This window comes from Georgenia ruanii, assembly GCF_009193175.1.
GTDB lineage: Bacteria > Actinomycetota > Actinomycetes > Actinomycetales > Actinomycetaceae > Georgenia > Georgenia ruanii.
The window spans coordinates 112,811-167,790 of record NZ_VUKE01000009.1 but is presented as its reverse complement, the minus strand read 5'-3'; the positions used below and the strand labels follow the sequence as shown (position 1 = coordinate 167,790).

Below are 54,980 nucleotides of genomic sequence, written 5' to 3'. Positions count from 1 at the left end.
TAGCGATCCCTCAGCGGGCACCGGGCCTTGTCCGATGACCGCCGAGTCCCTGGCCGCTACCGGGATTTCGCGGCGTTGCTGAGCGTCCAATCGCCGGCATAGGCGAGGGTGCATCCACCGCCGTAGGCGAACAGGTCCGCCATTCCGAAGGTGGTGCCAAGCATCAGCCGAATGGGCGGCCACGATTGTGCCAGCTCCGCGGGTAGACCGGTGAATTGGAAGACCTCGATCAGCGCACAGGCCATCATTGCTGCACCCGCGATCAGGACCCTGGACTTCCCGGGGATCAGGATCGCAACGAGCAGGTAGATCAGGACGGCGTACAAGGCGTCGCCGGCAGGGCCGGTCCACGCACCATCGCCGAACGTGCGGATGCTCAAGCCGAGGGCAACGCTGCTCAGCGCGGCAATGCCCAACGCGGCTCGCCTGGCTTTGGTATGCGCCGGCGTGCTGGTAGCTGGCACGTAGGCGGACACTGGACGGTCTGCCATGGACTCTCCGATCCAACCGCCGAACGTACCGAAACCCGACTCCGCCGGGAATTACCATTCAACGTGGCAATGACGTTTGCGACAAATCTCATGAATCCTGGCGATGGCCTCTCAACCTTGGCCGTGCGCTTCGCCCCGGTCAGGCCGGGCTGCTGAGGGCCCAGGCCACCATCAGCCAGGCCATGGCCCCGATGAGGAGGAGCGTGGCGATGGCGGTGATGACGCCGAGGACGACGGTGGTGAGGAGCAGCCAGCCGGGGGCTGAGCGGAGGAGCCTGAGCCAGTTCACTTCGCGTGCGTTCGTGTGGGACTGGCGGGGTTCGGGCCGATGATCGCGAACCCGTCTCCGAGCTGCCCGGCGACGTCGGGGAGGAGCGTCGTACTCACAAGGGTGGCGTCGGGGCGCCCCGTGCTGCCGTTGAGGCCGTGTAGGGCGAAGTGGTCGTCGGTGGAGCAGGACCCGCTTGAGAAGGCATCGTTCTCGACAGGTCCGTCGAGGACCATGACCAGGCACCAGAGGCGGTCCGCAGGGCCCGGCGCGGCGTAGAAGGGGACGTCGTCGACCTGACCGATGTGGCGGAGGTTGGCGTACTGCTCGAGGGGGACGCCGGCATTGTCGGGGAGTGCGTCCTCGGCGCCGACGGGCTGGTCGAGGGCGGCCAGGCGGGGCGGGGCGGCGGCCTGGGAGGCGTTCCGACCGGCGAGGGGCAGGCCGGCGACGACGGCGGCAGCTGCGATGGGCCTCATGGCCGGACGCTAGCAGTGCCCGTGCACGTCGCCGGGCCGACCGTGGGGAAGCCGAATCGAGAGCCAGGTCTTGTTTCAGGCGGCCGACCGCAAGGGTCTCAGCTCGCGAGTGAGAACCGCGCTCGCAGACCGGACAGGACATCGCCCATCGAGAGCGAGGTGCGGGCAGGCCGGATGCGTCCGGTGCCGCGGCACGCGGAGCATTCGCCGGACTCGGGTCGGTACGAGGGGATGCCGATCGCGGTCCCGATCAGACGCGAGGCCGGCAGTGTCAGGCCCAGCCCGTCGCAGGCGGGGCAGCGAACCGAGCCGGTCTGCTTGGTCTTCATGGCGATACCTCCTTTGCGTTTCGGCAACGGCAGGGCAGGCCCCACGACGGGGCAGGATGCGGGTGCCGTGGAGCCTCGCCTCGCCGTTCGGGCCGTCCGGGGGCGTGCAGCTCCTACGAGTGGTCCAACCAGTTTTCGTGCCCATGTGTTCCTCAAATCTGGTGAGGCCCTCGGCACACGCCGGCTCTGCCGGCCCCGGGGGTAGCGACAGGCCGGTTGTCCGAGTGCCACTGGCGTGCGGCTTCGTCATTTCCCGGTGTGTCATCACCGGCGGAGGGACACGGCAGGGCCTGTGTCGTGGAAGGCTTCGTCCGACGCATCCGCGCCGTCAGGACCTCTCGACCATGGAGGGCTTCGCCGCATGTCTGACCCTTCGCTCGTGCAGGACGGGCAGCCCGCCAAGCGCGGACCGGGCCGCCCGCGGCACGCCGACACCGAGGAGCGCGCCTACCGCGCCGTGCTCGAGCTGTTCGGCCACAAGGGCTTCGACGGAATGAGCCTGGACGCCGTCGCGCAGAGCGCCGGGGTGGGGAAGTCCTCGATCTACCTGCGGTGGAAGAACAAGCGCGAGCTGCTGCTCGAGGCGATCAAGGACATGGAGTCGCACCACGTCTACCCGGACGACGAGGGGCTCGGAATTCGCGACTACCTCATTTCCTACGGGCTGGGCCGCGCGCAGCTCTACCTCGGCGAGTACGGCGCGGCGATGGTCAGCCTCATGTCCGCCTCCTACGTCCACCCGGCGGAGTTCCAGGACCTTCTCGCCGAGAGCATCAGCCGCGGCGTGCTCCAGGCGGTTCATCGCATCGCCCGTGCGGTCGACGACGGCGAGCTGCCGGCCGGTGTGGCCGCCACGGACCTGCTCAGCGCGCTGGAAGGGGCCATCTTCTTCCGCCTGTTCATCTACCGGCAGGACCCGTCCACCGAGCCGCTGAGCGCCGCCAACCTCGACGCCACGATCACGCGCTTCGTCGACGTGCTCCTCACCGGCCTGGCGAACTGACGCTTACTGCTTGCAGCCGCCACATCGACCGGACAGAACGGACCCAGCTGGTCCGCTCCAGGGACATCACCTCCTGGGACTTTAGGCACGCATTGTCCCGATTTGTCGGCCCTACGTTGGTCGTGCTGGCAGATACACCGGGCACAAGGCACCGGGGCCGGCGCCGAGGTTCCAGGGAGGACCCGCCATGAACAGCAAGCCCGCCAAGGTCACCGGGATCGTCGCGATCGTCGCCGGGATCGTCTTCATTCTCGCCGGGGGCGTGACGTGGGGGTTGATCACCTCGAACCTGGTCGAGCAGAAGATCACCGTGGCGGAGGACTCGCCCATGCTGCCCGGGGACGAGGTCAACGGCCCGTTCTCGGCCTTCGCGGAGGCGCAGATCATCAACGAGCACGCGAAGCACGCCACGGAGGGCAAGACGTACGCCGAGCTGGGCGCGGAGGTCAAGGCCGCCGAGGCGGCCGGGGACACGGCCAAGGCGGAGGAGCTGCAGGGCCAGCGCACCACGGTGATGAACGCGTCGTTCCTGCGGGCCTCGCTGTTCACCTCGGTGATCGCCTACGGGGTGGCCGCCCTGGTGATGGGCCTGGGCGTGATCCTCACCCTGGTCGGCTGGGCCTTCACCCACCTCGCCGCCCCCGCCCCCGCCGCCGGCGCCGTGGCCGCGACCCGGACCGAGCGCGAGCTCGTCACCGCCTGACCCGAGCGTTCAGCCCCCGGAAGGCGCCGCCTCCGGGGGCTGATCGCTGCCCTCCGCGTCATTAGCCGGGAAGCGCCTCCGGTACAGCCCGCTGACCTGCGCGCTTGGCCCGAGCGGTACCCCTGGTCCACGCTGTGGCCCCGGCCACCTCGACCGGGTACCGGCCCGGGAAGGAGCACCACATGTCCGACCACACCTTCCTCGACAGCGACATGCACGAGGCCTTCGATCCGGTCCTGGACGAGACCCTCGCGGACCCGGTCACCGGGCTCGACGTCGTCGTCGACGGCTTCGACGGCCCCGCGACGCTCGTGCTGCTCGTGCCCACCGAGTTCGACCACCCCGACGCCGAGGAGGTCGAGCTGGTGGACGAGGAGACCAAGCGCGTGCGCGGGGGAGAGGACCTGTGGGGGCCCCTCGTGCCGGCCGCCCACGCCGTGCTCGGGGGCGACGACACCTCCGGTGGCTTCGACGACGCCTTCGAGACCGACGAGGACATCGACGTGGCCGTCGCGTACACCGCCGAGGAGGTCGACGACGAGGACGACGACGAGGAGGACGGGCGCTAACGACCTCCTCCGACCACGGGCGGAGGGGCCGCCCGCCTGTCGGTCCGGCCCGTTAGGGTGGGTCCCGGTCAAGAGGACCAGCGCCACGCCCTCCGGCGTGCTGGTCCGGCAACCGCGCATCGCGCACGGTGCCCCCGGAGGAAGACCCGCCCGCGCCGCCGGCGCGGGAAGAGCGACCCGTCCTGAAGGAGCCGCGCCCGTGAGCGCCGACCCGACCCCCGCCCCCTGCACGCCGGGCCCCTGCCAGAGCTACCGGCCCGGTCACAGCGTCCATCTCATCCAGGCGCGCCTCGCCCACCGCGCCACCGAGGGCTGGACCGACGGCATCGTGTGCCAGGTCCGCCCGGACGGCACCGCCGTCGTCGACTACCTCGACGGCGGCTCGGTGACCCTCTGGCACCACCACGACCTGGCCGCCCGGGCCCCGCAGGGCAGCCCCGTCCGCGTCCACGAGCACTACCGGCTGCTCGCCTGCGGCCGCGCCCTGACGTGCGTGCTCGTACTCGCCCACGACGACGAGCACTGACGTGCCGACGGCGCCCGCACCGGCCCCCAGATGCACGCAAACACGGCCGCGAAACCCTCATGTGATCGACACGTGACGCGTAGTGTCGAAGCCGATTGGAGGGGGCCAACGATGACGCAGACAACAGACACCCAGAACGTCCAGCCGGTCCGGCGAGGTCCGGGGCGGCCCCGGCACCCGGACACCGAGGCCCGCGCCTACCGCGCGGTCCTGGAGCTCTTCGGTCAGAAGGGCTGGTCGGGCGTCAGCCTCGACGCCGTCGCCACGCGGGCGGGCATCGGGAAGTCCTCGATCTACCTGCGCTGGCACGACAAGCGTGAGCTGCTGCTCGACGCCATCCGTGACCTCGAGGCGCACCACGTCACCCCGCAGACCGAGGGACTGAACATCCGCGACTACCTCGCCGCCCACGCCCGGGCGCGGGCCGAGCTCCTTCTCGGCGAGCACGGGGCGGCCATCGCGAACATCGTCTCGGCCGCCGTGGCCAACCCGGACGCATTCGGCGAGATCCGTGACGAGAGCGTCAGCCGCGGGGTGCTGGCGCTGGAGGGGCGGATCGAGCAGGCGGTCTCCGACGGCGAGCTGCCGCCCTCGACATCGCCCGGCCACCTGCTCGACGCGATCGAGGGGGCGATCTTCTTCCACGTCCTCATGACCGAGGCCGGTACCTCCAAGGAGGAGCTGCGTCCGGGAATCGGCGAGTGGGTGGACGAGCTCGTCGACATGGTGCTGCGCGGGGTGAATCGCTAGCCGCGCCCTCGGCCGCCGCGGCGAGGCGGGCGCCCCCGCGGCCCGCCCCGATACGGCGGTGCGCCGCGAGATGGTGGCATGCGGCGACATGGCGGCGCATGCCACCATCTCGGGCACGCCGACGGCGAGACGGCGCCGCGCCGACATGCGCGGGCGGTCGGACCCGGAGTATGCAGGGGGCATGAGCGAGTCCACGACACCCACGATCCGTCTCAACAACGGCGTCGCGATCCCCCAGGTAGGGTTCGGCGTCTTCCAGGTCCCCGAGGACACGACCCAGCAGGTGGTGGAGACGGCGCTCGAGGCCGGGTACCGCCACATCGACACGGCGGCGGCCTACTACAACGAGGCCGGCGTGGGCGCCGCGCTGCGCGCCGCGGGTCTGCCGCGCGAGGAGGTCTTCGTCACCACCAAGCTGCGCAACGCCGACCAGGGCTACGACGCGGCGCTGAGTGCGTTCGAGCGCTCCCGCACGGCCTTGGGCGTCGACGTCGTCGACCTCTACCTCATCCACTGGCCGGTCCCCGCCAAGGACCTGTACGTCGAGACCTGGCACGCGTTGGAGAAGCTGCTGGCCGAGGGGGCCGTGCGCGCCATCGGCGTGTCGAACTTCCTGCCCGAGCACCTCCGCCGCGTGGTGGCCGAGAGCGAGACGGTCCCGGCGGTCAACCAGGTCGAGGTTCACCCCACCTTCCAGCAGCGCGCCACCCAGGACGCGACCCGCGAGGCCGGCGCCGCCGTCGAGGCCTACTCCCCCCTCGGGCAGGGCCGCGACCTCGAGGACGAGGCGGTCACCCGCATCGCCGCCGCACACGGCGTGACGCCCGGCCAGGTGGTGCTGCGCTGGCACGTGCAGCGCGGGCGCATCGTCATCCCGAAGTCCGTCACCCCCGAGCGCATCGGTGCGAACCTCGACGTGTTCTCCTTCACGCTCGACGACGACGAGCTGGCCGCGGTCGACGGCCTGGACTCCGGCGAGCGCATCGGCGGGGACCCGGCGGTGTTCGCCTTCAGCCAGGCGCGCTGACCCGCCCCGGGCCGCGGCCCGGCCCCCCGGTCGCACGGTCGGGCCGTGTGACCCTTACCGCAGACGTCACGTTCGTCTCAATATCCGGGTTTCCGGTCCCACATCGTGGGCGGACAGAGGTAGTCTCTTTCGGTTCCACACGCGACCCGAGGAGACATCTCGTGAGTACGGCGACCACGCGCGAAGCGGACGAGCCCACGACCCGGACGGGCACCCACGTGCCCAAGAGCCGGATCATCTTCGCCAGCCTCGTCGGGACCTCGATCGAGTTCTACGACTTCTACGTCTACGCGACGGCGGCCATCTCGGTCTTCCCGCTGCTGTTCTTCCCCGCCGCCGACGCCAGCGGCGCCCTGCTCGCCTCGCTGGCCACCTTCGGCGTGGCGTTCATCGCCCGCCCCGTCGGCTCCGTGGTGTTCGGGCACTTCGGCGACCGGCTCGGCCGCAAGGCGACGCTGCTCGGCTCGCTGCTGACCATGGGGATCGCCACGGTCCTCATCGGGCTGCTGCCCACCTACCACCAGATCGGCCTGTGGGCGCCGGCGATGCTCGCCATCATGCGCTTCTGCCAGGGTCTGGGCCTGGGCGGGGAGTGGAGCGGCGCGGCGCTGCTGGCCACCGAGACGGCGGAGAAGGGCAAGCGGGCGCGCGCGGCCATGTGGCCCCAGCTCGGCGCGCCGATCGGGTTCCTCTTCGCCAACGGCTTCTTCCTGCTGCTGACCATCTGGATGGGCCACGACAGCACCGACCCCCGGCACGACGGCACCTTCCTCACCTGGGGCTGGCGCGTCCCGTTCCTCGCCTCGGCCGTGATCGTCGCGCTGGGCGTGTACGTGCGCGTCAAGCTCGAGGAGACCCCGGTGTTCGCCCGCGCCGTGGCGCGCGGCGAGAAGGTGAAGACCCCGCTCAAGGCGGTGCTGCGCACCAGCTGGCGCCAGCTCATCCAGGGCACCTTCATCATGCTGGCCACCTACACGCTGTTCTACCTGTTCACCACGTGGATCCTCAGCTACGCCATCGGCGCCACCGAGAACGGCATGCTGGGCATCGGCTACCGGCAGTTCCTCGTGCTGCAGCTCATCGCGATCTTGTTCTTCGCCGCGATGACGCCCGTCTCCGGGGCGCTGGCCGACCGGTTCGGGCGCAAGCCGTTCCTCATCGTGGTGACCGCGCTGATCCTGCTCTTCGGCTTCACCTTCAACGCCTTCCTCGCCCCGGAGACCATGGGCACCGGCGCGGAGGCCAACCTCGGGCTCATGCTCGTCTTCCTCGTCGTCGGCATGACGCTGATGGGCCTGACCTTCGGGGTGCAGAGCGCGATCCTGCCCGAGCTCTTCCCGACGAACGTGCGGTACACCGGCTCCGCCATCGCCTACAACTTCTCCTCCATCCTCGGCGCGGCGGTGGCCCCGTTCATCGCCGCCTGGCTGGTGCAGAGCTACGGCGTGGCCTGGGTGGGCGTCTACCTCGCGTCCATGGCGCTGCTGACCCTGCTGGCGCTGTTCGCGACCAAGGAGACCCGCGACCGCGACCTGGACACCCTCAGCGACGCCCCGGAGGCCGAGCGGGTCACCGCCTGACCGCCGCCCGAGTCGCCGACCGACGCGCCCCCGCCCTCCCGGCGGGGGCGCGTCGGCCTTCCGGTCACAGCTCGTGCAACGTGACGTCGGCGCCGGCCGGCGTCGCCCCGAGCACCACGGTCATGAACGTCCGGTGCGGCTGGCGCCGCCGGTCGGTGGGGGAGCCGGGGTTGAGCAGCCGGCGCCCGCCCGGGGTGGTGGAGTCCCAGGGGATGTGGCTGTGGCCGAAGACGAGGAGGTCGACGTCGGGGAAGCGGGCGTCCATGCGTCGCTCGCGCCCCTGTGCCGCGCCGGTCTCGTGGACCACGGCCAGGCGCAGCCCCTCCACCGTCGCCCGGGCCACCTCGGGCAGGCGCCGGCGGATCTCCGGGCCGTCGTTGTTGCCCCAGCACGCCACCAGGCGGCGGGAGCGGGCGCCGAGCTCGTCGACGAGCCGCTCGTCCACCCAGTCCCCGGCGTGCACGACGACGTCGACGTCGGCCACCGCCGCCCAGACCTCCGCCGGCAGGGCCCGGGCCCGCTTGGGCCAGTGGGTGTCGGCCAGGAGGAGCAGCCGGGTGGGCACTCAGGCGCGGGGCCGGTCCTCGGGCCGCAGGCCGCCGGGCTCCTCGTGCCGTCCCGGGACGTAGCCGTCCGGGCCGGCCTGGGAGCCGGGGTCGTGCTCGGGGTCGAGGGCGTCGGCGTCCTGCCGGTGGGTCTCGGCCTCCTCCCGCACCCGGGCGGCCTCGTCCGTGCCTCGGCGCGCCTCCTGCTCCAGCCGGTCGGCCTCCACCCGGGCCTGCTTCGCCTGGGCCGCGGCGGCGGCCGCGTCCGCCTCGCGCTTGCGGGCGGCGAGGTCCTGCTCCTCGCCGCGGGCCCGCAGGTCGGCGGCGTGCGCGCGGTTCTCCTGCTCCCGGATCCGCTCCTGCTCGCGGCGGCGGCGACCTGCGGCGACGACGGCGAGCACGATGACGGCCACCACCACGATGGCCAGGACGATCCACACCCAGGTGTCCATGCGACGGTCCTCCTCCGGTTGGTCCAGCCTCTGGCTGACATAGAACCGCTGACCACGGGGGTCGGCCACCGGAGCGCGGGACCGCGGGCCCCGGACTACGCTCGCCGGGTGGCCAGTGCGCCGGACCGCGCCGGCACGCTCACCGGCCGGGCCCGTCTAGCGCTGGAGACCCTGGCCCCCGGCTACTTCGCCCTCGTCATGGCCAGCGGCATCATCTCCGTGGGCCTGGACCTGGAGCGGGACCCCCTGCTCTCCACCGCGCTGGCCGCGGTGTGCGCGGGTGCCTGGGCGACGCTCGTCGTCCTCACGGTGCTGCGCCTCGTGCTGGCGCCGGGGGGCGTGCGGGAGGAGCTCGCCGACCCGCGCCGCGCCTTCGGGTTCTTCACGTTCGTGGCGGGGACCAACGTGCTCGGGGTCCGGCTGGCCGGCGAGGGCCTGGTGGGGTGGACGGCGGCACTCCTCGCCGTGGCCTTCGGCGGCTGGCTGGTGCTCGGCTACGTCGTGCCCTGGACGGCGGTCCTCGGGCACACCACCCGGCCGGTGCTCGCGGCCGCGAACGGGACGTGGTTCGTCTGGGTGGTGGCCAGCCAGTCGGTGGCGGTGGCGGCCGCGACCGTGCAGCCGGTGCTCGCGCCGGGGTGGCGCGGCGGCCTGGCGCTGGTCGCCGTCGTCTCCTGGGCGGTGGGCATCTTCCTGTACGCCGCCGCGGGCGTGTTCGTAGCCCTGCGGATGATGCTCTTCGACCTGCGCCCGGTGGACCTGGACCCGTCGTACTGGGTGGCCATGGGCGCGTGCGCGATCACCGTGCTGGCCGGCGCCCGCATCCTGGAGATGGCCGATGCGCCGATGGTCCTGGCCACCCGAGGCCTCGTGGGCGGGCTGTCGGTGGTCTTCTGGGCGTTCGCCACCTGGCTCCTCCCGCCGCTGGTCGCGGCCGGCTGGTGGCGCCACCGCCGCCACGGCGTCCCGCTGGACTACGACGCCACGCTGTGGAGCATCGTGTTCCCGCTGGGGATGTACGCCGTCGCCGGCATCTACCTCGGCCGGGCCGACCGGCTGCCGGTGGTCGGCGTCGTCGGCGCGGCGGAGCTGTGGGTGGCCCTGGCGGCGTGGGCCGCAGCCTTCGTCGCCATGGCCGTCCACCTGTGGCGCACCGTGGGGCGCGCCGCCCGCCCGCCCGACGACCACCAGCCCGGCGACCGCCGGCGGCCGGCCCGGCGCTGACCGCGGCCGCCGCGCCGCGCGCCCCCCCGCTAGCCGCACCCCCGGCTAGCCGCGCGGCCGGCCGGCGCCCAGCACGTCGAGGACGACGTCGGCGGCCCGGGCGGCGACCTCCTCCACCGCCATGTGGAAGTCCTGGTCGGCGGCCGGCCCGCACAGGTCGGAGATGCCGCGCACCGACAGGAACGGCACGCCGTGGGAGTGGCACACCTGGGCGATGGCGGTGGACTCCATGTCCGTGCTCAGCGCCGCGGGGAAGGCCGCGCGGACCTCGGCGACGTTGACGGCGGTGACGAACGAGTCGCCGGAGACCATCTGGCCCGTGCGCAGCCGAGGCGCCGCCGCGCCCCGGGCCGCGGCGAGCAGCCCCGGGTCGGCGTCGTAGGCCGGCGGCATCCCGGGCACCTGCCCGCGCTCGTAGCCGAAGGCGGTCGCGTCGGCCCCGGCGTAGGTGTAGCGCTCGCCGACGACGACGTCGCCCACCTCCACCGCGGCGGCCAGCCCGCCGGCGGACCCGGTGGACACCACCGCGCGCGGGGCGACGCTCATCAGGGCGTGCACGGTGGCGGCGGCCGCGTTGACCAGCCCGATGCCGCCGCGCACGAGCAGCAGCCGGGCCGCCCCGACGGTGACCAGCCGGGTGCGGGCGTGACCGGCCGCCGTCTCCGGCCCGACCTCGCCGGCCCGCTCCAGGTAGGGGCGGACCTCCTCCTCCATGGCGCCGATGACGACGGCGTCCACCGCCGGCGGCGCCGCGGGCGCGGCGCTCACGCGGTGACCTGGGCCCACTCGTCGCGACGGGCGAGCATCGCGCGGGCGGCCTCCTTGGCGCCTCCGAGCGTGTGGCTGGCGGCCCAGCCGCACTGGACCTCGTTCGCGGCCGGCACCTCGGTGGCGTCGACGACGTCCTGCAGCCCCGCGGCCACCAGGTCGAGGACCTCCTCCAGCGGGTGCTCGCCGGCGAGCAGGAGGTAGAAGCCGGTCTGGCAGCCCATGGGGGAGAAGTCGATGACGTCGTCGGAGTGGTTGCGCACGTGCTCGGCGAAGGTGTGCTCGAGGGAGTGCACCACCGGCATCTCGAGATGGTCGACGTTGGGCTGGCAGAACCGCACGTCGTACTTGGTCAGCACGTCGCCGCGGGGCAGGCGCTTGGTGTCGGCCACCCGCACGTACGGCGCGGCGACGGTGCGGTGGTCGAGGTTGAAGCTCTCGACGTTCATGGGCATGGCGGCTCCTCAGGTCGGTCCGCCCCCATCATGCCTCCCCGCCGCTCGTGCCCCCGCGGCGTCGGCGTCGTGCGCGGCGAGGGCGCTCGTCCCGCCGTCCCGTCACGACACCTCGCGCCGCGCCGTGCGCCACAGCCCGACGGCGAGCGGCAGCGCCACCCACACCGCCACCGACGTCGCCAGCCGGGCCGCCTGCGGCCCCGTCAGCTCACCGCCCATGAGCGGCAGCAGCGCCATGTTCATGTCGAGCCATTGCGCCGGCTCGGTCAGCCGGGGGACGAGCAGGCCGAGCACGGACCAGGCGGTCGGCAGGGCGAGGTAGGCCACGATCGCCGCCGGGGTGTTCAGCAGTGCCAGGCCGAACGCGACGCCCTGGGCGACGAGGAGCAGGAAGGCGACGGCGCTGCCGGCCGTGGCCCCGGCGTCCAGGGTCCAGTCGCCGGCGCCGTCGCGCCAGAACATCCCGAGGACGTTCGCCACCGCGCCCACCGCCGCGGCCGCCGCCGTGACGACGACGCCCAGCGCGCCGGCCGCGGCGAGCTTGGCGACGTGCACGCGGGTGCGACGAGGCTCGAGGACGAAGGTGGTCAGGGCGGTGCGCTGGGACCACTCGGCGGTCGCGGCCATGATGCCGAGCAGCGGAAGCAGCAGGACCTGCCCGAAGGAGGCGGTCAGGCTCAGCTCCTGCCAGGTGAGGTCGGCCGGCTCCGCGACGACGAGGTGCACCGCGATGAGGCCGGCGCTGAGGAGCACGACCACGGCGAGCAGCCACCGCCCGGCGCGGGTGTCGGTCTGTTTGCGCAGCTCGACGGCGACGAGCCGGAGGAACGGCACCGGGCGGGGACCGGGGGAAGCGGGCGCGGGGGGCGTGGCGGTCTCGATGGGGGTGGTCATGCGGGAACCTCCTCGCGCCCGTGGCGGGCGGTCGTCGTGAAGAAGAGTTGCTCCAGCCCGTCGGTGGCGGGGCGAAGGTCGGTGATCACCACCGCGGCGCCGAGGGCCGCCCGCCCCACCTCCTCGGCCGGCGCGGAGGTGACCAGCGCGCCGTCGAGGCGGACCTCGTGCCCGGCGGCCTCGAGCGCGCGGGCCAGGGCGGGGTCGTCCAGGCTGCGCACCCGGCTGCCCGGCGCGGCGAGCAGCGCCGCCGTGCCGCCCTGGGCCAGCACCTTCCCGCCGCCGATGATGACCAGGTCGTCGGCGACGGCCTCGACCTCGCGCAGCAGGTGCGAGGAGAGCAGCACGGTGCCGCCGGCGTCGGCGAAGCCGCGCAGCAGTTCGCGCATCCACCGGATGCCGGCCGGGTCGAGGCCGTTGGCGGGCTCGTCGAGGACGAGCGCGGCGGGGTCCCCGAGCAGCGCGTGGGCCAGGCCGAGGCGCTGGTGCATGCCCAGGGAGTAGGTCCGCACCCGGGCGGCCGCCTCCTGGGGAGTCAGGCCGACCCGGTCGAGGAGCGCGTCCACCCGGGCGGCCGGGACGTCCATGAGGCGGGCGGAGACGGCGAGCACCTCGCGCCCGGTGCGGCCGGGGTGCTGGGCGGCGGCGTCGAGCAGCACGCCCACGTGCCGGCCGGGGTTGGGCAGGGCGGCGAACGGCCGGCCCAGGACCGTCGCGGCGCCGGCCGTCGGGGTGGTCAGCCCGCACAGCATGCGCAAGGTCGTGGACTTCCCGGCGCCGTTGGGTCCGAGGAAGCCGGTAACGCGGCCGGCCTGGGCGGTGAAGGACACGTCCTCGACGGCGGTGACGGCCCGGCCGCGCCGGGCGTACCGCTTGGTGAGGTGCTCAGCGGTGATCATGGGACCACCGTCGCGGGCGTCGGGGCCGGCGGGCGTCCGGCGCCGGGATCGGCCTCGTCCACCTTTGGTCGGACCCGTCCGGGCCGGACGAGGGATCCGGGCCTTGTCCGTCCGCTCCTACGCTGACGGCGTGACCCCCTCCTCTTCCGGGCCGCAGGCCCCGGCGCGCGGCGCCGACGCTGTGCGCCCGGCGCCTCCGCGGGACGCCGACGCCGTGCGCCCCGCCGCCACCGCCCGGCCCGCGCCACCGGCGCTGGGCTGGTGGCAGCGCACCTGGCGCTACCTCGCCGCCGCGGGCACCGGCTTCGCGTTGTGGGTGGCGATCTCGGTGGACTTCATCGACTCCGTCGAGGCCGGCAACGGATCGGAGCTCGTCGCCGGCGGGCTGCTGTTCCTCGACGCCGTCCTGGGGCTGCTCGGGCTGGGCCTGCTCCCGCTGCGCCGGCGCTTCCCCACCGCGGTGGCGGTGAGCACGGCGGCCCTGACGGCCCTGTCCGCCTCCGCCGTCGGCCCAGCGGCTCTCGCCACCGTCTCGCTGAGCACCTGGCGGCGGCGCGGCCGGGTGGTCGCCGTCGTCGTGGTCTGGGCGGGGGCCACGGCCCTGTACGAGCTCGTCGTCCGCCGGAACGTCCCCGGCCTCGGCACCAGCGTCCTGATGACCATCGGGTCCGCCGCGTTCGGCGTCCTGGCCTGCGGGATCTGCGTGGCGACCGGCTACTACGTGGGGGCCCGCCGCGAGCTCCTGGCGTTCTGGCGCGAACGGGCGGAGACCGCCGAGCGCGAGCACGCCCTCGCCGGCGAGCGTGCCCGCGCGGCCGAGCGCACCCGGATCGCCCGGGAGATGCACGACGTCCTCGCGCACCGCATCTCGCTCGTGGCGCTGCACGCCGGCGCGCTCACCTATCGCACCGACCTCGACCGGGAGGAGACCGCCGCGGCGGCCGCGGTCATCCAGGACAACGCGCACCTGGCGCTGGGCGAGCTCCGGCAGATCCTCGGCGTCCTACGCGCCGGGGAGACCGGCAGCGCCGAGCCGCCCCAGCCCACGCTCGCCGACCTGCCGGCCCTGCTCGCGGACGCCGCCGAGGCCGGCACCCGGGTGGTCGCGGACACGGCCGGGCTGCCCGGCGCGGACCGAGGTGCCCTCGCCGGGCTGCCGCAGACCGTCTCGCGCACGGCCTTCCGCATCATCCAGGAGGCGCTGACCAACGCCCGCAAGCACGCCCCCGGCGCGGAGGTGCGGCTCGGCCTCGCCGGCCACCCGGGCGGGCGGCTCGCCCTCGAGCTGAGCAACGGCGCGGCCCCGAGCGCGGGTCCCGCCGGCCCGCCGGGGGCCGGCATGGGCCTCGCCGGGCTGACCGAGCGCGCCGACCTGGCCGGCGGCGCGCTGGAGCACGGGCTGACCGCCGACGGCCGATTCGTCGTGAGAGCGTGGTTGCCGTGGCCGAGCTGACCGAGCAGGGACCGGCCCCGACCGGCGACACGCCCCCGGCCGGCGCCGCGGGTCGCGTCCGGGTGGCCGTCGTCGACGACGACGCCCTCGTGCGCGCCGGCCTGCGCCTGATCCTCGGCGGCGACGCGCGCCTGGAGGTGGTCGGCGAGGCCGCGGACGGCGCCGAGGCCGTCACGCTCGTGGCCCGCCACCGTCCCGACGTCGTCCTCATGGACATCCGCATGCCGCGCACCGACGGGCTGACCGCGACCCGCGAGCTGACCGCCCGGGCGGACGGCCCGCGCGTCATCGTCCTGACCACCTTCGACACCGACGAGATGGTGCTCACGGCCCTGCGCCACGGCGCCGCCGGCTTCCTCCTCAAGGACACCCCGCCGGCCCGCCTCGTCGAGGCCGTCCACCGCGTGGCGGCCGGGCAGCCGATCCTCTCCCCCTCCGTCACCGCTCAGCTCATCGCCGCCGTCACGCACGAGGACGGCTCCCGCCGGCGGGCGGCACGGGCGCGCCTGGACCGCCTCACCGAGCGAGAACGTGAGGTGGCGCTGGCCGTGGCGCGCGGGCTGTCCAACGCCGAGATCGCCGCGGAGCTCTACCTGGGCGTCGCCACGGTCAAGACCCACATCGGCCGCCTGTTCACCAAGCTCGACGCGAGCAACCGGGTCCAGATCGCCCTGTGCGTCCACGACGCCGGGCTGGCCTGACCGCGAGCCCCGGCTGCCCGTACCGGTCGAGGGACGCGGCGGCGGCCGTCCCGCACGCCACCCGGCCGCGACACGCCGGGCGCCACGACACGCGCAGAGATTCGTGGCGAACCTCCCGCGGTCTGCCCGCGTTGTCCACCGCCGCCGACGGCCCCGTGCACAGGGTGTGGACAAAGGTGTGAAAACTCGTCCACAGCCTCCTCACGGCCCGGCCACCGCCGCCGATGTCAGTGGTCGGTGCGAGCGTGGGCACCACGAGGACGACCGCGTGGCCGCCGCGGCGGCGGGTGTCCACAAGGTGTCCCCAGGGTGACCCCTCGGGGTCCACAGTGGAGGAGGCGACGTTGTGGACAGATACCTCACACCACGACACGCCAACACAGCATGTTGGGGTCCCGGCGCCCCCAGACCCCTAGGTGTAGTGTCGGGAACCGAGGGAACGCCCGAGGCCCGGGCAAACCACAAACTTGTTGTTACAGCCGTGTCGGGGGTGGGCCCGGACCCTGTGACAACGCACCGAGGCAAGGAGATCGGCTCAGATGAGCATCACCGTCTACAGCAAGCCGTCCTGCGTCCAGTGCGATGCCACCTACCGTGCGCTGAACAAGCAGGGCCTGGAGTACGAGGTCGTCGACATCACGGTGGACCCGGAGGCGCTGGAGAGCGTCAAGGCGCTCGGCTACCAGCAGGCGCCGGTGGTCTTCGCCGACGGCGACCACTGGTCGGGCTTCCGCCCGGACAAGATCAAGGCGCTCGCGGCCGTCAAGGCCGGCGCCGTCGTGGCCTGACGCCATCACCGACTTCGGCCGGGCCGTCGCGATCCGGCGGCCCGGCCGAACACCAGCCCTCCGCCCCGCCCGCGGGGCCGGACGGGACCGGCGCGCTAGGGAGGCAGGCATGGGCCACATCGTCTACTTCTCCTCCGCCACCAACAACACGCACCGCTTCGTCGAGAAGCTCGGCCTGTCCGCGCAGCGGATCCCGCTGCGCCCCGGCGAACCGCCGCTGCGGGTGGAGCAGGAGTACGTGCTCGTGGTGCCCACCTACGGGGGCGGCAACGGGCGGGGAGCCGTGCCCAAGCAGGTCATCAAGTTCCTGAACGACGAGCACAACCGCTCACTGATCCGCGGCGTCATCGCCGCGGGCAACCTCAACTTCGGCAAGGCCTTCTGCCTCGCGGGGGACATCATCTCCGCGAAGTGCCAAGTGCCTTACCTGTACCGATTCGAACTTCTAGGGACCACCGAGGACGTCACCCGCGTCCGCGAGGGATTGGGGCAGTTTTGGCAGCAACGCTCACAGATACCGGCGTAGAGGTCGCCAGCGCACCGGAGCTCGACTACCACGCGCTGAACGCGATGCTCAACCTCTACGACGCGGACGGGAACATCCAGTTCGGTGCCGACCGAGAGGCCGCGCGGCAGTACTTCCTCCAGCACGTCAACCAGAACACGGTCTTCTTCCACAACCTCAAGGAGAAGCTCGACTACCTGGTGGCGGAGGGGTACTACGAGGGCGAGGTCCTCGAGAAGTACTCGTTCGAGTTCCTGACCAAGATCTGGGACTTCGCCTGGTCGAAGAAGTTCCGGTTCGAGACCTTCCTCGGTGCGTTCAAGTACTACACGTCGTACACGCTCAAGACCTTCGACGGGAAGCGGTACCTGGAGCGGTTCGAGGACCGGGTCGTCATGGTCGCGCTGACCCTGGCCGACGGCAAGGAGCAGGCCGCCCTCGACATGGTCGAGGAGATCATCACCGGCCGGTTCCAGCCCGCCACCCCGACGTTCCTCAACGCCGGCAAGGCGCAGCGTGGCGAGCTCGTCAGCTGCTTCCTGCTGCGCATCGAGGACAACATGGAGTCCATCGCCCGCGGCATCAACTCCGCGCTCCAGCTGTCCAAGCGCGGCGGTGGCGTGGCCCTGTCGCTGACCAACGTGCGCGAGTCCGGCGCCCCGATCAAGAAGATCGAGAACCAGTCGAGCGGCGTCATCCCGGTGATGAAGCTGCTCGAGGACTCCTTCTCCTACGCCAACCAGCTCGGGGCCCGGCAGGGCGCGGGGGCGGTGTACCTGCACGCCCACCACCCCGACATCATGAAGTTCCTCGACACCAAGCGGGAGAACGCGGACGAGAAGATCCGCATCAAGACCCTCTCCCTCGGTGTGGTCGTCCCGGACATCACGTTCGAGCTGGCCAAGAACAACGAGGACATGTACCTGTTCTCGCCGTACGACGTCGAGCGCATCTACGGCGTGCCCTTCTCGGAGATCAACGTCTCGGAGAAGTACCGCGAGATGGTCGACGACGGGCGCATCAAGAAGCGCAAGATCAGCGCCCGCGGCTTCTTCCAGACCATCGCCGAGCTGCAGTTCGAGTCGGGCTACCCCTACATCGTGTTCGAGGACACGGTGAACCGGGCCAACCCGATCACGGGCAAGATCACCATGTCCAACCTGTGCTCGGAGATCCTGCAGGTCTCCACCCCGTCGACGTACCACGACGACCTGTCGTACGCCACCGTCGGCAAGGACATCTCCTGCAACCTCGGCTCGCTCAACATCGCCAAGACGATGGACTCGCCCGACCTCGGCAAGACCGTCGGCACCGCGATCCGCGCCCTGACCGCCGTCTCCGACCAGACGCACATCTGGTCGGTCCCCTCGGTCGAGCACGGCAACAACGAGTCCCACGCCATCGGCCTGGGCCAGATGAACCTACACGGGTACCTCGCCCGCGAGCGGATCTTCTACGGCTCCGAGGAAGGCCTGGACTTCACGAACATGTACTTCTACACGGTGGCGTTCCACGCCGTGTCGGAGTCGAACAAGATCGCCATCGAGAAGGGCCGGGCGTTCAAGGGCTTCGAGGAGTCCAAGTACGCCACCGGGGAGTACTTCGACAAGTACATCAACGGCACCTGGGAGCCGCGCACCGATCGGGTGCGCCAGCTCTTCGCCGACGCCGGCGTGCACCTTCCCACCCGCGAGGACTGGATCCAGCTCGCCGCCTCCGTCAAGGAGCACGGCATCTACAACCAGAACCTCCAGGCCGTGCCGCCCACCGGGTCGATCTCCTACATCAACAACTCCACCTCCTCGATCCACCCGATCGTCTCCAAGATCGAGATCCGCAAGGAGGGCAAGATCGGCCGGGTGTACTACCCCGCGCCGTACATGACCAACGACAACCTCGAGTACTACGAGGACGCGTACGAGATCGGCCCCGAGAAGATCATCGACACCTACGCCGAGGCCACCCAGCACGTGGACCAGGGGCTGTCGCTGACGCTGTTCTTCAAGGACACGGTCACTACCCGCGACCTCAACAAGGCGCAGATCTACGCCTGGCGCAAGGGCATCAAGACGCTGTACTACATCCGCCTGCGCCAGCTGGCGCTGGAGGGCACCGAAGTCGAGGGTTGCGTCAGCTGCATGTTGTGACCTCACGCGGGGCGGGCCGGTCCCGGCCGGCCCGCCCCACGAGGTCGGACGACGGCGGGAGCCCGCTCCCGCCGTCGTCCACCCGGTGACGCTTGGCGCCGCCGCACGATCCACCCGGTGACGCTTGGCGCCACCGCACGCACCACCCCCGCGGGCCCGCGCACCGCACCCGAGAACCGCAAGGAGAGGCACCGCAGTGTCGGAGAAGCTCAAGCTGGTCAGCAGCGTCCAGGCGATCAACTGGAACCGCGTCCAGGACGAGAAGGACGTCGAGGTCTGGGACCGGCTGACCGGGAACTTCTGGCTGCCGGAGAAGGTGCCGCTGTCCAACGACATCCAGTCCTGGCACACCCTCAAGCCGCACGAGCAGCTCATGACCACCCGCGTGTTCACGGGCCTGACCCTGCTCGACACCGTGCAGGGCACGGTCGGCGCGGTGTCGCTGATCCCCGACGCGGTGACCCCGCACGAGGAGGCCGTCTACACGAACATCGCGTTCATGGAGTCGGTGCACGCGAAGAGCTACTCGTCGATCTTCTCCACCTTGATCTCCTCCCAGGAGATCGACGACGCCTTCCGGTGGTCCGAGGAGAACGAGAACCTCCAGCGCAAGGCCGCGATCATCATGGACTACTACCGCGGCGACGACCCGGAGAAGCGCAAGGTCGCCTCCACGCTGCTCGAGTCCTTCCTCTTCTACTCCGGCTTCTACGCCCCGATGTACTGGTCCAGCCACGCCAAGCTGACCAACACCGCCGACCTCATCCGGCTGATCATCCGCGACGAGGCCGTGCACGGGTACTACATCGGTTACAAGTACCAGCGCGCGCTGGAGAACGCCTCCGAGCAGCGGCGCCAGGAGCTCAAGGACTACACCTTCGAGCTGCTCTTCGAGCTGTACGAGAACGAGGAGCAGTACACCGAGGACCTCTACGACCCCATGGGCCTGACCGAGGACGTCAAGGCGTTCCTGCGGTACAACGCCAACAAGGCGCTGATGAACCTCGGCTACGAGGGGCTCTTCCCCAAGGAGGCCACCCAGGTCAACCCGGCCATCCTGTCGGCGCTGAGCCCCAACGCCGACGAGAACCACGACTTCTTCTCCGGGTCGGGCTCGAGCTACGTCATCGGCAAGGCCGAGGCCACGCAGGACGAAGACTGGGACTTCTGACCACGCCCCATCCATCCTCACGGACGTTGGCCACCCCGACATCGGGGTGGCCAACGTCTGTCTCTCGCGGTCCTGAGGTGTCGGACGTGGTCCGGCGCTGGCGAGGCCGGCTCTCGCGACCGTCGCTTCGGGGGGACGGTCATCCGTGCGCCCGACGGCGCACCAGGGCCGGTCGCCTGGACGCCGGGAGCAGCGTGGCGGCGACGGCCAACCCTGCGCCGACGACGGCTACACACCTGACGAATCCGGCGAGCGGTGAGCTGTCGTAGGACGACCACAGCATCTGCGTGACGAAGAATTCGGGGAGGGGTTGCGCCGCCGTCATCGTCACCCAGAACAACCCTTCGAGCCGACCGTCGCGGGTGCCGCGAGCCGCGGCAAAGGCAGCAAGGGTCAGCGTGATGAAGGGCATGACGAAGGCCAGGGGTGCCACACCGGCGGGCAGGTCGGACCCGACCGGCTCGCCGGCCAGCCCGCTGCGCAGCGTCGGAACGGCGAGGGCCAGCCACATGACGCCGACGGCCGCGCCGACGGCCCGGACGAGCCGACGGTCACGGACGGTGACGGCGACGAGCACCACCGCGAGCCCCAGCGCGAGGTAGCTCACCCCCTCGCGCTGCGCGGCGTCGGCGATGGGCGCCCACGGGTCGGTGGGAAGGGTGTTGTCGTACCGGTGGTCCTGGAGCGCCTCGCACGCCGCGGCTCGGTCGTCGGGCAGTCCGCCCAGCGGCGGGTCGGCATCCACGTAGCACACCGCCCAGCGGGACCACGCCGCCTGCAGACCCGTCACGGTCGAGGTCGCGAGCAGGACCACGGCCACGACACGTAGGACCGCCGCGAGCCGCGCACGGGAAGCGCTCTGCCACGACATCACCGCTGGCTCGCCGGGGATCATCGCCGCTCCCTTCTCCTGAGAGAGCCCTCATGGTCCCGGGATCCGGCGCGCCGTGCTGGCGAATGGGCCGGGGGCGTCGGGGAGGCGCGCGGATGAGGCCTGTGTCGTCCGGAACTTGCGGTGGAATGGTCACACGGGGACACGTGATGCCGAACATATCGGGAGCAAGGCGGCTGGTCCTCGGAGCAGCCGGCGCCCGTGACCGTCCAAGGAGTCAATGATGACCGCGACCCTGATGCACCCCGCGCGTGCGCGGCGGTCCGGCCGTCCGCCCGCCGAGGGGACGCCCGGGGACAGGCCCGCCGCCCGGCCGCGCAGGCGCCGGACGCTCAAGGACCTCAAGGTCACCACGAAGATCCTCGCGATGCTCGCCATCGCCACCGCCGTCACGGCCGGTGTCACGGTCGTCGGCACCGTCGGCGTCAGCCACCTCGACGCGACCGTGGAGAAGCTCTACACGCACGACGTCGCCGCCACCGCGCTCGCCGCGGACCTCAAGTCCGAGTTCGCCCTGGCGAACTACGACGCCATCAGCGCCACGCTCGCCCCGGACCCCGAGGCCAAGGCGCGGATGCGCCAGTCCGCCGACGCCGGCCTGGGCGATGTCCTCACGCGCGCCCAGGAGCTCCTCCACCACCACGCTTCCCCCGAGCAGCGCGTCCCTCTGCACCGCCTCCTCGCGGACGTCGCGGCGTACCGACAGCTCCTGCCGCGGATCGACGCCCTCGTGGACGCCGGTCGACAAGAGCAGGCGACGGCGCTCGGGGAGGGCGAGCTGGAGGACCTGCAGCGGTCGATCACCGGGAGCATCGACCAGGTCATCGAGCTGCAGCTGCAGGGGTCCCTCGCGAGCAAGGAGCGCGCGGAGGCCGTCAGCGCCACGGTGCGCTGGGCCGTCGTCGCGGTCGCGCTGGTGGGCACCGTCGCGGCGGTCGCCGTCGGCGTGTGGGTGGCGCGCCGGGTGAGCAGGCGGCTCAACGTGGTCAGGAGCGTCGCCGAGGCGCTGGCGTCCGGCGACCTCACCGGCGCCACCGCCATCGCGGACCGCGACGAGATCGGGCAGATGGCGGTCGCGGTGGACACCGCGCTGGCCAACCTGCGCGTGCTCGTCGGCGAGGTGGCAGGGGCCGCGCGGGTAGTCGCCGCGGCGGCGGACGAGCTCGCCGCGAGCGGTAAGCAGATGTCCGCCGGCCTGGAGCAGACGTCCGCGCAGTCCGCCGCTGCCGCGGCGGCTGCGGCCCAGGTGTCCCAGAACGTGCGGGGCGTCGCCGTCGGCGCCGAGGAGATGGGGTCATCGATCCAGGAGATCGCCCACAACGCCGGCGAGGCGGCGCGGGTCGCGGAGCACGCCACCGACGTGGCGGCCAGGACCGGCGAGCGGGTCGCGAAGCTGGGGACCTCCTCCCGCGAGATCGGCGAGGTCGTCCGGCTCATCACCGCCGTCGCCGAGCAGACGAACCTCCTGGCGCTCAACGCGAGCATCGAGGCCGCCCGCGCCGGTGAGGCCGGCAAGGGGTTCGCGGTGGTGGCGGGGGAGGTCAAGGACCTCGCCCAGCAGACCGCCCGCGCGATGGAGGGCATCGCCCGCCGGGTCGAGGCGATCCAGGCGGACACCGACGGCACCGTCGCCGCCATCGAGGAGATCTCCTCGATCGTCAACCAGATCAACGCTTATCAGATGACCATCGCCGCGGCGGTCGAGCAGCAGACCGGCACCACCGGCGCGATGGCCCGCGGCGTGGCGGAGGCCGCCACCGGGGCCGGGGAGATCGCCAGCAACGTCTCGACCATGGCCCAGGCGGCGGACGCGAACAGCCGGATCGCGGCCCAGATGGACGGCGCCGTCGGGGAGCTCGCCCGCATGTCGGCGGACCTGCGCGCCCGCGTCCACCAGTTCCGCGTGTGAGCCCGCCTCCGCGCTGACTCTGCCACCGGTATCCCGGACGTGGACGGCTGCCCGACGGCGCCGTCGGGGTTACCGTGGCGGCGTGCGGACGGTGGAGGAGCTCCCCGGACCGGCACCGGCGCCGCTGGTCGGCAACGCGCTGCAGTTCCGCCGGGACCGGTTGGCCTTCCTCACCATGTGCGCGCAGGAGCACGGTGACGCCGTCGCCTTCCGCGTCGGCCCGGCCGCGCTCGTGCTGCTCTCGCACCCCGAGGCCGTGCGGGAGCTGCTCACGGTCAAGCAGCACGAGGTGACCAAGGGCCCGGTGCTGCAACGGGCGCGGGTGATGCTCGGCGACGGCCTGCTCACCAGCGAGGGCGAGGCCCACCGGCACGACCGGCGCCTGCTGCAGACCGCCTTCAGCCGGCAACGCGTCGCGCGATATGCGCACGAGATGCTGGACGTCGCCGCCGACAGGACCGCGTCCTGGGCGCCCGGGCGCGCCCTGGACCTGCATGCCGAGACGGTCCGCACCACGCTGACGGTCGCGGGCCGCACGCTGTTCGGGACCCGCCTCGACGACGACGTGGCGCTGGTCTCCGGCGCGCTGCGCGACGTGCTGTCGGCGTACGGGCTCCTCACGCTGCCCATGGCCGGGGTGCTGCTGCGCCTGCCGCCCGGCCGACGGCGGGTCCGCCGCGGCACCGCGGCGCTCGACACCCTCACCGCCCGGCTCGTCGCCGAGCGCGCGGAGCACCCCGGCACCGGCGATGACCTGCTGTCCGTGCTGCTCGAGGGCACCGACCGCCGGCACGCGCGCGACCAGGTGGTCACGATGCTGCTCGCCGGGCACGAGACCACCGCGAACGCCCTGGCCTTCGCCGGCCACCTGCTGGCCACCCACCCGTCGGTCCAGGACCGCGTCGCCGCGGAGGTGCTCGAGGTCTGTGGCGTGGGCGGGCAACCGTCGGTCGAGGACCTGGAGCGGTTGCCGCTCACCCGGGCCACCCTGTCGGAGGCGCTGCGGCTGTACCCGCCGTCCTGGGCCATGGGCCGGCAGGCCCAGGTCCCGACCCAGGTGGGTGACGTCGAGGTCCCCGCCGGCACCGTGCTCCTCGCCTCCCAGTGGGTGGTCCATCGAGACCCGCGGTGGTGGCCGGAGCCCGACAGCTTCGACCCGGGCCGCTTCTTGCCCCCCGCCCCCGACCGGCCGAGGTTCGCCTTCTTCCCGTTCGGTGGCGGCACACGCCAGTGCATCGGTGCGGCCTTCGCCTGGACCGAAGGCGTCCTGACGCTGGCGACGATCCTCGCGCGGTGGCGGCTCGGTGACGTCCCCGCCCGCCGGCTCACGCTCGACCCGCTCCTGACGCTGCGCCCGCGCGACGGGGTCTGGGTCCTGCCCGAGCCCCGTGTGGCCGCCTAGCAGGACGACGGGCTCTGCCCGCACGCGGAGACGCCTACGCTCGGGACATGGAGCTGCGGAGCTCGTCACTGGCCGACGGCGCGCCCATCGACCGGCGGCACGCCTGGCCCGACTGCGGCGGCGCCAACGTCAGCCCCGACCTGGCGTGGACCGGCGTCCCGCCCGGGACGGCGAGTTTCGCCGTCGCCTGCTACGACCCGGACGCCCCGCGGGGCTGGTGGCACTGGACGGTCTACGACATCCCGGCGGCCGCCGCCGGGATCCCGGAGGGTGGCCCGCTGCCCGACGGCGCCGTCGAGACCCGCAACTCCTTCCGGGCGGCGGGCTGGGGCGGGCCGTGCCCACCGGCGGGCAAGCCGCACCGCTACGTCTTCACGGTGTACGCGCTGCCCGCCGCGCACCTGCCCGTGCCTGCCGGGACAGACCCGGGCGAGGTCAGCCGTGTGGCAACGGCCCGGGCCCTCGGCGCCGCCTCGCTCACGGCCACGTTCCGGAGATCCTGACGGACCGCGCCGAGTCGTGGCGCTTCCGCGGGCACATCGCCGGACTCGGCACCGCCGAGGGCACCCGGGTGGTGCTCGGGCTCTGGCCGCACTCACCGTTGGGGCCGTTCGCCGACGTCATGGTCGAGCGCCCGGACGGGCACCGCCTGTTGCTGGCCCCCTCCGCCGAGGTGGCCGAGTTCGTCGGGGCGACCTACCAGTTCGACGAGGTGGTGCTCGTGCCCGTGGCCGTGCGGCGCGCCGGGCCCCGCTGGCACGTCACGGCCGGCCACCTGGAGCTGCGCGTCGTCGTCGGCCGCCGTACGCCCCTGGGGCACCTGCTGCGCCTCGTCCCCGCCCCGCTGGCGGCGAGCCTCGCGTGGGCCCGGGCGACCGGGGCGATCGCCCGCGTCCTGCTGCCCGGAGTACGCACTGTCGGCTCGGCCGGCGGCGGGCGGCTGGAGTGGTACGGCGCCCGGGACGTCCGCCGCGTCGTCGCCGCTCGCGTGCGCTGGGACGGCGCCGACCTGGGCGGGCTGCGCCCCGTGCGCCCGCCCACCCGGTTCGGGTTCAGCTCGACCCCCGCCCGGCCGAGCGTCGTCGCCGTCGTCACGACCGTGCGGTGGCCGGCGCCGTCCTGAGCCGCGCCAGCGCCGGGGGTGCGGCGCGCGCGGCGTGGCCGTCCATGGGAAGCCCCCACGCCCGCGCGGAGGTGTTCGGCGCGGTGTCCCGGCAGCATCGGCAGGAGCGGGTGTTGCCGCGCCCGCGCGGGGTTTCGTACCGTGCGGGCAGCGGCGAACGGAGACGACGATGTCCGGTGAGGTGGCGTTCTTCGAGCTCGGCGTGGGCGACGCGGAGCGCGGCAGGGCGTTCTACGCGGCGCTCTTCGGGTGGAGCTTCAGCCCCGGCCCCTCGGGCCGGGGCCTGATGATCGAGACGCCCAACATCCCCGGCGGGATCCACGGCGGCGACGCCGGCTCCGCCCCCTACCTCTTCTTCCGGGTCGACGACCTCGCCGCCGCGGTGGCGCGGGTGCGCGAGCTGGGCGGCTCCGTCGAGGGCCTGGACGTCGACGGCGGCGCTGAGACCCGGGCGCGCTACGGCCGCTTCACCCTGTGCCGCGACGACCAGGGCTCGCCGTTCGGGCTCTACCAGCCCCCGCCGGGCGACACGCGCTAGCGCGGGCTACGCAGGCTTGACCTGCGGGCCGCTGACCGGGAAGAGGATGCGGGTGCGCCAGGTGGCCGGGTCCGGGTCGGACACCGGGCCGGCCTCGTAGATCTCCCACGACTCCTCGAGCATCTGCAGCTGGTGCTCCGCGATCCACTGCTCCATCGCCCGGTAGGTGTCCGGCAGGGTGTCGTAGGGGCCGGCGTGGATGACCTCCGCCGCGCGGGCCGCAGGCAGCGTGCTGACGACGAGGTCGCCGGTCGCCGGGAAGGGCTCCTGGACCGGGAAGCCGATCTCGACGTCGACCGTCTCCTCGGGCCGGCCGAAGTACCTGGCGTAGGGGGCGCCGGCCGGGGCCGCGCCGGCCGCCCGGATGCCCTCCAGCACCTTCTCGAAGGCCGTGTCGAAGAGGTTCTTGATGTCCTCCATGCGGACCCGCTGACGCACCCCGACGACGGGCTGCTCCTGAAGATCGATCAGATGGATGTCGTTCATCGTCGCTCCCTCCCTTTGCCGCCGATGGTGCACCCGCTGCGGGGCGGGGTCCAGGGGCGGTGGCCCCGCCGCCCCGCGGCCAGGGGGATCCGAGGACGGCAGTCCCGGCCCCGGCGCGGGCCGCGACGGCGGTGGCGGGCCCGGCGCGGGCCGCGACGGCAGTCTCGGCCCCGGCGCGGGTTCAGCCGCGCAGGGCGGCGACCACGGCGGGCAGCGCCCGGGGGTCGGTCTGGACGATGAGCGTGCTGACGACGCTGCGCTGCCAGGCGCGCAGCTGCTCGCGCAGCTGGGCCGGGTTGCCCGCGAGGGCGACGTCGAGGACCAGTCCCGTCGGCACGGCGGCCGCCGCCCCGGCCCGGTCCCCGGCCGCCCACCGCCGGGCGACCTCCGCGCACGCGGCGTCGTGGCCGAGCCGCTCGATGGCCTCCCGGTGGAAGTTCGCCGTCGTCGACCCCATGCCGCCGATGTACAGGGCCAGGTGCGGGCGGAGCCGGTCGGCCGCCTCCTCGACGTCGGCGCCCAACGCCACCGGGACGCCCGCGCACACCTCAAAGTCCGACGGCGGCGGCAGCGCCCGCGAACGGTGCGTGAAGCCCTCCGCCAGCCGCTCGGCGTAGACCGCGTCGAGCCGGGGCGAGCAGAAGGTCGGCAGCCACCCGTCGGCGATCTCGGCGGCCAGGGCGATGTTCTTCGGGCCCTCCGCGGCCAGGTGGACGGGCAGGTGCGCACGCCGCGGGTGCACCGTGGAGCGCAGCGCCTTGCCCTGCCCGGTGCCGCCGGCCAGCGGGAGCTGGTAGAAGGCGCCGTCGTACCGCACCGGCGCCTCCCGGCGTAGCACCTGGCGCACCACGTCGACGTACTCGCGCGTGCGGGCCAGCGGGCGGGGGTAGGGCTGGCCGTACCAGCCCTCGACCACCTGGGGGCCCGAGGCCCCGAGGCCGAGGACGAACCGGCCGCCGCTGAGGTGGTCGAGGGTCAGGGCCGCCATCGCCGTCGCGGCCGGGGTGCGCGCGGACATCTGGGCGACGGCGGTGCCCAGGCGCACCCGCCGGGTCCGCGCCCCCCACCAGGCCAACGGGGTGAGGGCGTCGGAGCCGTAGGCCTCGGCCGTCCACACCGAGTCCAGGGCGAGGTCGTCGGCGGCGGCCACCGCCTCGGCGGCGCCCGGCGGGGGCCCGGCGGACCAGTACCCGAGGGAGAAGCCCAGCTTCAGCGGTGCGACGGCGTCGTCCATGCGCCGATCATGCCGGAGCTGCAGCCCTGGCACGCCGCTGCACGCCGCGGTGACCGCGCCAGGTGGAACTGGCGCGGTCGCCGCGAACCATGGCGGTGGGCCGGCACAGCCGTGGCCGGCCCGCGGGCCCGTCAGAGCTTGGCCATGGCCCCCTCGGCGATGAGGTCGAGCTGGTCGAGGTCGCGGATGTCCAGGCACTGCAGGTACACGCGGGTGATGCCCTGCTCGGCGAGCGCGCCCAGGCCGTCGACCATCTCCGCCGGCGTGCCGGCCAGGCCGTGCTCGCGCAGCTCCGCCGGCTCGCGGCCGATGGCCGCAGCGCGGCGGGTGAACTCCGCCTCGTCCTTGCCCACGCAGGCGACGAGGGCCACCGAGTAGACCAGGTCGTCGGGGTTGCGGCCGGCCTCCTCGCACGCCGCCCGCACGCGGTTCATCTGGGGCACGATGTCGGACTTCTCGGGGAAGGACTGGTTGTACTCGGCGGCGAACCGGGCGGCCAGCCGGGGCGTCCGCTTGGGGCCGCCGCCGCCGACGATGACCGGCACCGGCCGCTGCACCGGCTTGGGCAGCGCGGGGGAGTCGGTGAGCTGGTAGTGCTTGCCCGCGAAGCTGTACTTCTCGCCCACCGGGGTGCCCCACAGGCCGGTGATGAGCTCGAGCTGCTCCTCGAGCAGCCCGAAGCGCTTCTCGGGGAAGGGCACGCCGTAGGCCGCGTGCTCCTCGGCGAACCAGCCCGCGCCCAGGCCCAGCTCGACCCGGCCGCCGGACATGGCGTCCACCTGCGCGACCTGCACGGCCAGGATGCCCGGGTGCCGGAAGGTCGCGGAGGTGACCAGGGTGCCCAGGCGGATGGTGGACGTCTCGCGCGCGAGCCCGGCGAGGGTGGTCCAGGCGTCGGTGGGCCCGGGCAGCGGGTCACCCGCGCCCATCCGCAGGAAGTGGTCGGAGCGGAAGAACGCGGAGAAGCCGAGCCGCTCGGCGCGCTGGGCGATGGCGAGCTGGTCGTCGTAGGAGGCGCCCTGCTGGGGCTCGGTGAAGATGCGAAGGTCCATGGTCCCAAGCCTCGCACCGCCGCGACGGCGCCCGCACGCCTGGCACGCCCGGCGCCGTCCGGCGACGCGTCGACCGGCTGGCGCGCCGACCGGCTGGCGCCGCGCCTGCCCGGGCGCCGGGCCGCTGCCCCGCACCGTGGACCGGGTGGCCGCGCGCCTACCTGCCCGCCGGCACCGCCTCGTGACGGGCAAGGAGCAGGCCCTCGAGCGAGCGCCGGGCGAGCGGGCCCTCGCTGAGGTAGACGTCGTCGACCAGGACCAGCGGCATCATCGCCGGGCGGTGCGCGTTGACGAGGGCGTGCCCCTCGCGGGAGTCGAGCGCCACCTCACGCACCTCCAGGGGGTAGTCCCGCGCGAGGGCGTCCAGCGTCTGGCGCACCTCCTCCTGGAAGTGGCACACCGGCGTCGTCACGATGGTGATGCGGGTCGTCATCGGTCCTCCCTCGTCGTTGGGTCCCGCCTCCGACTCTCGTCCCGCTGCGCCGGCGCGACCTGGGACGTCGGTCCCGGTGCGGCGCCGCGATGTGGGTGGGGGGGACCTACCCTCCTGGTCATGACGACGATGACGGACGTCGCCTTGCTCCGCCTCGTCGCACAGCGCGTGGCCGGGCCGAGGTTCGCCGGCGCTGGCGAGGCGGTGCGCTGGCTGACCGCCGTCCAGGCGCAGGACTACGCCGGGGCGCTCGCGGCCGTGAGCCTGCGCACCGCCGGCGGCGACGGCATCGAGGCCGCGCTGGACGACGGCGAGGTGGTGCGCTCCTGGCCGATGCGCGGCACGCTGCACCTCGTCCCCGCCGAGGACCTGGGCTGGATGCTGGCCCTGACGACGGACCGGCTGCTCGCCGGCGCGGCCCGGCGCCGCGCCCAGCTCGGGATCGACGACGCGATGGTGGACCGGGCCGGCGAGCTGGCGCACGAGGCGCTGACCGGTCGGTCCCTGAGCCGGGAGGAGCTCGTGGCCGTGTGGGAGCGCGCCGGGCTGCTGGGCGTCCCCCAGCGCGGCTACCACCTGCTCTGGACGCTCTCCCAGCGCGGGCTCACCGTCTTCGGCCCGACAACCGGTGGCCGGCAGCGCCTCGTGCTGCTCGAGGAGTGGGTGCCGCGCCCGCGCCGGCTCGAGCCGGAGGAGGCGCTGGGCGAGTGGGCGCTGCGCTACTTCCGCAGCCACGGCCCCGCCACCCGCAAGGACTTCCAGTGGTGGACCAAGCTCACCGCCAGGGAGGCCACCGTCGGAATGGCCCTCGCGCGCGAGCGGCTCGAGAGCGTGGAGGTCGACGGCGTCGAGCACCTCATGGACCCGTCCACGCCCGAGCGCCTGGCCGCGGCGCGGCGCGCGGCGCGGGCCGTGCACCTGCTGCCCGGCTTCGACGAGCTGCTGCTGGGCTACCAGGACCGCCGCGCGAGCCTGCCGCCGGAGTTCGCCGACCGCGTCGTGCCCGGGGGCAACGGCATGTTCCGCCCCATGGTGGTGGCCGGCGGCACGGTCGTGGGCACGTGGCGGTGGACCGGTCGGGGGGACCGCCGGACGATCGTCGCGGAGCCGTTCACCGAGTTCTCGGCGCGGGTGGCCGGCGCCATCCCGAAGCTGGCCGCCGCCTACCCCGCCCCTCGGGCGGCGGCGTCGGCGCCGTGAGCCCGGGCGACGCCGTGAGCGCGGGCGGCACCGCGGTGACCGGTCGGCAGCCCTGGTGCGGCGCTGGAGGCGGGCCTGGGGCCGGGCATGGAAGAGCCCGCGGGTTCCCGGCCGAGCGGCCGGGTGCCGTGAAGGACGAGCTCACGGCCCCGCGGGCTCCGGTGACCACCTGGTTCTCGCCGCCGTCTGGCGGGAGGACCTGGGGTCCGTCCACTGACGGCTAGCGGGTGGCCACCTCACGCGTCCTCAAAGAAATCACTTCAGGACCACCTCCTCTCTCGTGTACCCCCACGGTAGGCACCCCGCCCGGTCCCTGTCACCACATTTCTCCCGAGGTGGACCGGGGCGCGAGCAGGCAACCTTCGGGAGCGGGCAACCGGGCTGATGGGGATGTACGGCCCGTGGCCAGGGGGCGTGCGCCCGGGGCCCGGGGGACGTACGTCCGCGCGGACAGGGCCGGTGGGGGTGCACCGGGGCGAAGGGCATGATGGGCCCATGACGCCCACCCCCGACCCCCAGCCCGACAGGCCCTACCGCATCCTCGTGGTCTGCACCGGCAACATCTGCCGGTCCCCGATGGCCGAGGTCGTCCTGCGCGAGCGGCTGGGCGAGTCCGGGCTGGCGGAGCGGGTGGAGGTGGCCTCGGCGGGGACCAGCAACGAGGAGGAGGGCAACCCCATCGACCGTCGGGCCCGGGCCGTGCTCGCCGAGAACGGCTACCCCGTGCCGCACCACCGCGCCCACCAGGTGGCGCCGGGCGAGCTGGCCCACTACGACCTGGCCCTGGCGATGACCCGGCAGCACGCCCGCGCGCTGCACCGTCGCGCCGAGCTCGACGACTCCCGGCGCAGCGCGGAGATCCGGCTGTGGCGCGAGTTCGACCCCGCCTCGGCGGGCGCGCCGGACCTCGACGTCCCGGACCCCTGGTGGGGCGGCATCGAGGGCTTCCACGACACGCTCGCCGTCGTCGAGTCCGGCGCCGACGGCGTCGTGGACTACCTGCGCGAGGTCCTCGCCCGGGCGTGAGCGCCCCGCCGGCTCAGGCCCCGGTGGTCACCGGGGGCTGCGCGGACCACGGGAAGTTGATCCAGCGGTCGGTGTGCCGCCACACGTAGTCCGGCTCGATCACCGAGCGCGGCTTGGCGTAGATCACGGCCGAGCGGGCCTCGACCGGCAGCCCCGCGCCGTCGCCAGCGCCGTCGGCCTCCGCCGGCAGCCCGTGCGCCCGGATCATCTCCATGACCAGGGCCAGGGTGCGCCCGGAGTCCGCGACGTCGTCGACGACGAGCACCCGGCGACCCGGCAGGTCGGAGGTGTCCATGAGCGGCGGCAGCACCACCGGCTCGGGCAGCGTCTCGGCCACCCCGGTGTAGAACTCCACGTTCAGGGTGCCCATCGCCTTGACGTCCAGGGCGTAGGCCACCGCCCCCGCGGGCACCAGCCCGCCCCGGGCGACTGCCACGACGACGTCGGGCATCCAGCCCGAACGCACCACCGTGCGGGCCAGCTCGCGGGCGGCCTCGCCGAACTCTTCCCAGCCGAGCACCTCGCGGGCGGTGGTGGTCGGCGCGGCCTCGAAGGTGGGTGTCGTCTCGCTCACCCGTCCAGGGTAGGGCCGGGCCCGACGCCCGGCGTCCGGGCACCGGTCGGGGCCCGGGGCGGCCGGGCGGGAGTCGGGGGCCCGGTTCGGGCGGGAGGAAGATGTCCGGGTGTCTGTCGCCACCGTGCCGTCCCTGTCGACCTGGCGCACCCGTGCCCCCGGGCTCGCCCTGACCCTGGGCGTGGCGCTGGTCGCGTACCTGGTCAACTCCCTCGTCCCGGTCGTCTCCGCGCTGCTCGTCGCCATCGTCGTCGGGGCCGTGCTGCGCAACGCCCGCGCCGTCCCCGCGGTCGCCGAGCCGGGGGTGCGTTACGCCGCCCGCACGGTGCTGCGCCTCGGCGTCGTCCTCCTGGGGTTGCAGCTGTCGGTGCCCCAGGTGCTCGCGCTGGGCTGGCAGGCGATCGCCGTCATCGTCGCCACCGTGGCCCTGACCTGGCCCCTCACCCTCGTGGCGGGCCGGCTGCTCGGTGTGCCGACGGCGCTGCGCACCCTGCTGGCGACCGGCACGGCGATCTGCGGCGCCTCGGCGGTGGCCGCCATGAGCGCGGTGCTCGAGGAGCGGGTCCCCGGGCGCGCCGGGACGCCGGACGAGGACCTGGAGGACGCCGCGGCCACCGCCGTCGCCGCCGTGACGATCTTCGGCACCCTGTCCATGCTCGCCCTGCCGGTCCTCGCCCGGGCGCTGGGGCTGGACGACCACGCGGCGGGCGTGTGGCTCGGCTCCGGCGTGCACGAGGTGGGCCAGGTCGTCGCCGCCGGCGGGGTGCTCGGCTCGGCGGTCCTGGCCACCGCCGTCGTCACCAAGCTCGGCCGCGTGGTGCTGCTGGCCCCGCTGGTCGCCGGCGTCGGCTACGCGCGCAGCCGCCGCGCCCGGGCGGCCGTGGAGCACGAGGTGGTCGTGGACTCCGCGAGCGTGCTCACCGGCGCGGCGCCCACGAGCGTGGCGCACGTGCGGCCGCCGATCGTGCCCGGCTTCGTGCTCGGCTTCCTCGCCCTGGTCGCCGTCCGCTCGCTCCTGCCGGTGCCGGCGGTCGTGCTCGACGTCGTCGCGACCGCCGCCACCCTGCTGCTCACCGTCGCCATGGTCGCGCTCGGCACCGGCGTCAACGTCCGCGCCCTGATCGCCCGCGGGGGCCCCGCCATGCTGCTCGGCCTGGTGGCCGCGGTGCTGGCCGCGGGGGTGTCGCTGGCCGGGGTGCTGCTCCTGCTCTGACGACGTCGGCCGCGGCCGTTCCGCCTGGCGGAAACCAGTGGGCGAAACGTCCGGATGGGGAGAACCGAGGGCCACACGTGTCGCCCAGACGCCCCGGCGCCCCTAGCATCGCGCCATGGAGACGGCGGGGGCTACGTCACGAGCTGAGGTCCTGGACCGGCTGGCGCGCGGGCTGGCGCACCGGGCGAGCGGCGGGCGCATCCTGCGCGTCGCGATCGACGGGCCGGACGGCAGCGGCAAGACGACCTTCACCCGCCAGCTCGGCGACGTCCTCCACCCGATGCTCATCGACCACGCCGAGGTGCGCCGCTTCTCCGGCGACGACCACATGATCCCGATGCAGGTGCGGCGCTCGGACGTGGCCGCCGACCCGCGCTGGCTGTACGAGAACTTCCTCGACGTCGCCCGCATCCGGGAGATCGCCCGCGGCGAGCCCGAGCAGTCCCCGCCGGGGACCGTGGTGCTCATCGAAGGCATGACGCTGCAGCGTCCCGAGCTCGCCGACCTGTGGGACGTCACCATCTACATCACGGTGCCCGCCGCGCTGGCCATCGAGCGGGCCCGCGCCCGCTACGCCAGGTTCATCGACCCCAAGGACGAGCAGGAGGAGCTCGCGCAGCTCGAGGAGCGCTACCGCGAGCGGTACGTGCCGTCCTTCCAGCTCTACGCTGACATGGTCGACCCCCGCGGCCGGGCAGACGTGGTCATCGAGATGCGCGACTTCGAGGCGCCGCTCGTCGTGCGCTGGGGCGAGTTCTGACCTGCCCGCGCGGTGGCGGGCGGCTGACCGCGTCCGCCGTCGTCGCCGCGCCAAGACGGTGTGAGGCCCGGGCCCCGCGCGCCGGGGCCCGGGCCTCCCGGTCGGTTACCGGTGGGCCGGCGTCACTGCCTTGAAGCGCAGCAGCGCGCCGTCCGGGCCCATGAGGCCGCCGGTGGTGAGGTACAGCTTGCCGTCCTGCCACTCGACGGCGGAGGGCAGGTCCGCCTGGAAGAACGTTCGGGCCTGCGAGGAGCCGCGCGGAAGCACCGAGACCTCGCCGCCGAAGAGCTGGGTGACGTAGATGTCACCCCACGGCGTCACGGCCAGGTCCGTCGCGCCCGCGAACCCTGTGGCCACCCGCTTGACCGACCCGTTCCAGGGGTTCACGCGGAAGACCGAGCCGCTCGGGCCCATCATCCCGGGTTCGCCGGGCAGGCTCGTGACGTAGAGCATGCCGTCCGTGCCCATCTCGACGTCGGTGGGCACCGGCTCGGCCAGGTAGGTGAGCCCGATCGCGCAGTCGGGGAGGCCGAACTGGGCCGCGTGGTCGGCGGTCACACTGATGGGCGCGGGCGGCAGGACGGCGACGACGCTGGTCTTGCCCTTGGCGGTGACCTTGAGGACGGCGTTCGCCGCGGCGTCGGCGACGAGCACGTCGCCGCTGGGCAGCGTGGTGCTGGCGTAGGGGTGCGACTCGACGTGGCCGGTGTGGGTGGCCCCGCCCAGCTCCGGCGGCAGCTGGGAGGCGCAGGCGTCGGAGATGCCCTCGAACCCGTAGGTGACCGCGGCGTCGGGGTTGTGCGTCTCCTCGAAGGCCCACAGGTCGACCAGGGTGCGGGTCTTGCCCTTCTTGTCGATCTGCTTGAGGAGCGCGCTGGGCGGCGGGGCGTTCGGGTCGGGCTCGCTGCCCGGCTCCGGGCTGGGCGTGTGGTTCTCGGCGTACGTCACCACCCCGTTGCGCACCGAGGCCGCGGCGATCTCCGCGCCAGGCGCGGAGACCAGGTTGGCGCGCTTGCCACCCTTCAGCTGGGTGAGGATGCCGGTCTGGCCGCTCTCGTCGAAGGTGGCCTGGGTGATGTAGGTGGTGCCGTCGTGGTCGATGGCCACGGACAACGGCTGGGACATGCCGTCGGCGAGCTTCTCGGTGGTGGGCGGCTTGCCGGGCTTGGGGGAGGGCTTGGCGGCGTGGGCGGCGGCGGGGGTGGCCAGCCCGGCGAGGAGGAGGCCGCCGGCGGCGGCGGCGCAGAGCAGTCTGGAAGAGGGCATCGGAGCTCCTAGGTCGGGAAAGCCGCCCCGTGCGGCGGTGCGCGGGACGGCTCGAGCGGGCAAAGCATGCGCCCTGTTCCGTTACTCCGGCGTTACTGAGGCGTTATCGGTCGTCGAGGGCGGCGTTGCCGGCCTCCTGCGCCTCGCGCAGGCCCTCGCCCACCGGCAGCTCGCCGCGGAACACCCGGGCGAGGACCTGCTCGACGGCCCCGGTTCCGGCGCCGGCGTGGGGGCCGGCCGGCAGCGCCAGGGTGGGCTCGCGGGCGGCGGTCAGCATGGGCCGCACGTCCACCCCCCGCCGTTCCCACCGCTTGACGTAGGCGTCCTGGGCCCCCACCGCGGCCGGCACGCCCAGCCCCCGGCTCGCCAGCGCCGCCTGCCCCTCCGCGGTGCCCAGCCACTCCAGCACCGTCTGGACGGCGTCCCGGTGCTTGCTCTGCACGTTGCCCACGGCGGCGACGGCGTCGACGACGCCGGCCCGCCCCTGGGGCCCGGCGACCATCGGCGCGACGCGCAGGTCCCCGGCCCGCTCGGCCACCGCCGGCAGGTCCGCCGAGCTGGCCTGGAGCAGCGCCAGGCGGCCCTGCCGGAACAGGTCCAGCGCCCCGTCCTCGCCGGCCAGCGGCGCCGCCCCGGTACGGACCAGGTCGACGAGGTACTGCACCGCCTCCTCGCCCTCGGGGGAGGCGAAGGCGAACCGGCCGTCGGCGACGAGGCGGACGCCGTTCGCGGCGAGGAAGGGGGCGACGACGTCGAGGAGGTCGGGGCCGGCGTTGATGGCGAAGGTCGCGGCGGCGCTTGCGTCGAACCCGGGGTCCCCGGGATGGCGCCCGGCGCCGTCGGCGGTCAGCGCCCGGGCCGCCCCGGCGAGGCCGTCGTCCTCCCCGCCGCCGGGGGCCCAGGTCAGGCGGGTCGGGTCCACCCCGGCGGGACCGGTGTGCGCCGCGTCGTAGAATAGCGCCACGGCCTGCCACTGCTGCGGCACGCCCCAGAGCGTGCCGTCCGTGGCGAACAGCCCCGTCACGGTGGGCTCCCACCCGGCCTTCTCGTCGCCGAGCGCCTTGTCGATGTCGACGAGGCGGTCGGCCGCCGCCTGCTCGGCCGTGAGGGCGGGGTCCGCCCAGAAGACGTCCGTCATGGTGCCCGCCGCCAGGTCCTCGGCGGCCCGGGCGTCGTAGTCGCCGCGCGGGACCACCTCGATCTTCACCCGCACACGGGGGTGGCTGGCGGTGAGCGCGTCGAAGGACTCGGCGTACGCCGTCGCGGCCGCCTGGTCCCACACCCGCATCGTCACCGTGGTCGCGGTGGAGACGTCGCCGCTCGAGGAGTCGGGGTCGGTGGTTCGCGCCGAGCACGCCGCCAGCAGCAACGCCGCCGCCGTCAGCCCCGCCGCCGCGCGACGCCGCGGCCGTGACGGGGTGCGCATGGGACCCTCCTCGGGCGATCGGTCCACCGGGCGAACGGCGCGGGCCCCTCCACGTTATCTCCGCGTCGAGGTTCCGTCATGTCTTGGCCAAGAAGCGGCGGGCGGTGCGGGACCGGCGCCACACGACCGGACGGTTCCGGGACCGAACCGGGGCTCCGACCGGGCGCGGGGGCCTGACCTGCTACGCCGGCCGGACCGGCTCGACCAGCTCGAAGGGCACCGTCAGCACGTCCCGGCCGGCCCTGACGTGGTAGCGGGTCCGCGCGCTCTTGACGACCTTGCCCTCGACGCCGAGGTACTTGCCCGGGGCGGTGATGCGCACGCGCCAGCCGGGGGTCAGCTGCCCGCGGGCCGCGGCGAGCTCGAGGCGCATGCGGGGGGTGAGCGGCGGCTCGGCGATCTCCACCGGCGGGTCTTCCACCCGCCAGCGGTGGCCCTGCGCGTCGGTCACCCACGAGTCGTCGTCCTCGGCGGCGACCTGGGCGGGGCGGGCGGCGACGTCGTGCTGCCACCACGGTTCGGGTTCGTCGGGCGCGGGCTCGTCGTCCAAGAGCCCCGCCAGGCCGAGCTCGCGCCGCCCGGCGTAGATCTCGGCGGCGCGGCGGCGCTCGCGCCCGGCCACCAGCGCGCGCAGCTCGCGCTCGTAGCGGGCGCCCATGGGCACCTGCCGGCCCTCGTGGGTCCAGGTGAGCAGGAAGTCCGGGTTGAACGTGGGATCGCAGCGGGCGCAGCTCGCCGGGCGGGCGGGGCGGCGGTGGCGGTCGTAGGAGTGCCCGCGCGGGCACGTGCCCCGCCAGGGCGCGGGGGTGCGCGGGGCGTCCGCCGCCACCAGCCGGGTGCCGGAGCAGCCGAGGGCCAGCGCCCGGGCCCGCCAGACCTCGTCGTGCCCGTGCTTGGGGCCGACGAGGGCGTGGGCGATCTCGTGCAGCACGGTGTCGCGCACCTGCTCGGCGTCGTACAGCGCCATGAGGTGACGGGAGACGGAGATGGTCCGGGCCTCAAACTTGCACGCCCCGGCGCGGCGCTTGGCGTTGTCGAAGGCGAAGTGCCACGACGCCAGCCCGTGCTCGGCCAGCAGGGCCACGCCCAGCCGGCGGACCTCGCTCAGGTCCATGCCCCACCTCCCAGCGCTCGCGGGCCCGAGGGGCCCCGTGGCAGAGAGGCTACGACGCGCCACCGACACCCGGTGGCAGGGGTCGGTGTGACGGTGGACGGCGCCGGGCCGCGGGTGATGGCCGCGGGTGCGGGGCGCACGGGTGCGGGCCGCATGACGGCCGCGCGGCGCGGGCCACGGCGGCGCGGAGTGCGGTCGCGGGCTGTGAGCAACCGGACGAGCCCCGAGGGGAAGTCCCGGCGCCGGTTCGGCGTTGCCGCTGGCGTGAGCACCAGCGCGACCGCCCTCCTCCCGGCGCCGGCCGGCGCGGAGAGGCGCGCCGTCCGGCCGGTCGACGTCATCGTCATCGGCGCCGGCCAGGCGGGGCTCTCCGCCGGCTACCACCTGCGCCGCCGCGGGTTCGTCCCCGCGGGCCGGGTCGGCCAGGGGGAACTCCTCGCGCCGGGTGAGACGCCGGCCGGCGCCCGCGGCACCTACCTCGTGCTCGACGCCGAGCCCGGGCCGGGCGGGGCCTGGCGTCACCGCTGGCGCTCCCTGCGCATGGCCACCGTCAACAACATCTACGACCTGCCCGGCATGGCCCAGCCCGCGGTCGACCCGTGCGCGCCGTCGGCGGAGGTCCTGCCGCGCTACTTCGCCGCGTACGAGGACCACCTCGAGCTGCCAGTGCTGCGCCCGGTGCGGGTCCGCTCCGTCCGGCGCGCCGACGACGACCCCGCCGGCCGGCTGCTCGCCGCCTCCGACGCCGGCATCTTCGCCGCCCGCGCCCTCATCAACGCCACGGGCACCTGGACCAAGCCGTTCTGGCCGCGCTACCCCGGCCAGGAGACCTTCCGCGGCCGCCAGCTCCACGTGGCCCAGTACGTCGCTGCGGAGGAGCTCGCCGGTCAGCACGTGGTGGTGGTCGGCGGGGGCATCTCCGCCGTCCAGCTCCTCGAGGAGATCTCGCACGTGGCCACCACCACCTGGGTGACCCGCCGCGAGCCCGTCTGGCGCGAGGAGGACTTCGACGCCGAGGCGGGCCACCGCGCGGTGGCCCGGGTCGAGGAGCGGGTGCGCCGGGGCCTTCCCCCGCTCAGCGTGGTCTCGGTGACCGGGCTGATCTGGCGGCCGGAGCTGCGCGCCGCCGCCGCCCGCGGCGTGCTCGAACGGCACCCCATGTTCACCCGCATCGAGCCCGACGGCGTGCGGATGGCCGACGGCAGCCTCCAGCGCGCCGACGCGATCCTCTGGGCGACCGGCTTTCGCGCCGCGCTCGACCACCTCACCCCGCTGCGCCTGCGCGGCCGCGGCGGCGGCATCGCCATGGACGGCACCCAGGTGGCCGGGGAGCCGCGCGTGCACCTGGTCGGGTACGGGCCGTCGTCGTCCACGGTGGGGGCCAACCGGGCCGGGCGGGACGCCGTCAACGCGCTCGCGACGTACCTCCAGCGCTGAGCGGGCCTCGCCCGCTCGCCTCGCCCGCGCCGCTCACCCACCGCTGTACGACACGGCGAGAGCTGTACGCACAACCGGCGCCCGCGCCGGGTCCTGCAGCGGTCGAGCACCGCCGGCCGTGGTGCGTCCCACGCCCGCGCCGACCGCCACCCGCCGGGGCGCGATGAGACGCTGAACAGGTGCTCGACGTGCTGGCGTCCACCCCGCTGCTGACCATGACGATCGTCGTCGCCCTCGGCACCCTGCTCGGCGCGGTCCCGTTCGGACCGGTGCGGTTCGGTCCCGCCGGGGCCCTGTTCGTCGGGCTCGCGGTCGGCGCCCTGGACCCCCGCCTGGGCGAGGGGCTCGGCCTCGTGCAGACCCTCGGCCTCGCCCTGTTCGTCTACACGGTGGGCCTGGCCGCGGGGTCCGGGTTCTTCCGCGACCTGCGCCGGCAGCTGCCGCTCATGGGCGGGTCGGTCGTGGTGCTCGCGGTCGTGGCAGGCGCGGCGATGGCCGGCGGCGCCCTGCTCGGGCTCGCCCCGCCCCTGCGGTCCGGGGCGTTCGCCGGGGCCATGACGTCGACACCGGCCCTCGCCGCCGCGACGGGCCTGGCCGGCACCGACGAGCCGGCCGTGGGCTACTCCCTCGCCTACCCGGTGGGCGTGACGGTGACGATCCTCGTCGTCGCCGCCGTGCTGGCGCGCCCGTGGCGGGCGCGCCGGGACCCCGACCCGGTCGCCGGGGTGGGGCTGGTGGACATCAGCGTCGAGGTGGACCGCGGCGGGCGGCTGGGCGACATCCCCGGGGTCGCCGACCAGCGGGTGCGCCTGTCCTACCTCTCCCGCGGCGGCCGCACCCGCGTCGTCTCCCCCGACGAGGTGCTGCTGGCGGGGGACCGGGTCGTCGTCGTCGGCCCCGCCGCGGACGTCACCGAGGTCCGGGAGCGCCTGGGCCACCAGGTCACCGAGCACCTCGCGGACGACCGGCGGACCGTGCGGTTCCGCCGCTTCTTGGTCTCCGACCCGGGCGTGGCCGGGCGCACCGTGGGCGACCTCGACGTCCCCAGCCGGTTTCACGGCGTCGTCACCCGGGTGCGCCGCGGCGGCCTGGACCTTCTCGCCCACGACGGCCTCGTCCTCGAGCTCGGCGACCGGGTGCGGGTGGTGGCCCCCCGCGGCCAGCTGCCGCAGATCGCCGCGCTGCTCGGCGACTCCGAGCGCAAGGTCAGCGAGATCGACGCCCTCTCCCTCGGCGTGGGCCTGGCGCTCGGGCTGCTCGTCGGGCTCGTGAGCGTCCCGCTGCCCGGCGGGCTGACGTTCGCGCTCGGCTCGGCGGCCGGGCCGCTCGTCGTCGGCATGGTGCTCGGCCGGCTCGAGCGCACCGGGCCCATCGTGTGGGGCCTGCCCAGCACGGCGAACCTCACGCTGCGCCAGCTCGGCCTGCTGCTCTTCCTCGGCGCAACCGGGCTGGCGTCGGGCCAGGCCTTCGCCGCCCAGGCGTTCACCGGGCTGGGGCTGGGGGTGGTGCTCCTCGCCGTCGCGCTCGCGCTGGTGGGCGCGGTGCTGTTCGTCGTGCTCGCCCGCCTGGTCGGCACCAGCGCACCGCGCGCGGCCGGTGGGCTGGCGGGCTTCGTCGGGCAGCCGGCCATCCTCGCCTACGCCAACGGGCGCACCGTCGACGAGCGGATCGACGCCGGGTACGCCGCCCTGTTCGCGCTCGGCATCATCGTCAAGATCCTGCTGGTGCAGGTGATCGGCAGCGGGTGACCCGGCGCGGGGGGAACCGCAGGGGGTGGCCCTTCGCGGGGGAACCGCAGGGGTTCCTGCCGCCGGAATCGCTTGTGCCGGGCGGGGACCGTGGCGATCATGGGGCCGTGGCCGCCGCCGGAGCGGTCCGGGGCAGACCACGCGATGGAGGGCGGTCGCCATGAAGACCTTGTCGAGGCGTGCCCGGCTGGCGGCGGCGGAGATGAGCGCCCTGACCGCGTTCTTCACCGCGCGGGCGGACCCGGCCCGGGCGGGGCGGGCCGACGACGGCGTCGACCTCACCTTCGGCGACCCGCACGAGCTGCCCCTCCCCGGGCTGGTCGCGGCGCTCGAGGCGCACCTTCAGCCGCGCAGCGTCGACTGGTTCGCGTACAAGGCCAGCGAGGAGCCGGCCCGCGCGGCGGTGGCGGCGGCGCTGCGCGACGAGCTCGGGCTGGCGTTCGAGCCGGCGGACGTGGCCATGACCCAGGGCGCCTTCGGGGCCATCGCGCTGGGGCTGCGGCTGGTGGCCGACGCGGGGGAGGAGGTGGTGGTCCCGGCGCCGGGCTGGTTCTACGCGCCGATGGTCCGCGTGGCCGACCTGGTCCCGGTGCCGGCGCCGCTGGCGCCCGAGACCTTCGACCTCGACCTCGCCTCGATCGAGCGGGCCCTCACCCCGCGCACCCGGGTCGTCGTCGTGAACTCCCCGGCGAACCCGACCGGTCGGGTCTACCCCCGCCGCCAGCTCGATGCGCTGGCCGAGCTGCTCGAGGACGCCTCGCGGCGGCTCGGCCGGCGCATCTGGATCCTGTCCGACGAGCCATACCGGCGCATCCGCTTCGACGGCGTCGGCTTCGTCAGCCCGGCGGCCTGCTACCCGTGGACGCTCGTCGACTACAGCTACGGCAAGGTGCTGCTGGCGCCCGGGCAGCGCCTGGGCTACCTCGCCCTCTCACCCCTGCTGCCCGACGCGCAGCGGGAGGCGCTGCGCGGGGCGTTCTTCCCCACCCAGATGGCCGTCGGATGGGGCTTCCCGGACGCGCTCATGCAGTACGCGGTGCCCGACCTCGAGCATGTCTCCATCGACCTCGCCGAGCTCACCCGCCGGCGCGACCGGGTGCTCGCGGCGCTGGACGGGTGGGGTTACCGGATGACCCCGCCGGAGGGGACGTTCTACCTGTGGGGCGCCGCGCCGGGCGGGGACGCGCGCGGCTTCGCGGCGGCGCTGGCGGCGCGCGGCGTGCAGGTCCTGCCGGGGACGCTCTTCGGCTCGCCCGGTCACTTCCGCGTGTGCCTGACGGCGACAATGGAGATGCTCGAGCGGGCCCTGCCCGCCTTCGAGGAGGTGGGCCGGACATTGGGCGGTGGCGCGGGCAGCCCGGCGGCCCGGACGACCTCCGCCGGTGGTGAGCACGGCGCCTGAGCGGCGCGCTGTCCCGGGCGTGCGGACGGGGAAGGGCGTGCGTACCTTCGACAGCACCATGCGTGGTGCCGAGGGGAGTCGTCATGGGGTTCGACCAGTACCACGAGCCGCCGGCGGAGCTACCGGCCCAGACCCGAACGTTCGCCCGCATGTGCGCCAACCTCACCGAGGAGGCCGAGGCGATCGGCTGGTACGAGCAGCGCCTCGCCATCGAGCCCGACCCGACGTCGCGGGAGATCATGACCGACTCCCTCGGCGAGGAGTACAAGCACTTCAGCATGGACCTGGAGTTCTTGCTGCGGCAGAAGCCGGTCTGGCGGGAGATCGCCCGCGGCATCCTCTTCAAGGACGGCGACATCGTCGAGCACGGGGAGGGCGCGGAGGCCCAGGCCACCGGCGAGGGCGACGGCGGGGATGCGGGGGCGCAGGACACCGGCGACGGCGACGGCGGGTCCGGTGCCGCGTCCGCGACTTCCCTCGGCATCGGCAGCCTCCGGGGGATGGCGTGATGGACCACCTGCTGCGTGGGCTCGCACCCGTCTCCGACGCGGCCTGGACGCTGCTCGACGCCGAGGCGCGCAGCCGGCTGGTCGTGGCGCTCGGCGCCCGCAAGCTCGTCGACTTCGCCGGGCCGCACGGCTGGCAGCACTCGGCCACCAACCTCGGCCGGACCGAACCGGTCGCGGACACCCCCACGGAGCAGGTCCGGGCCCGGCGGCGCCGGGTGCTGCCGCTGGTCGAGGTCCGCGCGGACTTCGACGTGCTGCGCGAGGAGCTGGTGGACGTCGACCGCGGGGCGGCCGACGTCGACCTGACGAGCCTCGACGCGGCGGCCATGCGGATGGCCCAGGCGGAGAACACCACGGTCTTCCACGGCTGGACGGCCGCCGGGATCACAGGGATCGGGCAGGCCTCCCCGCACCCGGAGATCCCGGCCGGCGCGGACGTCGACGCCTTCCCCAGCACGGTCGCGAAGGCGGTCGAGACGCTGCTGAAGAGCGGGGTGAGCGGCCCCTACGGGCTGGCCGTGGGCCCGGCTCGCTACACCGCCATCGTGGAGACCGCGGAGCACGGCGGGTACCCGCTGTGGGACCACGTGCGCCAGATCCTCGGCGGCCCCATCGTGTGGGCACCCGGAGTGCGCGGCGGCGTCGTCCTGAGCATGCGGGGCGGGGACTTCCTGTTCGAGTCCGGGGAGGACCTGGCGGTCGGCTACGACCACCACGACGAGCGATCGGTCCACCTGTACCTGGAGCAGACGTTCAGCTTCCGGGTGGCCACCGCCGAGGCCGCGGTCGCGCTGACCGCCCAGTAGCGCGGGGGGCGCCCAGACCGCCCGGTGCCGGCGGCGGGCGGCCCGCTACAGCTCGGCGAGGGCCTTGCGGATGCGCTTCTCGGAGACCTTGATCGGCGTGCCCAGCTGCTGGGCGAAGAAGCTCACCCGCAGCTCCTCGAGCATCCAGCGCACCTGCTCCAGCCCGTCCCGCCGGGCCGGGTCCGGGGCGAGCCGGTCGGAGGCCTCGACCGCCGCCTCGTAGGCGTCCTCGAGCTCGCCGACCTTCCACGCCAGGTCGGCGTCCTGGTGGACGTTGACCTGCGCCCGCTCGATGCGCCGCTGGGCCGCCCTGAGGTAGCGCGGCAGGTGCACCAGCTGCCCGGGCGGGGTGGCCGAGACGAACCCGGGGTAGACGAGCCGCGCCACCTGGTCGCGCACGTCGGTGAGCGTGTTGAGCAGCGCGATCGAGGAGGCCGCCTTGATCGTCGCCTCGAGCTCGCGGTGCGCGTCGAGCGCGGTGACCACCTGCCCGATGACCCGGTACACCCGGTCCTCGAGCGCCGCGCGCACGTGGGCGACGAGCTCGCGGTACCGCCCGGCGTCGACCACCTGGTGCCCGCCGTGCGCCGCCGTCCACTCGTCCACCAGCGCCCCGACGGCGGCGAGCTGGACGTCCGCCACCAGGTCCTCGGTGCTCGGGTACGGGCTGGCGGCCAGGGTCAGCGCCTCCTTGCCGGTCCACCGGCTGGTGACCCGCGGGGTGTTCAGCGCGGCCTCGGTCAGCACCAGCCGGCGCAGGCCGAGGCGGTGCGCGTCGGCCTGGGTGCTCGCGTCGGCGAGCACGCGCAGGGACACCGTCGGCGCCGCCCCGCGCGGGCCGGCCACCTGCACCAGCGCCGGGTAGCCGCGCACCACCAGCCCCTGCGGGCCGGCGGACTCCACCTGCCGCGGGATGACCCCGTCGGGCACCTCCGGCCACGTGGTGAGGCGGTCCTGCTCGGGCAGCATCGGGGCGGCCGACCCCCGGCGCGCCACAACTGGGGCAGGAGAGGCTCCTGAGGCGCTCGTTCCCCCGTCAGTCGCCCCACCAGCCCCAGTTGTGGCGCCCGAGGACATGCCGCTGCCCCCGGAGCGGACCTGCGCCTCCTCCATCGCCACCCGGACGGCGCCGCGCACCGCCGCGCGGACCGCCTGCTGGGCCTGCGGGGCGAGCTCGCGCTGCAGCGCCACCAGGTGCTTGCCCTCGGACAGCACCGCGCCGCGCTCGGAGAGCACCCGGAAGGTCATCCGCAGGTGGTCGGGGAGCTTTTCGTCGTCCCAGGCGTCCTCGGGGATCTCCACCGCGCGCAGCCGGCGCACCGCGTCCGCGAAGGCCTCGTGGTACGACGGCGCGCCGGGTTCGGCGGGGGCCACCTCCGCCCAGGGCGGCAGCAGCTCGACGACCTGCCGGGCCACGTCGGGGGCGGGCACCAGCTGCACCCGCACCTTCTTGGGCAGGGCCTTGATCGTCGCCGTGGCCAGCTCGTGCGCCAGGCCGGGGACCATCCAGTCGAAGCCGTCGGGGCGCAGCCGGGAGAGCACGGCGACGGGCACGTGCACCGTGACGCCGTCGGCGTAGCTGCCCGGCTGGAACTGGTACGTCAGCGGCAGGGTGAGGTCGCCCTGGTGCCAGGTGTCGGGGAAGTCCGCGCCGCTGACCGCGCCGGCGTCGGGCACCAGCAGGTCGAGGGTGAAGGTGAGCAGCTCCGGGTCGTCCGGGCGGGCCTGCTTCCACCAGGCGTCGAAGTGCCGGGCCGAGACGATCGAGTCGGGCAGGCGCTCGTCGTAGAACGCGAACAGCCCGTCCTCGTCGATGACGAGGTCGCGGCGGCGGGCACGCGCCTCGTACTCCCCCGCCTCGGCCAGCAGCTCGCGGTTGCGGGCGTAGAACTGGTGGTGGGTGCGCCACTCCCCGCCCACCAGGGCGTGGCGGATGAACATCTCGCGGGCCAGCTCGGCCGCGGTGACGTCGCCGATGGGAGTCTCGCCCAGCCGCCCGAGCATCACCGGCCGGTCCGCGACCAGCGTCATGCCGTAGAGCAGCACCTTCTCCTTGACCATCGCCGCGCCGTGCTTGGCCGACCAGTACGGCTCCGAGTACGTGCGCTTGACCAGGTGCGCCGCCAGCGGCTCGACCCACTCGGGCTGGATGCGCGCCACCGTGCGGGCGAACAGCCGCGAGGTCTCCACCAGCTCGGCGGCCATGACCCACGCCGGGGTCTTCTTGGCCAGGCCCGAGCCGGGCCAGACGACGAACCGGGTGCCGCGGGCGCCGGCGTACTCCCGGCGCCGCTCGTCCCAGGAGCCGAGGTTGGACAGCAGGCCCACGAGCAGGGAGCGGTGGACGGCGTCGGCGCTGGCGGCGTCGGCGGAGCCACCGACGGCGACCACCGCCCGGGCGGGGTCGGGTCGCCGGTCCGGGGTGGCCTCGGCGGTGCCGGCGATCTCGGTCTCGTGCGGCAGGGCCAGCGGGCGCAGGGTCAGGCCGAGCGGCTTGGCGAGCTGGCGCAGCTGGGCGACGACGTCCTGCCACTCGCGCACCCGCAGGTAGTTGAGGAACTCCGCCCGGCACATCCGCCGGAACGCCGAGCCCGACAGGTCGCGCTGCTGGGTGCGCAGGTAGCGCCAGAGGTTGAGGTAGGCGAGGAAGTCCGAGGTGGGGTCGGTGAACCGGCGGTGCTTCTCGTCGGCGGCCTGCTGGTGCTCGCTGGGGCGTTCGCGCACGTCCTGCACGGACAGGGCGGCGACGATGATCATCGCCTCGGCGGCGCAGCCGTTCTTCTCCGCCTCGAGCAGCATCCGGCCCAGGCGCGGGTCGATCGGCAGCCGGGCCAGCTGCCGGCCGACCGGGGTGAGCCGGTCGGCGCCGGCGGCGTGGATGTCCAGGGCGCCGATCTCGTGCAGCTGCTGGACGCCGTCGCGCACGGCGCGGGTGTCCGGCGGGTCGACGAACGGGAAGCGCGCGATGTCCCCGAGGCCCAGCGCCGCCATCTGGAGGATGACCGAGGCCAGGGAGGTGCGCAGGATCTCCGGCTCGGTGAACTCGGGGCGGGCGGCGAAGTCCTGCTCGCCGTAGAGCCGGATGGCGATGCCGTCGGCCACGCGCCCGCACCGGCCCGAGCGCTGGTTGGCGCTGGCCTGGGAGATCGGCTCGATGGGCAGGCGCTGGACCTTGGTGCGGGTGGAGTAGCGGGAGATGCGCGCGGTGCCGGGGTCGATGACGTAGCGGATGCCGGGGACGGTCAGCGACGTCTCGGCGACGTTGGTGGCCAGCACGATGCGGCGGGTGGCGTGCGGCTCGAACACCCGGTGCTGCTCGGCGGAGGACAGCCGGGCGTACAGCGGGACGACCTCGACGGCGCCGGGCACCGCCGACCGGCCGCCGGGGGCGACGTAGCGCGCGCCCAGGTGCTCTTGCAGCGCCACGTGGGTGTCGCGGATCTCCCGCTCGCCGGAGAGGAAGACGAGGATGTCGCCCGGGCCCTCGGCCATGAGCTCGTCGGCGGCCTGGACGATGCCGGTGACCTGATCCAGCGGCTCCTCGCGCGGGGCCTGCCTGCCACCGCGCCCCCGCCCCCGCTGCGCTGCCAGATTGTCAGTCTGGTCGCGCCGGTCCGCGGCCAGATTGCCAGTCTGGTCGCCGGAAGGGGTGCGGTCGCCGGCGGCGCCGCCTTCGCCGTCGCTCTCGGGGACCAGCGGGCGGTAGCGGATCTCGACCGGGTAGGTGCGGCCCGAGACCTCGACGACGGGCGCCGGCTCGAGCGCGGCGCCGTCGGGCCGGCCGCCCTCGTGGGTGCCGAAGTGCGCGGCGAAGCGCTCGGAGTCGATCGTGGCCGAGGTGATGACGACCTTGAGGTCGGGGCGACGGGGCAGCAGGTTGGCGAGGTAGCCCAGGATGAAGTCGATGTTGAGGGACCGCTCGTGGGCCTCGTCGACGATGATCGTGTCGTAGCGGCGCAGCAGCGGGTCGCGCTGGATCTCGGCGAGCAGGATGCCGTCGGTCATGAGCTTGACCAGGGTGGTCGCCGAGACCTCGTCGGTGAAGCGCACCTGGTAGCCCACCGCCCCGCCCAGCTCGACCCCGAGCTCCTCGGCGATGCGCTCGGCGACGGTGCGGGCGGCGATGCGCCGCGGCTGGGTGTGCCCGATGGTGCCGGTGATGCCGCGGCCGAGCTCGAGGCAGATCTTGGGCAGCTGCGTGGTCTTCCCCGACCCGGTCTCGCCCGCGACGATGACCACCTGGTGGTCGCGGATGGCCGCCGCGATCTCCTCGCGCCGCGCGGAGACGGGCAGCTGCTCGGGGTAGGTGATCCGCGGCAGGGCGGCCCGGCGTTCCCGCAGCTGCTCGGGGGTGAACGGGCGGAAGCCGCGGCGGCCGTCGCCCGGGCCCCGACGCTCCCGGCCCCGGCCGCGCTCGTCGCCGCCGCGGCCCCCGCCACCGTCGCCACCGCGGCCCCCGCCGCGGCCGCGGCGCCGCCGGGGGGTGCGCTCGCCCGACGGCGTTACCGCCGCCGTCGTCGTCCGCTCGTCCTGGTCGCCACTCACGATGTCCCATTCTCACCGATGCGCCCCGGGCACCGCCCCACCGCACCGCTCACGGCGAAACCACCGGCGTCGCGCGCGGTGGCCGACGGTGCCGCGCTGGCCTATCGCTCGCTGGGCCAGGGCCGCAGGGTGACCGTCGCAGCCACGGCGAAGGCGAGGTGGGGGACGACGTCGGCGGCCCAGTCCTTGGCCGTCCAGGCGCGCGGGTCGGTGATGCCGAGGGCCGTCATGGGGCCGTTGCCGGCGATCATGGCGAGCACCCAGGACAGCGCGAGCGTGCCCGCCGTGCCGCGGGGGTGGCCGGTGGCGCGGATGGCACCGAGCACGGCGCCCGCCCCCACACCGGCCGCCGACCCCAGCAGCGAGCCCAGCGCCGTCCGACGCGCATCGCGCTGCTCGTCGTCGCCCGGGATGTCGACGTGGAGCAGGTCCGCGACCCGGTCGACGGTGGTTTCCGGCGTGCTGCTCGCCGGACGCCCCCGCAGGACCATGTCGAGGTAGGTCGCGGCATTCAGCGCCGTCGTCCCCGCGGCGCCGGCGACCAGCCCCCGGGTCAGCGCGGTGGTCGGTCCTCGCACGATGTCACCCTCCGTTCCGATGTCCCCCGCGGGCCGCGGCTTCCCGTGCCCCGGGCGTCTCCGGGCTCTCGCCCCTTCCCGGCATGGGATCGCACCGCGGGGGCACGCGCCACCCGGGCGGCCACGAGGCCCGTGCCGCTCGGCCGGGCCGGAATGCCGGAAAGCCGCCCGGGGTTGCGGTCGTGGGGCCGTGTCATGGCCCGTCTCCTGGCGCCCATCCCGGCCCGGGTTCCGTCCATCTCGTTCAGGAGCGTCCATGCCCGCGCCCGTCATCGACCCCGACGCCGTCCTCTGGTCCGCCCCGCCGGCGGAACGCGGCGGTCGCCCGCTGCTCGTGCTGCTGCACGGCTACGGATCCAACGAGCGCGACCTGTTCGCCCTGGCGCAGCATCTGCCGCCGAGGTACGTCGTCGCCTCCCTGCGCGGACCGGGGACGAACCGGTTCGGGCACGAGTGGTTCGCCCTCGACGGGGAGCTGGCCGGCGCCCGCGGGCACGAGCAGAGCAGCGTCACGGACCGGCTCCGGGAGGACGGCGCCAACGCCGCGGCCCGGGCGGTGCGCGCCTGGCTCGGCGAGCTCACCGAGAGCTTCACGCTGGTGGGCCTGGGTGGGTTCTCCCAGGGTGGAGCGATCGCCACCCAGGTGCTGCGGCAGGACCCGGAGCGGGTCGCGTTCGTCGCCAACCTCTCGGGGTTCGTCGCGCCCGGCGAGGTCGACGGCGACGCCGTCCTCGCCGAGCGGCGCCCACCGGTGTTCTGGGCCCGCGGCGCGGCCGACGAGGTGATCGCCCCGTTCCTCGTCGAGCGCACCGAACGGTGGCTGCCCGCCCACGCCACCCTGACCCACCGCGTCTACCCGGGCCTTGGTCACGGTGTCTCCGCGCAGACCCTCGGCGACCTCGTCGCGTTCCTCGACGATCGGGTGGACGGCGGCGCCGGCCCGGCACGGTAGGCCGTCGGCCGGACCTGGAAGACTCACCGCATGGACACCACCCCTCCCGAGGACGAGACCGTCGAGCGGTTCTGGGCCCAGGCCCGCAAGGTCGCCGGGTTCACCCGGCTCGACGTCGTGGTGGGGGAGAACGAGGTGGCCGCGCTGACTCCGCCGGCCTGGTCCTTCGGCACCGACGCCGAGGAGGCGGACGAGCTCCTCGCGCTCGTCGTGGCCGGGGTCAAGACGGCGACGTCGAGCGCCCGGTGGGAGTGGGAGGCGGAGGGGGAGGAGCTGCCGCGCCCCGGGGACCTCTCCATCATCTGCGACGGTGCCGGTGAGCCCCACGTGCTCACGCGCACCACGGCCGTCGACGTCGTGCCTTTCGACCAGGTGCCCGCCGAGCACGCCGCCGCGGAGGGCGAGGGCGACCGCAGCCTCGAGCACTGGCGCCAGGTGCACGAGAGGTACCTGCGGCACGTGCTGGGCGGGTACGGCCGAGAGTTCACGCCGGAGACGCCCGTCGTGCTCGAGCGGTTCGCCGTGCTCTACCCCCGGCGGCGGCGCCGGTAGTCGCGCTGCCCGCGGGGCGCGGTGCCGTGCGGTGGCCGAGCACGACAACGGCCGGCTCCACGTCCCCCTACGCCGTGGAACCGGCCATTTCGGTCAAACCGGGTCCAGTGTGGGGGTGGTTCGGCGGGCGCGCATCTCGAGCCCCCGACGACACGGCGGCGGGAGTCGATCGGAGACGGCACGGCGGCGGGAGCCGGTTGGAGTCGGCACGGCGGCGGGAGCCGGTCGATCACCCCGGCACGGGGCCGGGAGCCGCTCGAGCACCCGGCAATGGGCCGGGAGCCGCTCGGTCGCCCCGGCACAGCGCCGAGTTTTCGGGCACGAAAGGCTTGATATGAGGCGTCTGCTGGGGCTAGACGCGCCCGGGGGGTAAGGCTAGCCTTACCTCGCTCGCACCGCCGTCGTCGCGAAGGAACGTCCGTGATCGCCAACCTGCTGATCGGCCTCAGGGAGGGCCTCGAGGCCTCGCTCGTCGTCGGCATCCTCGTCGCCTACCTGGTGCGCACCGGCCGGCGCGACCGCCTCCCGGTCGTGGCCGCCGGCGTCGCGGCCGCCGTCGCGCTGAGCCTGGCCTTCGGCGCCCTGCTGCAGTTCACGTCACGGAACATGACGTTCGAGCAGCAGGAGATCTTCGGGGGCACGCTCTCGATCGTCGCCGTCGGCTTCGTCACCTGGATGATCTTCTGGATGCGGCGGGCGGCCCGGGGACTCAAGCGCGAGCTCGACCACCGGATGGCGGGAGCGCTGGCCATGGGGGCCGGCGCCGTCGTGCTCACCGCCTTCCTCGCCGTCGCCCGGGAGGGGCTGGAGACCGCGCTCTTCCTGTGGGCGGCCATCCAGGCCACCGGGCAGGGCTGGGCCCCGGTCACCGGCGCGGCGATCGGTCTGGCCTGCGCCGCCCTCCTCGGCTACCTCATCTACCGCGGCCTGCTGCGCGTCAACCTCGGCAAGTTCTTCACCTGGACCGGCGCGGCCCTCATCGTCGTCGCCGCCGGGGTGCTGGCCTACGGCGTGCACGACCTGCAGGAGGCGGGCGTGCTGCCGGGGCTGACCACCCTGGCCTTCGACGTCAGCAGCCAGGTGCCGCCGACCAGCTGGTACGGCACCGTGCTCAAGGGCACGCTGAACTTCTCGCCGCAGACCACCGTCCTGCAGGCCGTGGCCTGGGTGGCCTACGTGGCCGTCATGATGGTGCAGTTCTTCCGCCCCGCCCGGCCCCGCGTGGGCGCCCCGTCGCCCACGCCGGCACCCGTGGCCTGACCTCTCCGCGCGGGCCGCGCCCGCCTCCCCGACCCCCGCTCCCCAGGAGGAAGCGTGCCCATCCGTCGTGCGGTGCCCGCCCTGGCCGTCGTGGTCATCCTGCCGCTCCTCGCCCTGGGGGCCTGCTCCTCCGACGCCGGGACCACCGGCGCGGCGTCGTCGGCCGGCCCCCTGCGCGTGACGGCGTCCGACTCGGCCTGCCAGCTCTCCGATCCGACGGTCCCGGCCGGCCGGACCACGCTCGACATCACCAACTCGGGCAAGGAGGTCACCGAGGTCTACGTCTACGCGGGCGACAAGGTGGTCACCGAGAAGGAGAACATCGGCCCGGGCACGAGCGCGCAGGTCGCCGTCGACCTCGCCGCGGGCACCTATGAGGTGGCCTGCAAGCCCGGCATGGTGGGCAACGGCATCCGCACGGAGCTCACCGTCAGGCCGTAGCGGCGCCGCTCAGGCGTCGCCGGGCAGGTGCTCGGCGAACCAGGCCAGCGCCAGCTCGGCCACGACGTCGAGGCGGTCCTTCATCCCGTGCTGCGCGCCGGTGACGATCTCCAGCCGCGCGGAGGTGGGGACCAGCGCGATGCCCTCGCGAGCCATGGTCACGAGGTCGGTCTCCTCGTCCGCCTCGCCGTAGAGGAAGAGCACGGGCACGCGCACCTTCCCCAGCAGCTCGTGCTGGTCGATCAGGGAGTAGTCGGCGAGGGTCTCGCGGGAGATCACCGAGTACTCGCGGGTGGACGCCTCGTTGTCGTCGGGCACGCGGGTCACGCCGTGCGCCTCGAGCTCGTCGAGCTGGCCGGGCGAGAAGATCTGCTCCCACGGGTAGTTCATCGGTCCGGTCAGCGCGCCGGTGACCACCATGGCGAGGATGTCCGCCGGCTGGCCGCGCAGCGCGGCGAGCGAGCCGAAGGAGTGGGCGTGGAGCACCTGGGCGGGGTAGCCCTGCTCCGCGAGCCAGGCGGAGGCCGAGCGCAGGTCCTCGATCTCGTTGGTCACGGTGACGACGTCCTCGTCGCTGGCCCCGCACCCGGAGAAGTCGAACTGCAAGGTGGCGTAGCCGGCGGTGCGGTAGGCGGAGGCGAGGATGTCGAAGCGCAGTGAGGAGTGGCGGTCGGAGAGGAACCCGTGCGCGAAGAGCACCGCGCGCGGCCCCGGCCCGGGCTCGAAGGTCCCGGCCAGCCGGACACCGCGCGGCGTGGTGATCGTGACCTCCATGCGACCACGGTAAAGGGTTGGTATGACACCCGTCAGGACCTCAGGCGTCGGGTCTCAACATTTAGGCACTTGGCGTCCCGAATGCTGGGGAGGGGTGGTCGCGGGCCGCGCACCGGTCGAGCCGGCGGGTCAGTCCCGCTCGAGCAGCCCGGCGAGGGCCTCGAGGCTGTCCTTCCAGAACTTCTTCGTCTCGGCCACCTCGTCGGCGCCGCGGAGCCGGGTGTGCGCGGAGGCCACCCGGGTGCGCGGCCGGCCGTCCCGGGCGGGCGGCAGCTCGGAGAGGGCCAGGAGGACCCGGGAGTCGTCGTCGCCGCGGAAGCGCGCCGTCCGCGGCTCGGTCAGCCCCATGACGGGCCAGTCGACGTCGAGCCACTCGCTGCGCAGGTCGTCGTCGGCGAGGTAGGGCCAGGCCTGGGCCAGCGTCGCGCGGACGGTCTTCGTCACGGTGGTCTCGAACGTCCCGTCCGGGCGCTGGCCCGGGGCGCGCAGCCCGCGCGACTGCTCGTAGCCCACCGTCACGCCCTGCGCCCACCAGGCGTCGACGTCGTGCTCGCCGCCGAGCCACCGGGCGATGTGGGTGTGGTCCCACTCGCGTGCCCCGGCCTCGTCGAGCAGGGCGTACCACCCCTCGCGCGTGCGCCCGGTGGCGGCGCGGAGCCGCTCCTCGCCGACCTGCTCGGCGTGGCTGCGTGTGGCCATGCCACGAGCGTAGGACGACGGCGGTCAGGGCGTGCGCCGGCGCAGCGTCGCCGCGCCGAGCAGGAGGACGGCGACGATGAACCCCGCCAGCACCGCCACCGGCAGCGCCAGGTCCGGGCTCGCCTGCCGGGAGACCTCGTTCATCGCGTCGACGGCGTAGGACAGCGGCAGCACGTCCGAGACGTACTCGAGCACCGGTGGCAGCTGCGCGCGCGGCACGAGCAGCCCGCACAGCAGGAGCTGGGGCAGCACGATCGCGGGCATGAACTGCACCGCCTGGAACTCGGAGCTGGCGAAGGCGGAGACGAACAGCCCCAGCGCGACGGCGAGGAGCGAGTCGAGCACGGCGACCAGCACCAGCGCGCCCCAGGGCCCGGCGACCTCCAGCCCGAGGGGCCCGAGCACCAGCGCGCAGGCCACCAGCGCCTGGATCACCGCGACGACGGCAAAGGCCAGGGCATATCCGAGCAGGAACGGCACCTTGCCCAGGGGCAGGGTCAGCAGCCGCTCCAGCGTGCCCGAGCGCCGCTCGCGCAGCGTGGTGATGGAGGTGATGAGGAACATGATGATGACGGGGAACAGCGCCAGCAGCGCCGGGCCGATGCGCTGGAACACCGCGCCGCCCTCGTCGTAGATCCACCACAGCAGGGTGAGCAGCACGCAGGGGACGACGAGGATCATCCCCACGGTGCGCGGGTCGTGGCGCAGCTGGAGCAGCACCCGGTGGGCGGTGGCGATCATGGCCGCCCCCGCACCGGGGCGTCCCCGCCGCGGACCAGGTGCAGGAAGGCGCGCTCGCCGTCGCTCTGGCCGGTGCGCGCCAGCAGCTCGGGCAGGGTGGTGTGGGCGAGGACGTGCCCCTCCCGCAGCAGGACCAGCTCGTCGCAGCGCGCCGCCTCGTCCATGACGTGCGAGGAGACCAGCAGCGTGGTGCCCGTGGCGGCGATGTCCCGGAAGGTCGCCCACAGCGACTCGCGCAGCACCGGGTCCAGGCCCACGGTCGGCTCGTCGAGCACGAGCAGGTCGGGGGACCCGAGCAGGGCCGCGGCCAGGGACACCCGGGAGAGCTGCCCGCCCGAGAGCGTCCCGACCAGCTGGCGCCGCTGCGGGGCCAGCCCGACGACGTCCAGCGCCTCCGCCGCCGTCGTCACCGCGCGGGACCGCCCGTCCACGCCGAGGACGCGTGCGAAGTAACGCAGGTTCTCCTCGACCGTGAGGTCCGGGTAGACGCTGGGCGCCTGGGTGACGTACCCGATCCGGCGGCGCAGCTCCCGGCTCCCCGCCGGGTGGCCGAGGACCGTCACCCGCCCGGCGGCCACCCGCTGGACGCCGAGCACGCACCGCATGAGCGTGGTCTTGCCCGAGCCGGAGGGACCCAGCAGCCCGGTCACCGCGCCGGCGGCGACGTCGAGGTCGACCCCGGCCAGCGCCGTCGTGCGCCCGCGGACCACGCGCAGGCCCCGGACCTCCACCGCCCCGCCCACCGCAGGCCCCCGCTACTCCGCCGCGCGCCGGCCCCACTTGAAGTAGGACAGCGGCCCGACGATGTTGACCGCGATCGCCGCGGCCCACAGGGACTTGCGGCCGTTGACCGCCTCGGCGGGCCGGCGGGCCAGGTCCGTCCACGCCGCCGCCGCCAGCGCCACCTCGACCGCGCCGAGCGCCACCAGCGCCGCCCGCTGCCCGGTGCTGAGCTGCGCCCAGCTGATCCGCGTCCTGTCCACCGTGACCTCCCGTGCCGCCGGACCCGGGTGGTCCGGTGGTGCCAGCATGGCGGCAGCGGCCCGCCGGCGCCAGGGACCTGCGGCCCCCAGCCCGCCGTCGGGCTGGACCGGACGCCGCCCAGCCGCCACCCTGGTGGCGCCGGGTACCGCCGGCGCACCCGCCCACAGGGGAGCGTGA

58 protein-coding genes, 1 pseudogene and 1 riboswitch (1 of these 60 cut by a window edge) are annotated in these 54,980 nt (G+C 74.2%); of the genes and pseudogenes, 33 read left to right on the top strand and 26 right to left on the bottom strand.

Features of this window, described 5'->3' with window-relative positions; all coding sequences use genetic code 11:
* A protein-coding gene (locus tag GD880_RS10790) for an MBL fold metallo-hydrolase (RefSeq protein ID WP_152231627.1) crosses the window boundary here: on the top strand, positions 1-3 show its 3' end. It extends 819 nt beyond the left edge of the window; only the last 3 of its 822 coding nucleotides appear in the window; its start codon lies beyond the left edge, outside the window; the stop codon is at positions 1-3.
* 53 nt (positions 4-56) lie between these two features.
* On the opposite strand, the gene GD880_RS10785 is transcribed toward GD880_RS10790, so the two are convergent.
* The 4 genes from GD880_RS10785 to GD880_RS10775 all read right to left on the bottom strand — a co-directional run bounded on the left by GD880_RS10785 (position 57) and on the right by GD880_RS10775 (position 1,567).
* Positions 57-491, bottom strand: a complete 435-nt coding sequence (locus GD880_RS10785; protein ID WP_152231626.1) for a ribosomal maturation YjgA family protein — start codon at positions 489-491, stop codon at positions 57-59.
* Between the two features lie 139 nt (positions 492-630).
* A complete protein-coding gene (locus tag GD880_RS20345) occupies positions 631-780 on the bottom strand; it encodes a hypothetical protein (RefSeq protein WP_193314454.1) in 150 nt (49 codons plus the stop codon).
* Positions 777-1,238, bottom strand: coding sequence for a hypothetical protein (locus GD880_RS10780; RefSeq protein ID WP_152231625.1), 462 nt, complete (start codon positions 1,236-1,238; stop codon positions 777-779). Before GD880_RS10780 ends, GD880_RS20345 begins: the two co-directional genes overlap by 4 nt.
* A gap of 98 nt (positions 1,239-1,336) precedes the next feature.
* The gene (locus tag GD880_RS10775; RefSeq protein ID WP_152231624.1) at positions 1,337-1,567 is read right to left on the bottom strand and encodes a hypothetical protein; all 231 of its coding nucleotides are present in this window, start codon (positions 1,565-1,567) and stop codon (positions 1,337-1,339) included.
* Between the two features lie 361 nt (positions 1,568-1,928).
* On the opposite strand from GD880_RS10775, the gene GD880_RS10770 reads away from it, so the two are divergent.
* From GD880_RS10770 to GD880_RS10740, 7 genes are all read left to right on the top strand, one after another.
* Entirely contained in the window at positions 1,929-2,570 is a 642-nt protein-coding gene (locus GD880_RS10770) for a TetR/AcrR family transcriptional regulator (RefSeq protein WP_152231623.1), read from the top strand.
* Between the two features lie 187 nt (positions 2,571-2,757).
* A complete protein-coding gene (locus GD880_RS10765; RefSeq protein ID WP_152231622.1) occupies positions 2,758-3,273 on the top strand; it encodes an aromatic ring-opening dioxygenase LigA in 516 nt (171 codons plus the stop codon).
* A gap of 182 nt (positions 3,274-3,455) precedes the next feature.
* Positions 3,456-3,842 carry a hypothetical protein gene (locus GD880_RS10760; protein WP_152231621.1) on the top strand — a complete coding sequence of 129 codons (387 nt, stop codon included), beginning with the start codon at positions 3,456-3,458 and terminating at the stop codon, positions 3,840-3,842.
* Between the two features lie 66 nt (positions 3,843-3,908).
* Positions 3,909-4,021: riboswitch (SAM riboswitch) on the top strand.
* 20 nt (positions 4,022-4,041) lie between these two features.
* The gene (locus GD880_RS10755) at positions 4,042-4,368 is read left to right on the top strand and encodes a hypothetical protein (RefSeq protein WP_152231620.1); all 327 of its coding nucleotides are present in this window, start codon (positions 4,042-4,044) and stop codon (positions 4,366-4,368) included.
* A gap of 111 nt (positions 4,369-4,479) precedes the next feature.
* Entirely contained in the window at positions 4,480-5,118 is a 639-nt protein-coding gene (locus GD880_RS10750; RefSeq protein WP_193314453.1) for a TetR/AcrR family transcriptional regulator, read from the top strand.
* A gap of 181 nt (positions 5,119-5,299) precedes the next feature.
* A complete protein-coding gene (locus GD880_RS10745) occupies positions 5,300-6,145 on the top strand; it encodes an aldo/keto reductase (RefSeq protein WP_152231618.1) in 846 nt (281 codons plus the stop codon).
* Between the two features lie 161 nt (positions 6,146-6,306).
* Positions 6,307-7,725 carry an MFS transporter gene (locus GD880_RS10740; protein ID WP_152231617.1) on the top strand — a complete coding sequence of 473 codons (1,419 nt, stop codon included), beginning with the start codon at positions 6,307-6,309 and terminating at the stop codon, positions 7,723-7,725.
* A 64-nt stretch (positions 7,726-7,789) separates the two neighbouring features.
* Here the strand turns inward: GD880_RS10740 and GD880_RS10735 are convergent, their stop codons facing one another.
* Positions 7,790-8,290 (bottom strand): metallophosphoesterase family protein, encoded by a 501-nt coding sequence (locus GD880_RS10735; RefSeq protein WP_152231616.1) that lies wholly within the window; start codon positions 8,288-8,290, stop codon positions 7,790-7,792.
* Entirely contained in the window at positions 8,291-8,722 is a 432-nt protein-coding gene (locus GD880_RS10730) for a hypothetical protein (protein ID WP_152231615.1), read from the bottom strand.
* Positions 8,723-8,830: 108 nt separating this feature from the next.
* On the opposite strand from GD880_RS10730, the gene GD880_RS10725 reads away from it, so the two are divergent.
* On the top strand, positions 8,831-9,946 hold the full coding sequence (locus GD880_RS10725; protein WP_226909568.1) for a tellurite resistance/C4-dicarboxylate transporter family protein: 1,116 nt from the start codon (positions 8,831-8,833) through the stop codon (positions 9,944-9,946).
* A gap of 45 nt (positions 9,947-9,991) precedes the next feature.
* On the opposite strand, the gene mtnN is transcribed toward GD880_RS10725, so the two are convergent.
* The 4 genes from mtnN to GD880_RS10705 form a co-directional block, all read right to left on the bottom strand.
* On the bottom strand, positions 9,992-10,714 hold the full coding sequence (mtnN, locus tag GD880_RS10720; RefSeq protein WP_152231614.1) for a 5'-methylthioadenosine/S-adenosylhomocysteine nucleosidase: 723 nt from the start codon (positions 10,712-10,714) through the stop codon (positions 9,992-9,994).
* Positions 10,711-11,163: an S-ribosylhomocysteine lyase gene (locus GD880_RS10715; protein WP_405002746.1), complete on the bottom strand. Its 453-nt coding sequence runs from the start codon at positions 11,161-11,163 to the stop codon at positions 10,711-10,713. Before GD880_RS10715 ends, mtnN begins: the two co-directional genes overlap by 4 nt.
* A 108-nt stretch (positions 11,164-11,271) precedes the next feature.
* On the bottom strand, positions 11,272-12,063 hold the full coding sequence (locus GD880_RS10710) for an ABC transporter permease (protein ID WP_152231612.1): 792 nt from the start codon (positions 12,061-12,063) through the stop codon (positions 11,272-11,274).
* Entirely contained in the window at positions 12,060-12,962 is a 903-nt protein-coding gene (locus GD880_RS10705) for an ABC transporter ATP-binding protein (protein WP_152231611.1), read from the bottom strand. The genes GD880_RS10710 and GD880_RS10705 overlap by 4 nt, the downstream gene beginning before the upstream one ends.
* Before the next feature lie 130 nt (positions 12,963-13,092).
* Here GD880_RS10705 and GD880_RS10700 point away from each other — a divergent pair, with 130 nt between their 5' ends.
* From GD880_RS10700 to nrdF, 6 genes are all read left to right on the top strand, one after another.
* Positions 13,093-14,415, top strand: a complete 1,323-nt coding sequence (locus GD880_RS10700) for a sensor histidine kinase (RefSeq protein ID WP_226909567.1) — start codon at positions 13,093-13,095, stop codon at positions 14,413-14,415.
* Complete coding sequence (locus GD880_RS10695) at positions 14,412-15,116, top strand: response regulator (RefSeq protein ID WP_226909572.1); 705 nt, start codon at positions 14,412-14,414, stop codon at positions 15,114-15,116. The genes GD880_RS10700 and GD880_RS10695 overlap by 4 nt, the downstream gene beginning before the upstream one ends.
* A gap of 539 nt (positions 15,117-15,655) precedes the next feature.
* Positions 15,656-15,904 carry a glutaredoxin-like protein NrdH gene (gene nrdH / locus GD880_RS10690; protein WP_152231609.1) on the top strand — a complete coding sequence of 83 codons (249 nt, stop codon included), beginning with the start codon at positions 15,656-15,658 and terminating at the stop codon, positions 15,902-15,904.
* Between the two features lie 109 nt (positions 15,905-16,013).
* Positions 16,014-16,430 carry a class Ib ribonucleoside-diphosphate reductase assembly flavoprotein NrdI gene (nrdI, locus tag GD880_RS10685; protein WP_152231608.1) on the top strand — a complete coding sequence of 139 codons (417 nt, stop codon included), beginning with the start codon at positions 16,014-16,016 and terminating at the stop codon, positions 16,428-16,430.
* Positions 16,400-18,556, top strand: a complete 2,157-nt coding sequence (gene nrdE / locus GD880_RS10680) for a class 1b ribonucleoside-diphosphate reductase subunit alpha (RefSeq protein WP_152231607.1) — start codon at positions 16,400-16,402, stop codon at positions 18,554-18,556. The genes nrdI and nrdE overlap by 31 nt, the downstream gene beginning before the upstream one ends.
* A gap of 196 nt (positions 18,557-18,752) precedes the next feature.
* Positions 18,753-19,727 carry a class 1b ribonucleoside-diphosphate reductase subunit beta gene (gene nrdF / locus GD880_RS10675; RefSeq protein WP_152231606.1) on the top strand — a complete coding sequence of 325 codons (975 nt, stop codon included), beginning with the start codon at positions 18,753-18,755 and terminating at the stop codon, positions 19,725-19,727.
* 139 nt (positions 19,728-19,866) lie between these two features.
* Here the strand turns inward: nrdF and GD880_RS10670 are convergent, their stop codons facing one another.
* On the bottom strand, positions 19,867-20,547 hold the full coding sequence (locus tag GD880_RS10670; protein ID WP_152231605.1) for a hypothetical protein: 681 nt from the start codon (positions 20,545-20,547) through the stop codon (positions 19,867-19,869).
* A 295-nt stretch (positions 20,548-20,842) separates the two neighbouring features.
* Here GD880_RS10670 and GD880_RS10665 point away from each other — a divergent pair, with 295 nt between their 5' ends.
* The 5 genes from GD880_RS10665 to GD880_RS10645 all read left to right on the top strand — a co-directional run bounded on the left by GD880_RS10665 (position 20,843) and on the right by GD880_RS10645 (position 25,591).
* Entirely contained in the window at positions 20,843-22,528 is a 1,686-nt protein-coding gene (locus GD880_RS10665; RefSeq protein WP_193314451.1) for a methyl-accepting chemotaxis protein, read from the top strand.
* Positions 22,529-22,610: 82 nt separating this feature from the next.
* Positions 22,611-23,930 (top strand): cytochrome P450, encoded by a 1,320-nt coding sequence (locus tag GD880_RS10660; RefSeq protein WP_193314450.1) that lies wholly within the window; start codon positions 22,611-22,613, stop codon positions 23,928-23,930.
* Positions 23,931-23,977: 47 nt separating this feature from the next.
* Positions 23,978-24,433 (top strand): YbhB/YbcL family Raf kinase inhibitor-like protein, encoded by a 456-nt coding sequence (locus GD880_RS10655; RefSeq protein ID WP_152231602.1) that lies wholly within the window; start codon positions 23,978-23,980, stop codon positions 24,431-24,433.
* The gene (locus tag GD880_RS10650) at positions 24,430-25,053 is read left to right on the top strand and encodes a hypothetical protein (RefSeq protein WP_152231641.1); all 624 of its coding nucleotides are present in this window, start codon (positions 24,430-24,432) and stop codon (positions 25,051-25,053) included. The genes GD880_RS10655 and GD880_RS10650 overlap by 4 nt, the downstream gene beginning before the upstream one ends.
* A gap of 169 nt (positions 25,054-25,222) precedes the next feature.
* Positions 25,223-25,591, top strand: a complete 369-nt coding sequence (locus GD880_RS10645) for a VOC family protein (RefSeq protein ID WP_152231601.1) — start codon at positions 25,223-25,225, stop codon at positions 25,589-25,591.
* Positions 25,592-25,597: 6 nt separating this feature from the next.
* Here the strand turns inward: GD880_RS10645 and GD880_RS10640 are convergent, their stop codons facing one another.
* The 4 genes from GD880_RS10640 to GD880_RS10625 all read right to left on the bottom strand — a co-directional run bounded on the left by GD880_RS10640 (position 25,598) and on the right by GD880_RS10625 (position 28,796).
* Positions 25,598-26,077, bottom strand: coding sequence for a GyrI-like domain-containing protein (locus GD880_RS10640; protein WP_152231600.1), 480 nt, complete (start codon positions 26,075-26,077; stop codon positions 25,598-25,600).
* A 181-nt stretch (positions 26,078-26,258) separates the two neighbouring features.
* Entirely contained in the window at positions 26,259-27,290 is a 1,032-nt protein-coding gene (locus GD880_RS10635) for an LLM class F420-dependent oxidoreductase (RefSeq protein WP_152231640.1), read from the bottom strand.
* Positions 27,291-27,442: 152 nt separating this feature from the next.
* Positions 27,443-28,363 (bottom strand): LLM class F420-dependent oxidoreductase, encoded by a 921-nt coding sequence (locus tag GD880_RS10630; protein WP_152231599.1) that lies wholly within the window; start codon positions 28,361-28,363, stop codon positions 27,443-27,445.
* Between the two features lie 157 nt (positions 28,364-28,520).
* Entirely contained in the window at positions 28,521-28,796 is a 276-nt protein-coding gene (locus GD880_RS10625; RefSeq protein WP_152231598.1) for a glutaredoxin, read from the bottom strand.
* A 120-nt stretch (positions 28,797-28,916) separates the two neighbouring features.
* On the opposite strand from GD880_RS10625, the gene GD880_RS10620 reads away from it, so the two are divergent.
* Positions 28,917-29,996, top strand: coding sequence for a winged helix DNA-binding domain-containing protein (locus tag GD880_RS10620; protein ID WP_152231597.1), 1,080 nt, complete (start codon positions 28,917-28,919; stop codon positions 29,994-29,996).
* Positions 29,997-30,491: 495 nt separating this feature from the next.
* On the top strand, positions 30,492-31,022 hold the full coding sequence (locus GD880_RS10615; RefSeq protein ID WP_152231596.1) for a low molecular weight protein-tyrosine-phosphatase: 531 nt from the start codon (positions 30,492-30,494) through the stop codon (positions 31,020-31,022).
* Positions 31,023-31,035: 13 nt separating this feature from the next.
* Here the strand turns inward: GD880_RS10615 and GD880_RS10610 are convergent, their stop codons facing one another.
* Positions 31,036-31,596, bottom strand: coding sequence for a phosphoribosyltransferase (locus GD880_RS10610; RefSeq protein WP_152231595.1), 561 nt, complete (start codon positions 31,594-31,596; stop codon positions 31,036-31,038).
* Between the two features lie 109 nt (positions 31,597-31,705).
* Here GD880_RS10610 and GD880_RS10605 point away from each other — a divergent pair, with 109 nt between their 5' ends.
* Both GD880_RS10605 and GD880_RS10600 read left to right on the top strand, forming a co-directional pair.
* On the top strand, positions 31,706-32,809 hold the full coding sequence (locus tag GD880_RS10605; protein WP_226909565.1) for a YeiH family protein: 1,104 nt from the start codon (positions 31,706-31,708) through the stop codon (positions 32,807-32,809).
* Between the two features lie 115 nt (positions 32,810-32,924).
* Positions 32,925-33,569, top strand: a complete 645-nt coding sequence (locus tag GD880_RS10600; protein ID WP_152231594.1) for a nucleoside/nucleotide kinase family protein — start codon at positions 32,925-32,927, stop codon at positions 33,567-33,569.
* Between the two features lie 105 nt (positions 33,570-33,674).
* On the opposite strand, the gene GD880_RS10595 is transcribed toward GD880_RS10600, so the two are convergent.
* From GD880_RS10595 to GD880_RS20725, 3 genes are all read right to left on the bottom strand, one after another.
* Complete coding sequence (locus GD880_RS10595) at positions 33,675-34,835, bottom strand: ScyD/ScyE family protein (RefSeq protein WP_152231593.1); 1,161 nt, start codon at positions 34,833-34,835, stop codon at positions 33,675-33,677.
* Between the two features lie 103 nt (positions 34,836-34,938).
* Positions 34,939-36,261 carry an extracellular solute-binding protein gene (locus GD880_RS10590; RefSeq protein ID WP_152231592.1) on the bottom strand — a complete coding sequence of 441 codons (1,323 nt, stop codon included), beginning with the start codon at positions 36,259-36,261 and terminating at the stop codon, positions 34,939-34,941.
* A gap of 181 nt (positions 36,262-36,442) precedes the next feature.
* Positions 36,443-37,375 (bottom strand): SprT-like domain-containing protein, encoded by a 933-nt coding sequence (locus GD880_RS20725; protein ID WP_226909564.1) that lies wholly within the window; start codon positions 37,373-37,375, stop codon positions 36,443-36,445.
* A gap of 339 nt (positions 37,376-37,714) precedes the next feature.
* Here GD880_RS20725 and GD880_RS10580 point away from each other — a divergent pair, with 339 nt between their 5' ends.
* The 5 genes and pseudogenes from GD880_RS10580 to GD880_RS10560 all read left to right on the top strand — a co-directional run bounded on the left by GD880_RS10580 (position 37,715) and on the right by GD880_RS10560 (position 43,277).
* The gene (locus GD880_RS10580) at positions 37,715-38,812 is read left to right on the top strand and encodes an NAD(P)-binding domain-containing protein (RefSeq protein WP_226909571.1); all 1,098 of its coding nucleotides are present in this window, start codon (positions 37,715-37,717) and stop codon (positions 38,810-38,812) included.
* A 215-nt stretch (positions 38,813-39,027) separates the two neighbouring features.
* On the top strand, positions 39,028-40,560 hold the full coding sequence (locus GD880_RS10575; protein ID WP_152231638.1) for an aspartate-alanine antiporter-like transporter: 1,533 nt from the start codon (positions 39,028-39,030) through the stop codon (positions 40,558-40,560).
* Positions 40,561-40,720: 160 nt separating this feature from the next.
* Positions 40,721-41,962, top strand: coding sequence for an aminotransferase class I/II-fold pyridoxal phosphate-dependent enzyme (locus tag GD880_RS10570; protein ID WP_152231590.1), 1,242 nt, complete (start codon positions 40,721-40,723; stop codon positions 41,960-41,962).
* Positions 41,963-42,045: 83 nt separating this feature from the next.
* Positions 42,046-42,345, top strand: a pseudogene (locus GD880_RS10565) (ferritin family protein); the annotation flags it as partial.
* 125 nt (positions 42,346-42,470) lie between these two features.
* A complete protein-coding gene (locus GD880_RS10560; RefSeq protein WP_152231589.1) occupies positions 42,471-43,277 on the top strand; it encodes a family 1 encapsulin nanocompartment shell protein in 807 nt (268 codons plus the stop codon).
* Positions 43,278-43,322: 45 nt separating this feature from the next.
* On the opposite strand, the gene GD880_RS10555 is transcribed toward GD880_RS10560, so the two are convergent.
* Both GD880_RS10555 and GD880_RS10550 read right to left on the bottom strand, forming a co-directional pair.
* Complete coding sequence (locus GD880_RS10555; RefSeq protein ID WP_152231588.1) at positions 43,323-47,822, bottom strand: DUF3418 domain-containing protein; 4,500 nt, start codon at positions 47,820-47,822, stop codon at positions 43,323-43,325.
* 101 nt (positions 47,823-47,923) lie between these two features.
* Entirely contained in the window at positions 47,924-48,400 is a 477-nt protein-coding gene (locus GD880_RS10550; RefSeq protein WP_152231587.1) for a hypothetical protein, read from the bottom strand.
* A gap of 256 nt (positions 48,401-48,656) precedes the next feature.
* Between GD880_RS10550 and GD880_RS10545 the strand changes: the two genes are divergently transcribed.
* The 4 genes from GD880_RS10545 (at position 48,657) to GD880_RS10530 (ending at position 51,605) form a co-directional block, all read left to right on the top strand.
* Positions 48,657-49,352 (top strand): alpha/beta hydrolase, encoded by a 696-nt coding sequence (locus GD880_RS10545; protein ID WP_152231586.1) that lies wholly within the window; start codon positions 48,657-48,659, stop codon positions 49,350-49,352.
* Between the two features lie 30 nt (positions 49,353-49,382).
* On the top strand, positions 49,383-49,904 hold the full coding sequence (locus GD880_RS10540) for an ASCH domain-containing protein (RefSeq protein ID WP_152231585.1): 522 nt from the start codon (positions 49,383-49,385) through the stop codon (positions 49,902-49,904).
* A gap of 420 nt (positions 49,905-50,324) precedes the next feature.
* Positions 50,325-51,164 carry an iron uptake transporter permease EfeU gene (gene efeU / locus GD880_RS10535; RefSeq protein WP_152231584.1) on the top strand — a complete coding sequence of 280 codons (840 nt, stop codon included), beginning with the start codon at positions 50,325-50,327 and terminating at the stop codon, positions 51,162-51,164.
* Between the two features lie 54 nt (positions 51,165-51,218).
* On the top strand, positions 51,219-51,605 hold the full coding sequence (locus GD880_RS10530) for a cupredoxin domain-containing protein (protein WP_152231583.1): 387 nt from the start codon (positions 51,219-51,221) through the stop codon (positions 51,603-51,605).
* Positions 51,606-51,614: 9 nt separating this feature from the next.
* Here GD880_RS10530 and GD880_RS10525 read toward each other — a convergent pair whose 3' ends face one another.
* From GD880_RS10525 to GD880_RS10505, 5 genes are all read right to left on the bottom strand, one after another.
* Complete coding sequence (locus GD880_RS10525) at positions 51,615-52,379, bottom strand: alpha/beta hydrolase family protein (RefSeq protein ID WP_152231582.1); 765 nt, start codon at positions 52,377-52,379, stop codon at positions 51,615-51,617.
* Positions 52,380-52,508: 129 nt separating this feature from the next.
* The gene (locus GD880_RS10520; RefSeq protein ID WP_152231581.1) at positions 52,509-53,078 is read right to left on the bottom strand and encodes a hypothetical protein; all 570 of its coding nucleotides are present in this window, start codon (positions 53,076-53,078) and stop codon (positions 52,509-52,511) included.
* A 24-nt stretch (positions 53,079-53,102) separates the two neighbouring features.
* Positions 53,103-53,819 (bottom strand): ABC transporter permease, encoded by a 717-nt coding sequence (locus GD880_RS10515; RefSeq protein ID WP_152231580.1) that lies wholly within the window; start codon positions 53,817-53,819, stop codon positions 53,103-53,105.
* Complete coding sequence (locus GD880_RS10510) at positions 53,816-54,550, bottom strand: ABC transporter ATP-binding protein (RefSeq protein ID WP_226909561.1); 735 nt, start codon at positions 54,548-54,550, stop codon at positions 53,816-53,818. The genes GD880_RS10515 and GD880_RS10510 overlap by 4 nt, the downstream gene beginning before the upstream one ends.
* Positions 54,551-54,574: 24 nt before the next feature.
* Positions 54,575-54,802 (bottom strand): PLDc N-terminal domain-containing protein, encoded by a 228-nt coding sequence (locus GD880_RS10505; protein ID WP_226909560.1) that lies wholly within the window; start codon positions 54,800-54,802, stop codon positions 54,575-54,577.
* Positions 54,803-54,980: the final 178 nt, after the last annotated feature.

Bases quoted from the DNA above. Each gene is read 5' to 3' on its own strand.
- GD880_RS10520 (WP_152231581.1), bottom strand. From the start codon at position 53,078: ATGGCCACACGCAGCCACGCCGAGCAGGTCGGCGAGGAGCGGCTCCGC.
- nrdI (WP_152231608.1), top strand. From the start codon at position 16,014: ATGGGCCACATCGTCTACTTCTCCTCCGCCACCAACAACACGCACCGC.
- GD880_RS10765 (WP_152231622.1), top strand. From the start codon at position 2,758: ATGAACAGCAAGCCCGCCAAGGTCACCGGGATCGTCGCGATCGTCGCC.
- GD880_RS10625 (WP_152231598.1), bottom strand. From the start codon at position 28,796: ATGACGACCCGCATCACCATCGTGACGACGCCGGTGTGCCACTTCCAG.
- GD880_RS10575 (WP_152231638.1), top strand. From the start codon at position 39,028: ATGACGATCGTCGTCGCCCTCGGCACCCTGCTCGGCGCGGTCCCGTTC.
- GD880_RS10570 (WP_152231590.1), top strand. From the start codon at position 40,721: ATGAAGACCTTGTCGAGGCGTGCCCGGCTGGCGGCGGCGGAGATGAGC.
- GD880_RS10645 (WP_152231601.1), top strand. From the start codon at position 25,223: ATGTCCGGTGAGGTGGCGTTCTTCGAGCTCGGCGTGGGCGACGCGGAG.
- GD880_RS10630 (WP_152231599.1), bottom strand. From the start codon at position 28,363: ATGGACCTTCGCATCTTCACCGAGCCCCAGCAGGGCGCCTCCTACGAC.
- GD880_RS10590 (WP_152231592.1), bottom strand. From the start codon at position 36,261: ATGCGCACCCCGTCACGGCCGCGGCGTCGCGCGGCGGCGGGGCTGACG.
- GD880_RS10595 (WP_152231593.1), bottom strand. From the start codon at position 34,835: ATGCCCTCTTCCAGACTGCTCTGCGCCGCCGCCGCCGGCGGCCTCCTC.
- GD880_RS20725 (WP_226909564.1), bottom strand. From the start codon at position 37,375: ATGGACCTGAGCGAGGTCCGCCGGCTGGGCGTGGCCCTGCTGGCCGAG.
- GD880_RS10750 (WP_193314453.1), top strand. From the start codon at position 4,480: ATGACGCAGACAACAGACACCCAGAACGTCCAGCCGGTCCGGCGAGGT.
- GD880_RS10655 (WP_152231602.1), top strand. From the start codon at position 23,978: ATGGAGCTGCGGAGCTCGTCACTGGCCGACGGCGCGCCCATCGACCGG.
- GD880_RS10770 (WP_152231623.1), top strand. From the start codon at position 1,929: ATGTCTGACCCTTCGCTCGTGCAGGACGGGCAGCCCGCCAAGCGCGGA.
- GD880_RS10775 (WP_152231624.1), bottom strand. From the start codon at position 1,567: ATGAAGACCAAGCAGACCGGCTCGGTTCGCTGCCCCGCCTGCGACGGG.
- GD880_RS10515 (WP_152231580.1), bottom strand. From the start codon at position 53,819: ATGATCGCCACCGCCCACCGGGTGCTGCTCCAGCTGCGCCACGACCCG.
- GD880_RS10730 (WP_152231615.1), bottom strand. From the start codon at position 8,722: ATGGACACCTGGGTGTGGATCGTCCTGGCCATCGTGGTGGTGGCCGTC.
- GD880_RS10525 (WP_152231582.1), bottom strand. From the start codon at position 52,379: ATGGAGGTCACGATCACCACGCCGCGCGGTGTCCGGCTGGCCGGGACC.
- GD880_RS10665 (WP_193314451.1), top strand. From the start codon at position 20,843: ATGACCGCGACCCTGATGCACCCCGCGCGTGCGCGGCGGTCCGGCCGT.
- GD880_RS10780 (WP_152231625.1), bottom strand. From the start codon at position 1,238: ATGAGGCCCATCGCAGCTGCCGCCGTCGTCGCCGGCCTGCCCCTCGCC.
- GD880_RS10710 (WP_152231612.1), bottom strand. From the start codon at position 12,063: ATGACCACCCCCATCGAGACCGCCACGCCCCCCGCGCCCGCTTCCCCC.
- GD880_RS10745 (WP_152231618.1), top strand. From the start codon at position 5,300: ATGAGCGAGTCCACGACACCCACGATCCGTCTCAACAACGGCGTCGCG.
- nrdH (WP_152231609.1), top strand. From the start codon at position 15,656: ATGAGCATCACCGTCTACAGCAAGCCGTCCTGCGTCCAGTGCGATGCC.
- GD880_RS10540 (WP_152231585.1), top strand. From the start codon at position 49,383: ATGGACACCACCCCTCCCGAGGACGAGACCGTCGAGCGGTTCTGGGCC.
- GD880_RS10620 (WP_152231597.1), top strand. From the start codon at position 28,917: ATGACGACGATGACGGACGTCGCCTTGCTCCGCCTCGTCGCACAGCGC.
- GD880_RS10600 (WP_152231594.1), top strand. From the start codon at position 32,925: ATGGAGACGGCGGGGGCTACGTCACGAGCTGAGGTCCTGGACCGGCTG.
- GD880_RS10705 (WP_152231611.1), bottom strand. From the start codon at position 12,962: ATGATCACCGCTGAGCACCTCACCAAGCGGTACGCCCGGCGCGGCCGG.
- GD880_RS10715 (WP_405002746.1), bottom strand. From the start codon at position 11,163: ATGAACGTCGAGAGCTTCAACCTCGACCACCGCACCGTCGCCGCGCCG.
- GD880_RS10640 (WP_152231600.1), bottom strand. From the start codon at position 26,077: ATGAACGACATCCATCTGATCGATCTTCAGGAGCAGCCCGTCGTCGGG.
- GD880_RS10560 (WP_152231589.1), top strand. From the start codon at position 42,471: ATGGACCACCTGCTGCGTGGGCTCGCACCCGTCTCCGACGCGGCCTGG.
- GD880_RS10760 (WP_152231621.1), top strand. From the start codon at position 3,456: ATGTCCGACCACACCTTCCTCGACAGCGACATGCACGAGGCCTTCGAT.
- GD880_RS10545 (WP_152231586.1), top strand. From the start codon at position 48,657: ATGCCCGCGCCCGTCATCGACCCCGACGCCGTCCTCTGGTCCGCCCCG.
- GD880_RS10785 (WP_152231626.1), bottom strand. From the start codon at position 491: ATGGCAGACCGTCCAGTGTCCGCCTACGTGCCAGCTACCAGCACGCCG.
- GD880_RS10615 (WP_152231596.1), top strand. From the start codon at position 30,492: ATGACGCCCACCCCCGACCCCCAGCCCGACAGGCCCTACCGCATCCTC.